The sequence below is a fragment of the uncultured Paraglaciecola sp. genome, from assembly GCF_937123705.1.
Classification (GTDB): Bacteria; Pseudomonadota; Gammaproteobacteria; order Enterobacterales; family Alteromonadaceae; genus Paraglaciecola.
On the sequence record NZ_CAKZKO010000139.1, the window covers coordinates 173014 to 230684 of the forward strand.

Annotated in this window: 55 protein-coding genes and 1 pseudogene (2 of these 56 only partly in view); 18 read left to right on the forward strand and 38 right to left on the reverse strand. The window is 40.9% G+C overall.

What is annotated here, in order from left to right:
- The 11 genes from relA to Q0688_RS19220 all read right to left on the reverse strand — a co-directional run.
- Positions 1-3 carry the beginning of a GTP diphosphokinase gene (gene relA, locus Q0688_RS19170; protein ID WP_299080980.1) on the reverse strand. It extends 2154 nt beyond the left edge of the window, so 3 of the gene's 2157 nt are visible here — the first part of the coding sequence; the start codon lies at positions 1-3; the stop codon falls past the left edge of the window.
- Between the two features lie 12 nt (positions 4-15).
- Positions 16-396, reverse strand: coding sequence for a holo-ACP synthase (gene acpS / locus Q0688_RS19175; RefSeq protein ID WP_299080986.1), 381 nt, complete (start codon positions 394-396; stop codon positions 16-18).
- Between the two features lie 5 nt (positions 397-401).
- Positions 402-1133, reverse strand: coding sequence for a pyridoxine 5'-phosphate synthase (gene pdxJ, locus Q0688_RS19180; RefSeq protein WP_299080989.1), 732 nt, complete (start codon positions 1131-1133; stop codon positions 402-404).
- The gene (gene recO / locus Q0688_RS19185; protein WP_299080993.1) at positions 1130-1867 is read right to left on the reverse strand and encodes a DNA repair protein RecO; all 738 of its coding nucleotides are present in this window, start codon (positions 1865-1867) and stop codon (positions 1130-1132) included. The genes pdxJ and recO overlap by 4 nt, the downstream gene beginning before the upstream one ends.
- A gap of 29 nt (positions 1868-1896) precedes the next feature.
- Positions 1897-2178, reverse strand: a complete 282-nt coding sequence (locus tag Q0688_RS19190) for a hypothetical protein (RefSeq protein WP_299080996.1) — start codon at positions 2176-2178, stop codon at positions 1897-1899.
- Positions 2179-2340: 162 nt separating this feature from the next.
- Positions 2341-4059 (reverse strand): single-stranded-DNA-specific exonuclease RecJ, encoded by a 1719-nt coding sequence (gene recJ, locus Q0688_RS19195; protein WP_299080999.1) that lies wholly within the window; start codon positions 4057-4059, stop codon positions 2341-2343.
- An 80-nt stretch (positions 4060-4139) separates the two neighbouring features.
- Positions 4140-4871, reverse strand: a complete 732-nt coding sequence (gene dsbC, locus Q0688_RS19200; RefSeq protein ID WP_299081002.1) for a bifunctional protein-disulfide isomerase/oxidoreductase DsbC — start codon at positions 4869-4871, stop codon at positions 4140-4142.
- A gap of 113 nt (positions 4872-4984) precedes the next feature.
- A complete protein-coding gene (gene xerD, locus Q0688_RS19205; protein ID WP_299081005.1) occupies positions 4985-5899 on the reverse strand; it encodes a site-specific tyrosine recombinase XerD in 915 nt (304 codons plus the stop codon).
- Between the two features lie 33 nt (positions 5900-5932).
- Positions 5933-6244, reverse strand: coding sequence for a DUF2007 domain-containing protein (locus tag Q0688_RS19210; protein ID WP_299081012.1), 312 nt, complete (start codon positions 6242-6244; stop codon positions 5933-5935).
- An 8-nt stretch (positions 6245-6252) separates the two neighbouring features.
- Positions 6253-7365, reverse strand: coding sequence for a PilT/PilU family type 4a pilus ATPase (locus tag Q0688_RS19215; protein WP_299081018.1), 1113 nt, complete (start codon positions 7363-7365; stop codon positions 6253-6255).
- A gap of 9 nt (positions 7366-7374) precedes the next feature.
- Entirely contained in the window at positions 7375-8418 is a 1044-nt protein-coding gene (locus Q0688_RS19220) for a type IV pilus twitching motility protein PilT (RefSeq protein ID WP_299081022.1), read from the reverse strand.
- 29 nt (positions 8419-8447) lie between these two features.
- On the opposite strand from Q0688_RS19220, the gene Q0688_RS19225 reads away from it, so the two are divergent.
- The 7 genes from Q0688_RS19225 (at position 8448) to Q0688_RS19255 (ending at position 13877) form a co-directional block, all read left to right on the forward strand.
- Positions 8448-9131 carry a YggS family pyridoxal phosphate-dependent enzyme gene (locus tag Q0688_RS19225; RefSeq protein ID WP_299081024.1) on the forward strand — a complete coding sequence of 228 codons (684 nt, stop codon included), beginning with the start codon at positions 8448-8450 and terminating at the stop codon, positions 9129-9131.
- Positions 9132-9151: 20 nt separating this feature from the next.
- A complete protein-coding gene (proC, locus tag Q0688_RS19230; protein WP_299081026.1) occupies positions 9152-9973 on the forward strand; it encodes a pyrroline-5-carboxylate reductase in 822 nt (273 codons plus the stop codon).
- Positions 9974-10012: 39 nt separating this feature from the next.
- On the forward strand, positions 10013-10555 hold the full coding sequence (locus Q0688_RS19235) for a YggT family protein (RefSeq protein ID WP_299081028.1): 543 nt from the start codon (positions 10013-10015) through the stop codon (positions 10553-10555).
- A 22-nt stretch (positions 10556-10577) separates the two neighbouring features.
- Entirely contained in the window at positions 10578-10994 is a 417-nt protein-coding gene (locus Q0688_RS19240; RefSeq protein ID WP_299081221.1) for a DUF4426 domain-containing protein, read from the forward strand.
- A gap of 30 nt (positions 10995-11024) precedes the next feature.
- On the forward strand, positions 11025-11453 hold the full coding sequence (locus Q0688_RS19245) for a hypothetical protein (RefSeq protein ID WP_299081030.1): 429 nt from the start codon (positions 11025-11027) through the stop codon (positions 11451-11453).
- 71 nt (positions 11454-11524) lie between these two features.
- Positions 11525-12583 carry a transporter gene (locus Q0688_RS19250; RefSeq protein WP_299081032.1) on the forward strand — a complete coding sequence of 353 codons (1059 nt, stop codon included), beginning with the start codon at positions 11525-11527 and terminating at the stop codon, positions 12581-12583.
- Between the two features lie 169 nt (positions 12584-12752).
- Positions 12753-13877, forward strand: a complete 1125-nt coding sequence (locus Q0688_RS19255) for a phosphoserine transaminase (protein WP_299081224.1) — start codon at positions 12753-12755, stop codon at positions 13875-13877.
- A 36-nt stretch (positions 13878-13913) separates the two neighbouring features.
- Here Q0688_RS19255 and Q0688_RS19260 read toward each other — a convergent pair whose 3' ends face one another.
- The 6 genes from Q0688_RS19260 to Q0688_RS19285 all read right to left on the reverse strand — a co-directional run bounded on the left by Q0688_RS19260 (position 13914) and on the right by Q0688_RS19285 (position 21376).
- Positions 13914-14132: a hypothetical protein gene (locus Q0688_RS19260; protein WP_299081033.1), complete on the reverse strand. Its 219-nt coding sequence runs from the start codon at positions 14130-14132 to the stop codon at positions 13914-13916.
- 97 nt (positions 14133-14229) lie between these two features.
- Positions 14230-15477: an acyl-CoA dehydrogenase family protein gene (locus tag Q0688_RS19265; protein ID WP_299081036.1), complete on the reverse strand. Its 1248-nt coding sequence runs from the start codon at positions 15475-15477 to the stop codon at positions 14230-14232.
- 118 nt (positions 15478-15595) lie between these two features.
- Positions 15596-15997 carry a DUF1801 domain-containing protein gene (locus tag Q0688_RS19270; RefSeq protein WP_299081046.1) on the reverse strand — a complete coding sequence of 134 codons (402 nt, stop codon included), beginning with the start codon at positions 15995-15997 and terminating at the stop codon, positions 15596-15598.
- A complete protein-coding gene (locus Q0688_RS19275) occupies positions 15997-17208 on the reverse strand; it encodes an FAD-dependent monooxygenase (RefSeq protein WP_299081049.1) in 1212 nt (403 codons plus the stop codon). The genes Q0688_RS19270 and Q0688_RS19275 overlap by 1 nt, the downstream gene beginning before the upstream one ends.
- Positions 17208-20312 (reverse strand): efflux RND transporter permease subunit, encoded by a 3105-nt coding sequence (locus tag Q0688_RS19280; protein ID WP_299081052.1) that lies wholly within the window; start codon positions 20310-20312, stop codon positions 17208-17210. Before Q0688_RS19280 ends, Q0688_RS19275 begins: the two co-directional genes overlap by 1 nt.
- Positions 20312-21376 (reverse strand): efflux RND transporter periplasmic adaptor subunit, encoded by a 1065-nt coding sequence (locus Q0688_RS19285; RefSeq protein ID WP_299081055.1) that lies wholly within the window; start codon positions 21374-21376, stop codon positions 20312-20314. The genes Q0688_RS19280 and Q0688_RS19285 overlap by 1 nt, the downstream gene beginning before the upstream one ends.
- 200 nt (positions 21377-21576) lie before the next feature.
- Here Q0688_RS19285 and Q0688_RS19290 point away from each other — a divergent pair, with 200 nt between their 5' ends.
- The 5 genes from Q0688_RS19290 (at position 21577) to Q0688_RS19310 (ending at position 26513) form a co-directional block, all read left to right on the forward strand.
- The gene (locus Q0688_RS19290) at positions 21577-22101 is read left to right on the forward strand and encodes a hypothetical protein (protein WP_299081058.1); all 525 of its coding nucleotides are present in this window, start codon (positions 21577-21579) and stop codon (positions 22099-22101) included.
- Positions 22102-22219: 118 nt separating this feature from the next.
- The gene (locus Q0688_RS19295; protein ID WP_299081061.1) at positions 22220-22906 is read left to right on the forward strand and encodes a methylamine utilization protein; all 687 of its coding nucleotides are present in this window, start codon (positions 22220-22222) and stop codon (positions 22904-22906) included.
- Positions 22907-22910: 4 nt separating this feature from the next.
- Positions 22911-25232 (forward strand): GGDEF domain-containing phosphodiesterase, encoded by a 2322-nt coding sequence (locus Q0688_RS19300; RefSeq protein WP_299081063.1) that lies wholly within the window; start codon positions 22911-22913, stop codon positions 25230-25232.
- A 14-nt stretch (positions 25233-25246) separates the two neighbouring features.
- Positions 25247-26092, forward strand: a complete 846-nt coding sequence (locus tag Q0688_RS19305; RefSeq protein WP_299081066.1) for a DUF3034 family protein — start codon at positions 25247-25249, stop codon at positions 26090-26092.
- Between the two features lie 4 nt (positions 26093-26096).
- A complete protein-coding gene (locus tag Q0688_RS19310) occupies positions 26097-26513 on the forward strand; it encodes a group 1 truncated hemoglobin (RefSeq protein WP_299081070.1) in 417 nt (138 codons plus the stop codon).
- Positions 26514-26530: 17 nt separating this feature from the next.
- On the opposite strand, the gene Q0688_RS19315 is transcribed toward Q0688_RS19310, so the two are convergent.
- From Q0688_RS19315 to Q0688_RS19340, 6 genes are all read right to left on the reverse strand, one after another.
- Entirely contained in the window at positions 26531-27523 is a 993-nt protein-coding gene (locus Q0688_RS19315; RefSeq protein WP_299081075.1) for a phospholipase A, read from the reverse strand.
- Between the two features lie 125 nt (positions 27524-27648).
- On the reverse strand, positions 27649-28575 hold the full coding sequence (locus Q0688_RS19320; RefSeq protein ID WP_299081084.1) for a class I SAM-dependent methyltransferase: 927 nt from the start codon (positions 28573-28575) through the stop codon (positions 27649-27651).
- 44 nt (positions 28576-28619) lie between these two features.
- Positions 28620-29645, reverse strand: a complete 1026-nt coding sequence (gene arsB, locus Q0688_RS19325) for an ACR3 family arsenite efflux transporter (protein ID WP_299081087.1) — start codon at positions 29643-29645, stop codon at positions 28620-28622.
- An 11-nt stretch (positions 29646-29656) separates the two neighbouring features.
- Positions 29657-30376: an arsenical resistance protein ArsH gene (arsH, locus tag Q0688_RS19330; protein WP_299081090.1), complete on the reverse strand. Its 720-nt coding sequence runs from the start codon at positions 30374-30376 to the stop codon at positions 29657-29659.
- Positions 30376-30846, reverse strand: coding sequence for an arsenate reductase ArsC (locus Q0688_RS19335; protein WP_299081094.1), 471 nt, complete (start codon positions 30844-30846; stop codon positions 30376-30378). Before Q0688_RS19335 ends, arsH begins: the two co-directional genes overlap by 1 nt.
- A 21-nt stretch (positions 30847-30867) precedes the next feature.
- Positions 30868-31215: a metalloregulator ArsR/SmtB family transcription factor gene (locus Q0688_RS19340; RefSeq protein WP_299081097.1), complete on the reverse strand. Its 348-nt coding sequence runs from the start codon at positions 31213-31215 to the stop codon at positions 30868-30870.
- A 424-nt stretch (positions 31216-31639) separates the two neighbouring features.
- Between Q0688_RS19340 and Q0688_RS19345 the strand changes: the two are divergent.
- Positions 31640-32038 (forward strand): annotated as a pseudogene (locus tag Q0688_RS19345) (YgjP-like metallopeptidase domain-containing protein); the annotation flags it as partial.
- 67 nt (positions 32039-32105) lie between these two features.
- On the opposite strand, the gene Q0688_RS19350 reads toward Q0688_RS19345, so the two are convergent.
- The 8 genes from Q0688_RS19350 to Q0688_RS19385 form a co-directional block, all read right to left on the reverse strand.
- Entirely contained in the window at positions 32106-32462 is a 357-nt protein-coding gene (locus tag Q0688_RS19350; protein ID WP_299081103.1) for a hypothetical protein, read from the reverse strand.
- A gap of 322 nt (positions 32463-32784) precedes the next feature.
- Entirely contained in the window at positions 32785-35403 is a 2619-nt protein-coding gene (locus Q0688_RS19355; RefSeq protein ID WP_299081106.1) for an AAA family ATPase, read from the reverse strand.
- A 120-nt stretch (positions 35404-35523) separates the two neighbouring features.
- On the reverse strand, positions 35524-36933 hold the full coding sequence (locus Q0688_RS19360) for a hypothetical protein (RefSeq protein WP_299081108.1): 1410 nt from the start codon (positions 36931-36933) through the stop codon (positions 35524-35526).
- Between the two features lie 13 nt (positions 36934-36946).
- The gene (gene hsdR / locus Q0688_RS19365) at positions 36947-39508 is read right to left on the reverse strand and encodes an EcoAI/FtnUII family type I restriction enzme subunit R (RefSeq protein WP_299081111.1); all 2562 of its coding nucleotides are present in this window, start codon (positions 39506-39508) and stop codon (positions 36947-36949) included.
- 179 nt (positions 39509-39687) lie between these two features.
- Positions 39688-41637, reverse strand: coding sequence for an RNA-binding domain-containing protein (locus Q0688_RS19370; RefSeq protein WP_299081119.1), 1950 nt, complete (start codon positions 41635-41637; stop codon positions 39688-39690).
- A gap of 12 nt (positions 41638-41649) precedes the next feature.
- A complete protein-coding gene (locus Q0688_RS19375; RefSeq protein ID WP_299081122.1) occupies positions 41650-42822 on the reverse strand; it encodes a restriction endonuclease subunit S in 1173 nt (390 codons plus the stop codon).
- On the reverse strand, positions 42822-44306 hold the full coding sequence (locus Q0688_RS19380) for an N-6 DNA methylase (RefSeq protein WP_299081125.1): 1485 nt from the start codon (positions 44304-44306) through the stop codon (positions 42822-42824). The genes Q0688_RS19375 and Q0688_RS19380 overlap by 1 nt, the downstream gene beginning before the upstream one ends.
- Before the next feature lie 95 nt (positions 44307-44401).
- Entirely contained in the window at positions 44402-44638 is a 237-nt protein-coding gene (locus Q0688_RS19385; RefSeq protein WP_299081128.1) for a helix-turn-helix transcriptional regulator, read from the reverse strand.
- A 142-nt stretch (positions 44639-44780) separates the two neighbouring features.
- Between Q0688_RS19385 and Q0688_RS19390 the strand changes: the two genes are divergently transcribed.
- The 4 genes from Q0688_RS19390 to Q0688_RS19405 all read left to right on the forward strand — a co-directional run bounded on the left by Q0688_RS19390 (position 44781) and on the right by Q0688_RS19405 (position 47477).
- Positions 44781-45305 (forward strand): hypothetical protein, encoded by a 525-nt coding sequence (locus Q0688_RS19390; protein ID WP_299081131.1) that lies wholly within the window; start codon positions 44781-44783, stop codon positions 45303-45305.
- Positions 45302-46735 (forward strand): DEAD/DEAH box helicase family protein, encoded by a 1434-nt coding sequence (locus Q0688_RS19395; protein ID WP_299081134.1) that lies wholly within the window; start codon positions 45302-45304, stop codon positions 46733-46735. The genes Q0688_RS19390 and Q0688_RS19395 overlap by 4 nt, the downstream gene beginning before the upstream one ends.
- A gap of 2 nt (positions 46736-46737) precedes the next feature.
- Positions 46738-47016 carry a hypothetical protein gene (locus tag Q0688_RS19400; RefSeq protein ID WP_299081137.1) on the forward strand — a complete coding sequence of 93 codons (279 nt, stop codon included), beginning with the start codon at positions 46738-46740 and terminating at the stop codon, positions 47014-47016.
- 155 nt (positions 47017-47171) lie between these two features.
- Positions 47172-47477, forward strand: coding sequence for a hypothetical protein (locus Q0688_RS19405; protein ID WP_299081140.1), 306 nt, complete (start codon positions 47172-47174; stop codon positions 47475-47477).
- Positions 47478-47986: 509 nt separating this feature from the next.
- Here Q0688_RS19405 and Q0688_RS19410 read toward each other — a convergent pair.
- Together Q0688_RS19410 and Q0688_RS19415 are read right to left on the reverse strand one after the other, a co-directional pair.
- Entirely contained in the window at positions 47987-49177 is a 1191-nt protein-coding gene (locus tag Q0688_RS19410; RefSeq protein WP_299081143.1) for an SUMF1/EgtB/PvdO family nonheme iron enzyme, read from the reverse strand.
- A gap of 25 nt (positions 49178-49202) precedes the next feature.
- Entirely contained in the window at positions 49203-49373 is a 171-nt protein-coding gene (locus Q0688_RS19415) for a hypothetical protein (RefSeq protein ID WP_299081146.1), read from the reverse strand.
- Between the two features lie 634 nt (positions 49374-50007).
- On the opposite strand from Q0688_RS19415, the gene Q0688_RS19420 reads away from it, so the two are divergent.
- Positions 50008-51345: a hypothetical protein gene (locus tag Q0688_RS19420; RefSeq protein WP_299081149.1), complete on the forward strand. Its 1338-nt coding sequence runs from the start codon at positions 50008-50010 to the stop codon at positions 51343-51345.
- 338 nt (positions 51346-51683) lie between these two features.
- Here the strand turns inward: Q0688_RS19420 and Q0688_RS19425 are convergent, their stop codons facing one another.
- The 5 genes from Q0688_RS19425 to Q0688_RS19445 all read right to left on the reverse strand — a co-directional run.
- Complete coding sequence (locus tag Q0688_RS19425) at positions 51684-52277, reverse strand: hypothetical protein (protein WP_299081160.1); 594 nt, start codon at positions 52275-52277, stop codon at positions 51684-51686.
- A 190-nt stretch (positions 52278-52467) separates the two neighbouring features.
- Positions 52468-53043 carry a hypothetical protein gene (locus tag Q0688_RS19430; RefSeq protein ID WP_299081163.1) on the reverse strand — a complete coding sequence of 192 codons (576 nt, stop codon included), beginning with the start codon at positions 53041-53043 and terminating at the stop codon, positions 52468-52470.
- A 394-nt stretch (positions 53044-53437) separates the two neighbouring features.
- Positions 53438-54811: a site-specific integrase gene (locus Q0688_RS19435; protein ID WP_299081165.1), complete on the reverse strand. Its 1374-nt coding sequence runs from the start codon at positions 54809-54811 to the stop codon at positions 53438-53440.
- Positions 54811-55347: a hypothetical protein gene (locus Q0688_RS19440; RefSeq protein WP_299081168.1), complete on the reverse strand. Its 537-nt coding sequence runs from the start codon at positions 55345-55347 to the stop codon at positions 54811-54813. The genes Q0688_RS19435 and Q0688_RS19440 overlap by 1 nt, the downstream gene beginning before the upstream one ends.
- Positions 55348-55358: 11 nt before the next feature.
- Positions 55359-57671 carry the 3' portion of a hypothetical protein gene (locus tag Q0688_RS19445; RefSeq protein WP_299081173.1) on the reverse strand. It continues 63 nt past the right edge of the window, so the window shows 2313 of its 2376 coding nt (coding positions 64-2376); its start codon lies beyond the right edge, outside the window; it ends in the stop codon at positions 55359-55361.

The window sequence follows — 57671 nt, forward strand, 5'->3', positions numbered from 1 at the left end:
CATTTACATTTGCCCTTACTGAGACTCTAAAACCACAGTCGCCATAGCGTAATGTTGTTCATCTGAAATCGAAACAAAACTATGATTAATATCACGGGCTTTGCACAATTCAGCAAATTTACTGGAAAATATTAATGTCGGTTGGCCCGAAGACAAATTCACCACCTCTACATCTTGAAAACTTATGCCATTGCCAATGCCTGTGCCTAAAGCTTTTACTGCGGCTTCCTTAGCGGCAAAGCGCTTAGCCAAAAATCGTTCTGGGAATTTGCTGGCGCTAAAGGTCAACATTTCTGATGGGGTAAGCACTCGCTGAGCCAAGCGCTGTGACTTTTCTAATTGATTGGCAATTCTTGCGATTTCCACAATGTCTGTGCCTAATCCTATGATAGCCATATGGCTTACGCTCTAGCTTCTAACATTAATTGGCGCATATCTTTTACAGCCTGATGTAAGCCATCAAAGGCGGCGCGGGCGATAATGGCATGGCCAATATTAAGCTCATACAATTCAGGGATTGCGGCGATAGGTTTAACATTGTGATAATGCAAACCATGACCGGCATTCACTTTCAAGCCTTTGCTATGAGCGTATTGAATGCCCTCAACCAAGATAGCTAATTCCCGCTCTTGTTCTGCTGCATTGTTAGCATCTGCATATTGCCCCGTATGAATTTCTATATAAGGTGCTTTTGCCTCTATAGCGGCATCAATTTGTGTTTTATCGGCATCAATAAACAGCGACACTAAAATGCCTGCAGCGCCTAAGCGCGCACAAGCAGCGGTGATGCGGCCTTGGTTGCCTGCCACATCTAAGCCACCTTCGGTGGTGAGCTCTTCGCGCTTTTCTGGCACCAAACAGCAAAACTCCGGACGTGTTTGCTCGGCAATCAGTAACATTTCTTCTGTGACTGCCATCTCAAGGTTCATGCGGGTTTGTATGGTTTGTTTGAGAATACTGACGTCGCGGTCGTTTATGTGCCTGCGATCTTCACGCAGATGTACAGTAATACCATCAGCGCCGGCGCGCTCTGCCACTTCGGCAGCGTGTACAGGATCGGGATAAGCTGTGCCTCTGGCATTACGCAAGGTCGCAATGTGATCAATATTCACACCGAGTAAAATTTGCTTCATTTCACATTCCTAATAGGGTCTGGTTTGCTTTTGGTCCACGTTTGTTGAAACAATTCGCGACTCTTTAATGGTTTATGGCCCAGCAATGGCGAAAATGCCATTCTGGTGATACGTTTGGCACATTGTAGACTGTCTTGTGTCCATACCTGTTGACTCATCTGCAACAAGGATTCACCACTAAATCGATTGCTGCCTGGCCCCTTGTTGTTGATACGTTTAAGACCATTTTCTAGCACTAAACAATATTCAATTCCGGCCTCAACCCTTTGACCATTTTCAAAGTCTTGAGTGAGATCGATTCCGTACCCTAATTCTTGCAATAACAATAATTCAAATTGACGCAAACAAGGTTCGATTTCCCCATTGTCGCTCAACCACTCAAGACTGTGTTGGTAAGAAAAAAATAATTCAGGGTGAGGAACTTCTTTAGGTAAAAGGCGATTCAGCAATTCGTTTAAATACATGGCCGAAAATAGCTGGTTGCCAACAAGCTGCAACATGGAGCCATTGAATTCCAATTGATGAAGATTGCGCAACTCATGTTTACCTGAAATCGAGAGCAACAAGGGCTGAAATGACTGAAGTAAACTTTTTTTATCGCCTTTTGTGCCCCGCACACCGCGAACAACAGCGCTTAATTTACCCCATTCAAGGGTAAAGAAATCGGTTAAATAACTAGTTTCTCGATATGAGCGCCTATGTAACAAAAATCCTGTTAGTTGCTCAGGTACCACCAGCAAAACCCTTAATAAAAAGCCTAAAACTAACTCACTTTAATACGCACAACTTTCATGGCTTCAAATTCCATACCGGCTATTTCTTCAACCATGGGATAATAAGTGAGATTCACTCTGGCACCAGTCAGGTTCTTATATGCTTTTCGTCGTCGGAATTTAAAAGGTACCTCTGTACCCTCAACCATTAGGGTATTTAAAAACCAATCATCTTCATTACGTTGCACATGAGACACTACAACCATTTCTTCCGAATGGGTCAGATTTTCGTGTTTATCAAGTAACTTCTCTACGTCAGATTTTTTTGCCATGGCCACTAATTAGTTCGCTAAAAAAAGTAGTTTAGCACTTTTCGTAATTTCTCTAAAGACTGTTAGCACTTATACCTTTTAATATTGAAAATTCATTGCGCAAACAGCATGATGCGCGTTAATCCCAGATATCATTAGACTCGAATACAAAGTGTTGCAAAGCTATATTGCCACTAGCCCTTCAACCATTAATTGCAGACTGATTTTTCCTCTAAATTCGTTAATATCTAACTTATAGGCAAGGTTGACATGACTGCATTGTGGATTGGGCCACAGCGATAAATCTACGTTAAAGGCTATGGCATCGATTAATGCGCCAGTTTCATGTTTGACTAACATTTTTAGGTGTTTACTGCCTACTAAGCGCTGGTCTACCAATTGAAACTCACCATCAAATAAAGGCTCGGGAAACCCCTGTCCCCAAGGGCCAGCGTCTTTCAAACATTGGGCAAACGCCAAAGTAAGTTGGTCTGACTGCAACTCACCATCTGAAACTAACTCACCCGATAAAGGTTTATCTTTAAGGTTTTCTTCGGCGATTTGATGAAATACTTGTTCAAATGCCGATAAGTTCTTTGCGGGTAAACTGAGCCCAGCTGCCATAGCGTGCCCACCAAATTTATCAATAATATCTGGATAACGATTGTTTATTTCTTCGAGCAAATCACGAATATGTAGTCCAGGAATAGAACGAGCCGAGCCTTTTAGGGTTTTGTCATCTTGGTGAGCAAAAGCGATAGTGGGGCGATAATATTTATCTTTAATGCGCCCTGCTAAAATGCCGATTACACCTTGATGATAATCACTTTGATACAAAACTAAGCCGTAAGGCAAAGTGCAGGCATCAAGGTTTAATTTATCTAAAGCTTGCACCGCTTCCTGTTGCATCGAGCCTTCGATTTCACGTCTTTCTCGATTGAGGCTATCGAGTTGCACCGCTATTTGCCGGGCTCTTGCGGGATCATCTGTTAATAAACATTCAATACCCAGCGACATATCATCCAAACGCCCCGCCGCATTTAGGCGAGGTCCGACTACAAAACCTAAATCAGAGGCCACTAAACGGCTTTTTTCTCTACCCGCCACGTCAATTATTGCCTGAATGCCCGGACGACATTTGTCACTGCGAATACGTTGTAATCCTTGATGAACCAATATGCGGTTATTATCGTCTAAAGGCACCACATCGGCGACAGTGCCTAGTGCCACCACATCAAGCAAATCGGCAAGATTAGGGACGGGTATACCTTGCTGCTCAAACCAAGTATTAGTTTTTAGCTCTGCTCTTAAGGCCAGCATCAAATAGAAAGCTACTCCTACACCCGCCAAATTTTTAGATAGAAACCCGCAACCTGGTTGGTTTGGATTAACTATAGCATCGGCCACCGGCAGTGATTCAGCGGCCAAGTGATGGTCGGTCACTATCACAGTCATACCTAAGGACTTGGCTTTTTCAACTCCAGCAAAACAAGCAATACCATTGTCTACAGTCATGATCACATCTGCATTTTGTTCAGCAGCGACCGCTACAATCTCTGGACTTAGGCCGTACCCAAAATCGAATCGATTTGGCACCAGATAATCATGATGAGTCGACCCCATCATGCGTAGACTCATCATAGAAAGTGCAGTACTCGTCGCACCATCCGCATCAAAATCACCCACTATGATGATTTTTTTGTTACTTGCGATTGCTTCGGCTAACAAACTTACCGCTTTATCTACACCTTGTAATTGATTGTAATGCAACAATGCTTTGGCACTGCGGTTAAGCTGTGCAGCTTTTGTTATGCCTCTATCGGCATATATTTGCTTTAACTTTGGATGTAAAGATTCGGGCAGGTGCTGACTGTCTTTTTGAGGTCTACGGCTGATTTGCACTGCAACATTCACTTATTAGAGAAGAAAAACAAAAAAGCCTGCATTCAAAATACAGGCTTAGGTATTTTACTTAACAGCAATTAAAGAATAGCTTTAAGAGCGGCTTCAAGTTGTTTAGGCGGTTGATAACCTGGGATCACCGAACCGTCTGGCATAATGATATTGGGAGTACCATTAACACCGATTTTTTTACCAAAAGCGTATTGCTCAGAGACTTTAGTTTCACAACTTTTACTTGGTACTGAACCACCTGCTTTGGCGTTATTCATGGCTTCTTGCGGGTTTTCGGCGCACCACACAGACACCATATCTGTGTAGGTTTGACTTCTAAGACCACCGCGAGGGAAAGCTAAGTAGCGCACCGTAATGCCTAAGTCATTGTATTGTTCCATTTCTTTATGCAATTTACGGCAATAGCCACAGGTGATATCTGTAAATATATTGACCACATACTTCTCTTTGTCTGCTTTATATTCAATTACCGCATCTTTAAATTGGTCTACGCCACCTAAGCGCATTTCACCTAAGGCATCTTCAGAGACATTGCGCATTCCCTGTTCAATATCGTAAATACGGGCTTGCAACAAATATTTGCCATCTGTGCTGGTATAAAAAAGCCCTTTCTCTGTCATCACTTGCAACAAGCCAGACACAGGTGCATCACCAACCGAATTGATTTTCATTTTTAATGCGGTTTGTAATTTGGCTTTCACTTGGTCGTAACTAGCATTTTCGTTTGCAGCAAGCAGGTTAAAACTAAGGGATAGTATTAATCCGCTTAACACAGTGCTGATTTTTGTCCTATTTTTCATAAGTCTTCCAGATAATGAGATTAGTGATATGACCCTGATTAAGGGAAATAATTTCAAATATATTAGTCATTGCCATTCTAACGCAGCCTAAGAAGTAAACCAATGGCATTTTTTTACCCCCTTGGATGATGCTCGGCTACAAGTTTTTGCAAACGCTCAGTTGCCACATGGGTGTAAATTTGAGTAGAAGACAGATCGCTATGGCCTAATAACATTTGCACTACTCGTAAATCCGCGCCGTGATTCAGTAAATGGGTTGCAAAAGCATGGCGCAATGTATGAGGTGACAAATCATGTTGAATACAGGCGACTTTGCTGTAGTACTTGATTCGATGCCAAAATGTCTGGCGAGTCATAGCTACGCCACGGTTACTAGGAAAAACAATGTCGCTTTCGGTTTTCAATAAAATTGCTCGCCCTTGCTTGATAAAAGTAGCCACCCAATCAACCGCATCTTCACCTAAAGGCACTAGCCTTTCTTTATTGCCCTTGCCGATCACCCGCACAACACCTTGTTGCAGACTCAGTTGATTGAGTCGTAAGTTAACCAATTCGGTGACACGCAAGCCAGTTGCATACAACACTTCTAACATGGCTTTGTCACGCAGTTGTATAGGCTCTTCAATATTGGGCGCGTCCAATAGGTCGAACACCTGTGATTCGCTCAGCGTTTTAGGGAGTGACTGTGGAAGCTTGGGGTTTTGCAACATACTGACAGGGTCGTCGTCACGGAGTTTTTGCCTAAGCATAAATCGACACATACTGCGTAAACTACTTAAAAACCGCGAAGTACTGCGCTCAGATAACCCGCTGTCATACCGTGTGGCTAAATATTGATGTAATACATCTTGGGTGAAATCTAGCAACTGCACTGGCCTAACTGTTTCGCTGTAGCGCGCAAGATAAATCGCAAACTTGCTTAAGTCAGACCGATAGGCGCTTAGAGTATTTTCACTCAACCCTTTTTCTAACCACATCGCCTCAACAAAACTTTCGATTTGTGTCGCATCGACAGCGTTTATTGACATGGCATTCATCGTGGTTCTTGGATCTGGTTAAATCTACTTGTCATTGTCTTGGCCACATTGCCAACACAGCTCAAAGTTAGCTTCATTCGTTTCATTGCATGTCGTACAAATCCAAGGGAACACATTAAGAGGTTGGGCTTGAAAGTCAGCAATAAACTGTTGCGCTTTAGGCAACCACTCCGGATCGCTTATCCACACTTCAGGCATCACATCCATGGGCGATAATTCGCCTATTGCGCCAATGGCAAACTCATTTTTTACAAAACAAGGGATACCCAATTCTTCAAGTAACTGCTTAACTTGAAATATTCTAAAGCGATCGTGATGGCTGTAAACCCTTTCCAAAAAAGTCCTTAGTCCATATCAATTGAAACATTTGAAAGGGAACCAAGTTGATTGCCTTCATCTGAGTCGAGTTTTATCATCAAACGTAAATCATTGGGTGAATCGGCATGATGAATGGCGTGATCTAAAGTAACCCTGCCCGATTTGTACAGATCATACAAAGCCATATCAAAGCTTTGCATCCCCATTTCTTTACCTTTTTTCATGGCTTCTTTTAAGCTGCCAATTTCGTTGCGCTGAATAAGGTCGGTGACTAAGGGTGAGTTAAGTAAAATTTCGATAGCGGCAACTCGGCCATTGCCATCAGGAGTAGGCACTAATTGCTGAGCAATAATTGCGCGCATATTTAGACTTAGATCAAAGCGTAACTTTTCATGTTGGTCAGGCGGTGCTAAATGCATAATACGCTCAATGGCTTGGTTGGCGTTATTGGCGTGCAACGTAGCCACGCATAAGTGCCCCGTATCGGCAAAAGACATAGCGTATTCCATGGTTTCCATGGAGCGGATCTCACCAATCATAATCACATCTGGCGCTTGGCGTAATGAGCTTTTTAATGCATCGTCAAAGGACTGCGTATCTATGCCCACTTCTCGTTGGGTCACCACACAATTGGCATGTTCGTGTACAAACTCTATAGGATCCTCTATGGTCAGAATATGCCCATTAGAATGCTGATTTCTATGCCCCATTAAGGCAGCCAAAGAGGTGGATTTACCTGTACCTGTGGCACCCACAAATAACAACAAACCTCGTTTGGACATGATCACGTCTTTTAGTACTTCAGGTAAACCTAAGTCTGCCACCTGAGGAATTTGCGTCACAATGCGACGCACCACCATGCCAGCCATATCTCGTTGCCAAAAAGCACTGCAACGAAAGCGACCAATTTCATCTCGGGCGATAGCAAAGTTACATTCTTTAGTGCGCTCAAACTCGTCTTGTTGTTTCTCGGTCATGGCATCATGCACTAGGGCTAAGGCGTCATCTTCGGTTAGACTACTGTCTCCAATAGGTGTCATTTGGCCGTTTACTTTAACGCTGACGGGAAATCCAACAGTCACAAATAAATCTGATGCCCCTAAACCTTGCATCTCTTCTAAATAAGGTGTGAGTTCCATAATTCGTTCCTAGAAACCAGAAGTCGGTTTTTTATCTATAGATTTAGCCGCGGCGTCTTGAGGTGAAATAAGGCCTTGTGACACGAGTTTTTGCAAACACTGATCCATTGTCTGCATTCCGTGGGACTGACCGGTTTGAATAACCGAGTACATTTGCGGCACTTTATCTTCACGAATAAGGTTACGAATTGCCGGAATACCTAACATGATCTCGTGAGCCGCGACCCTACCTCCGCCTACCTTTTTCAATAGTGTTTGCGAAATAACGGCCCGCAACGACTCTGACAACATAGAGCGTATCATGGATTTTTCTGCTGCAGGAAACACATCAATAATCCTATCAATGGTTTTGGGTGCCGAGTTGGTATGCAAAGTACCAAATACCAAGTGCCCGGTTTCAGCGGCTGAGATGGCTAGGCGGATAGTTTCTAAATCCCGTAGCTCACCCACCAAAATGATATCGGGATCTTCCCGTAATGCTGAGCGCAGTGCATTGTTAAAGCTATGGGTATCTCTGTGTACTTCACGCTGGTTGAGTACACACATTTTGTTTTCGTGCACAAATTCTATCGGGTCTTCTATGGTTAAAATATGTTCACGCTTGGTAGAGTTAAGGTGATCGACCATAGCCGCCAAGGTGGTACTTTTACCCGAACCAGTGGCCCCAGTTACCAAGACTATACCCGTAGGTTGATTGATGATTTCTTTAAAGATTTGCGGGGCACCTAAGTCATCTAAACTTAATATTTCGCTAGGAATGGTTCTGAGTACGGCCGCCGCACCGCGATTTTGCACAAAGGCATTGACCCTAAAGCGCGATAAGTCTTTTACTTCAAAAGAAAAATCGGTTTCGAGATTTTCTTCATATTCTTTACGTTGCTTATCGTTCATGATTTCAAAAATCAAAGCATGCACTTCTTTGTGCTCTAGGGCAGGTATATTGAGCTTTCGCATTTCACCGTCAACACGGATGATAGGCGGTAAACCAGCAGTAAGGTGTAAATCAGAGGCTTTATTTTTAACACTAAAGGCTAAAAGTTCGGTAATATCCAAGCAATATTCTCCGTATATCATGTTGCAATATGGAAACCATAGCAGAACGACTCAAAAGCGTACAACTAACTGTCGAGCAATCTACCTTAGATGCCCATCGTCCATCAAATTCAACTAAATTGCTAGCGGTGAGTAAAACCAAACCCGTATCTGATATTGTGCAAGCGTATGAAGCGGGACAACGTTTGTTTGCCGAAAATTATGTACAGGAAGGTGTTGAAAAAATACAGAAGTTACAAACACTTGATGATATTGAATGGCATTTTATTGGACCATTACAGTCCAATAAAACCCGCCAAGTGGCGGAAAATTTTCATTGGATACATACCCTAGACCGGCTCAAAATCGCCCAAAGGCTCAATGCGCAAACTGCCACGGGTAAAATGCTCAATGTATGTATTCAAATTAACATCGACCAAGACGACAACAAGGCAGGGATAGCGGCAGACGAGCTCAACAGCTTCGCAAAAGTTATCACAGAATTTCCTAAACTAAGACTCAGGGGAATCATGACTATACCTAAGGCCAAGCAATCACCAACACAACAAGCAGCGAGTTTTGCTAAAATGGCCCAGTTATATACACACTTAAAAGCCCAATACTCCGCAGTGGACACTTTATCTATGGGAATGTCGGGGGATATGGTAAATGCGATTCAAAATGGCAGCACTATGGTAAGAGTGGGCGCCGCCATTTTTGGATCACGCAATTAATGTAAAATACTAGGACACCCATGGAACACAGAAAAATAGCCTTTATTGGCGCAGGTAATATGACCAAAAGCATTGTCAGTGGCCTGGTGAACAATGCCTATCCGGCGCAATGTATCACAGCCAGTAACCCCTCGGTTGCAAAACTTAACGCTTTGCAGGACGATTTCGGTATCAATGTAACTCAAAATAATAATCAAGCATTAAATGCTGCGGATGTCATAGTGCTAGCGGTCAAACCGCAACTAATGCACTCAATGTGTGCCAAACTTGCTGCAGAAAACAACCTCACTAACAAGTTGTTTGTGTCGATAGCGGCAGGCATTTCTAGTGCTACGCTGCAACAGATGCTGGGAGGTAACTATGCTGTGGTGCGTACTATGCCCAATACACCTAGTGCCATTGGTAAAGGTATGACAGGGCTATTTGCTGATACAAGTGTTACTACACTAGACAAACAATATGCCGCTGACTTAATGCGTCAAGTGGGCGAAATTGTATGGGTTGCTCAAGAATCGATGATAGACGGTGTGATAGCCGCTGCCGGCAGTAGCCCAGCGTATTTTTTCTTATTTTTAGAGGCTATGCAAAAAGAAGCACAGCGACAAGGCTTTGATAAAACAACAGCGCGAACTATGGTACAACAAGCTATGTTAGGCGCCGCAGAAGTGGTTTGTCACAACCCTCAGCTTGAATTAAGCGAGTTACGCACCCAAGTTACTTCAAAAGGTGGTACCACCGCCAAGGCAATAGAATCATTTCAGCAACAAGGGTTAGAACAAATAGTCGCCACCGCCATGCAGGCTGCGGTTAAACGCGCCTCAGAAATGGCGCAACAATTTTAGATAGTTTATTGTGGAAAGTTACAGAGGAAAGTCCAGTATATGAATTCAGTACAATTTTTAATTGATTTTGTTTTTAACATTTATTTAATGGTGGTGTTATTACGCCTATGGCTGCAATTTGCACGAGCCGATTTTTATAATCCCTTTAGCCAATTTATAGTCAAGGCTACACAACCGATAGTGGCCCCGATGCGAAGGGTTATTCCTTCCCTAGGTCGTTTAGATACCGCCACTTTGATACTTGCGCTGCTGGTGGCTGGATTGAAAATAGTGGTGCTTAGTTTAGTGTTAGGTCATAACAATATAGACATACTCTCAATTGCAATACTCTCTTGTGTGATTGTTATTAAAGAGGCACTCACCTTAGTGATGTACGTGCTTATCCTTCGTGCCATTATGAGCTGGGTGAGCCAAGGAAGAAATCCAATGGAAATGGTTTTAGGGCAGCTTACCGAACCTATGCTGGCGCCTATTCGCAGAAGAATGCCTGATATGGGCGGATTAGATTTATCGGTTATGGTGGTCATTGTTCTGTTATTATTTTTACAAAAACTACTAGGTGATTTATTTGGATATTTCTAAGTTGACTCCCAAAAACCGCTACTTGCTAGGCCTTTGTTTGAGCTTAGGTTTGTTGTTTTCCTTTCATGTCAATGCGGAACAAAAACAAGTACTTGGCAGTTGGGATATACACTATATTGCCTTAAACAGCACGTTTTTGACGCCTGAAGTGGCGAAACAATACGCGATAGTACGCAGTAAGTTTAATGGCCTTATTAATATTTCAGTGCTTGATAGAAAAGACAAATCGGCGCAGTCGGTTGTCTTAACTGGCGAGGCCAAAAACCTATTAGGCGTCGTAAAAAAGTTAACCTTCAAACAAGTCAAAGAAGGCAAGGCCATCTACTACTTAGCCGCACTGCCTTTTAGCGACCAAGAGCAGTATCGTATTGCAATCGAAGTAAGCGATGGCAACGAGCAAAAAACGCTAAAGTTTCAGCATAAATTTTATGCTGAATAATGCATAGCGCCTGCCTTTAGGATCGTTGAATTGAATAAGTTAAAAGCCATAACACAAAGGTACATTGCAATAAGTGTATTGATTGCCTTGTTGTTTAATAGTGTGGGTTCATTAGTTGCAGCATCTTCTATGGTAAGCCATGCCCAAAGCTTTGCTGATGATGACCGTGTATTAATTTGTACAGGCAGTACTTACAAGTGGATTTCACTGTCGAGCTTTGAACTTACCGGCAAAGTAGAGTTTGTAGACGCGCCAGAAAATGCGCCAACTTATTTACAAGAAATCAAATGCACTTATGCTTTCTTAGCAGACCCCACCTTTGATGACTTGTGGGTAATAACACAACCCCACTCCACCTTAGGGATTAATACCAGTTCCACAATTGGCTATTTTAACGCCATCTATGCCACTGCGCCCCACCGACTCGCCTTATCACGAGCACCACCTACTTTTTCGTAAATATTCATAATAAATACTGTTCAAACTCTGTTTTGAGCACACTTTAAATCACTATTATTTGCGAGAAAACTATGTTCAAACAATCTACCTTAATGGTCGGCCTAACTGCGGCAGGCCTATTCAGTCTTGCTGCAAATGCAGAGCATTCCCACACCACAACCCAAGCTATCACTCATGCACCCATAGGCGTGATGGGCGACCATCTCCATAAAAAGGACGAGTTTATGATGTCCTATCGCTTTATGACTATGCACATGTCTGGCAACCTGCAAGGCAGTCATAATATTTCCAATGATGACATTGTTACCTCAATAGCCAATCCAAATGCGCCACCTGCCACAGTGCGCGTTGTACCCCAAGATATGTCCAGCAGCATGCATATGCTGGGGTTTATGTACGCACCTAGTGACGATGTAACCTTAATGGCCATGCTTAACTATATCGACCGCGATATGAGTCTTACCACCTATCAAGGCATGATGGGTACGACTGTATTAGGCGACTTTGAAAGCGCCAGTTCTGGATTGGCTGATAGCAAATTGGCGGTATTGTATCGACTATTTGATTCACCCAATCATAAAGTACACGCCAACCTTGGTTGGGTGATACCTACCGGCTCAATAGAAGAAACAGGCGAAGTACTCACGCCTATGAATATGCCAATGACCCTGCGCTTACCTTACGGCATGCAAACCGGCACTGGCAGCCACCAAGGAGAGTTTGGTCTTACCTATAACGGCTATGCAGGCAATTATAGCTGGGGAGTGCAAGGATTATTGAGTACGTCTTTAGGAGAAAATGACGAAGCTTACGAGCCAGGAAATAAAACTCAACTCACTGGCTGGACCGCTTATGCGTTTTCTGATGCAGTGAGCGCATCTGTGCGCGTAAAATACAGCTCCTCACAGGAAATAAGCGGTGTAGACGCAAAAATTGTGGCTCCCGTTACCACCGCTAATCCTAACAATTACGGTGCAGATGTTTTGGACTTAGGGCTTGGTATCAATACTGTCATCGCCAATAAACACCGGATTGCATTGGAATATTCGCAACCCATCAACTACAAAGTCAATGGTGTTCAAATGGATATGGATAACATGTTAACCCTAGGCTACCAAATCGCTTTTTAGTCTAAAGATGTATCACTTACTGCCATCTAACTCTCTTGGCAGTAAGTCACTATCCATGGGTGTGCCACAATAGATATAATTCATGACACTTGAATATTGGTGATAGGTTTTAATCACTTGTATTCTGGGTTTTTACAATACTGCCCCCACTTTTAACGTGAGAAAAATGATGCACCCTAGTCTTAAACCTGCTAATCCACACTTTTCTTCGGGTCCTTGTGCCAAACGTCCCGGTTACGATGTCAATGATCTCGACTTATCAGTATTAGGGCGCTCTCACCGAGCGACTGTTGGCAAAGATGCCCTTAAAAAAACCTGTTTAGACAGCGCGAGAATTTTAGGTTTGCCCCAAGGTTACCGCGTGGCCGTTGTACCCGCATCTGATACAGGTGCCATGGAAATGGCCCTGTGGTCAATGTTAGGTCAAAGACCTGTTGATGTATTGTACTGGGAATCTTTTGGTCAAGGTTGGGCCACTGATATTACCCAGCAGTTACAATTAGAAAACACCCGAGTGTTCAGTGCTGATTATGGTCAATTGCCTGATTTAACAGCGGTAAACTGCGACAATGACGTGGTATTTACTTGGAATGGCACCACATCGGGCGCAAAAGTACCCAATGGCGATTGGATTGATGCTAACCGCCAAGGCCTAACATTTTGTGATGCCACCTCGGCTGTGTTTGCACAAAATATCGACTGGGAAAAACTTGATGTGATCACCTACAGCTGGCAAAAAGTGCTAGGCGGTGAAGGTGGCCACGGTATGTTAATTTTAAGCCCACGAGCTGTGGAGCGCTTAGAAAGTTATGTTCCCCCTCGCTCCTTACCAAAAATATTTCGTATGACACAAGCAGGCAAATTAATTGAAGGACTGTTTACAGGCGCCACTATTAACACCCCCTCTATGTTATGTGTGGTGGATTACCTAGATGCACTACATTGGGTGGAGTCTATTGGCGGAGTGCCAGCAACCATCGCTATAGCAAATAAAAACCTAGCCACAATTGAGGCATTTGTAGCACAACACGATTGGATTGCGTTTTTAGTACAAGACTCAAAAATTCGCTCAAATAGCAGTGTTTGCTTAACCCTTGATTTAACCCCAGAGCAAGTCAATACACTTGCCCAATTGCTCGAAGCACATCAGGTAGCTTATGACATAGGATCATACCGAGATGCACCAGCAGGATTAAGAATTTGGTGCGGCGCGACTGTTGAAAACCACAACCTCGAAGCGTTAATGCCTTGGATTGAATGGGCTTACCATAGTATTAAAAAGCAGATCCGCTAGCACCCATCGGGTTACTTAGCCTTATCTATGGGGGTATTACCTAGCTCGCAAAAAGTCTTTATCCAGTGCGCCTGCTAGGTTTCGCAATTCGTAATCGAGCATCTCAGAAGTACGAGTTGCGCCTTGGGTTTTCGACATTTCGGCAATGGCGCTGATGATTAATGCTTCAAGTAGGTCGCCATGGTTAATATTTTCCTGATCCGCGTTTTCTAATGCATTGGCTATACATTGCTTAGCAATACTATATTTGCTCATACTGCTCTCCTTACTCTATCCACAAAATTGGATAACACAAATACTAATGAGGTTAGACATAAGGCCAGCTTATACCGGCCTTATTGAAAACTAGCAATTAGTCTTTATTGCGTTCAAACTCACGCACTTCATTACGGCCCACTACCATGTGGTGCACTTCATCTGGGCCATCGGCGAAACGTAAAGTACGTTGCCCTGCGTACATTGCAGACAGTGGTGACCACTGAGAAATACCCGTAGCGCCATGAAGCTGCATGGATTGATCGATGATTTCGCATACCCGCTCTGGCACCATAGCTTTGATCATATGGATCCACATACGGGCTTCTTGATTGCCCAATACATCCATGGCTTTAGCCGCTTTAAGTACCATCATACGCATGGCTTCAATATCGATACGCATCTTCGAAATCACTTCGATATTTTTACCTAGCTGATACAGTTTTTTGCCAAAAGCTTCACGTGAAGTAGAACGCTCAAGTGCTAATTGCAACGCTTCTTCGGCCTGACCAATAGAACGCATACAGTGGTGAATTCGACCTGGACCTAAACGTACTTGTGAAATCTCAAAACCACGACCTTCACCTAGCAGCATATTGGTTTTAGGTACGCGTACGTTTTCAAGTTTAATATGCATATGACCATGAGGTGCATGGTCGTGACCAAATACGTGCATAGGGCCAACAATAGTCACCCCTGGGGTGTCTAGTGGCACCAGTATTTGTGACTGTTGTTTATGAGTAGGCGCATCGGGGCTGGTTTTAACCATACAAATCATAATCTTACAGCGAGGATCGCCCGCACCAGAAATATAATATTTCTCGCCATTGATCACCCAATCGTCGCCGTCTTCAACGGCTAAAGTGGTGATATTTTTGGCGTCAGAAGAGGCAACGTTAGGCTCTGTCATACCAAAGCAAGAACGTATTTCACCACGAAGCAGTGGCTCTAACCATTTGGCCTTTTGTTCAGGCGTACCCACTCGCTCCAACACTTCCATATTGCCAGTATCGGGCGCAGAGCAGTTTAAGGTTTCCGAAGCTAACGGGGCTTTACCCAATTCTACAGCGATGTAAGCGTAATCTAAGTTTGACAATCCTTCACCGGTATCAGCATCTGGCAAGAAAAAATTCCAAAGACCCGCTTCTTTGGCTTTGTTTTTAGCCCCTTCAAGTAATTCCATTTGGCGGTCAGAATAGCTCCAACGATCAGCTAGGCTCTCACCAATGGAATAAAACTCTTCTTGGATGGGAAGAACATTCTCTTCAATGTGTTTTTTTACCGCAAGAAAAAGCGGACGTACTTGTTCTGACATGCGTAAATCATTTAAGTCTTCAGTGGACATATTTGCTTCCTTAAAATGTGGGGAAATCTTAGGTGTTTGAATTAAATCATTGGAAATATAATAGTTGAATGGCACATTAAAGTATTATTGTTTGTGGTTATGGTGTGTAATAAATTAACTATTTTCGGCAATGATAAGTGAGCGCCAAATAGATGAATTGTTTCACAACATCAGTCGCTATGGGTTGATCGCTATCAAATAACACCCCACGATTTTTATTATATTTTAAATGTGGATAGGCCACTTGAAACTCTGCCACTAAATTGGTTTGACAGTGTACATACAAACCGTATTCAGTTGCATTAGACTTAGGGCGAGATAACCTTAATGTAGTGCCTGATTTAGGTTGCTTTGTTACATAACTGGGTGAATCCCACTTTATACATTCTTCTAGCTCGCCTATTTGCTCATTCTGTTGTGCAATTTCAAAAACCCATTTTCGAATGGTTAACAGGCATTTTTTAATTGGAGAAGGATATTGCGCAAATACCTGCTGAACCTCGGCACTGTTAAATTCCATCACACATACCTCCTTTGTTCTAACTGCTTAACAATATTGTACCCATAAATATCGTCAAGCTGGTTAGCCGCCAGAAGGTCGCTTAATCCAACGTTTGCCAGCCCTGAAAGTACCGCCAGTTTAGCGCGCCCCAAAGATGAGTTCATATGATACAAAGCAGCGTTTTTTCTAGCCTTAAGTTGAATATAGCGAGTGCGCTTTAAACGCAAGTTTTGATAATCTTGTAGTGCAGCCTGAGTGCTTTTTGCAAATACCAAACAATGTGCCAGAGCATAACTATCTTCTATGGCCATCGCTGCTCCTTGGGCTAAAAATGGCAACATGGGATGGCACGCATCTCCCAGTAAAGCAACCTTGCCATCTACCCACTGTGCCAAGGGCTTTCTGTCATATAAGGCCCATAAAAAACAACTGTCTGTAGCGCTTAAAAGCTCTGTGACTTCGGGGTGCCATCCATTAAAAGCTTGTTGTAGTTCATTAATATTTCCTGGTTCATTCCACGATTCTTTGTGCCAATTTGCTCGTTCTTGCACAGCTACAAAGTTCACCAACTCGCCGCCACGTAAATAATAGCTAACAAAATGTTTATTAGGCCCCACCCACAAATTGGCATTGGGTTTGATTAAGCCTTTGGGGAGCTTGTTAGCCGCAATCACACCGCGCCAAGCCACTTGTCCGGTAAAATCTGCAGGCGATGGCCCTAGCATACTGCCTTGGATTGTCGATTTAATGCCATCCGCTGCAATCAGAAGTTCGGCTTCTAAACAGCGGTCATTTTTCATCTTAATCTTAAGCTTTTCACTAGACTGCTCATAACTTTGTACCTCTTGCCCTAAGTGAATACTTACTTTTAGCTGTTCACAGGCTTCAAGCAAAATCGTATGTAAATCAAAGCGATGAATATGCAGATAATCCGCTGAAAACTTATGTGTGGCAGCATCACCTAGAGGGACAGAAAAGTAGTGTTTGCCCGTTTTATAGTGGCGCATCACGGCTGCAGTAGGACGAAAGGCTTTGGTTTTGACTGTATCGGCTATACCAAGTGCTTGCAGCACATGCATGGCGTTAGAGCTAAGCTGTAAACCTGCCCCCACTTCGGTTAACTTTTGAGTTTGCTCATAAACAGTGACCTTAAAGCCACGTTTTGCCAGCGCCAAAGCGGCGCACAAACCACCTATTCCTGCACCTGCAATGACAATATTTTTACTCATTACAGTTGTTTCTGCGCCGCTTCAATCTCTAGATTTAGGCGTTTTTCTTCATCGGCTTTAGGGCGCGTAAAACGCGCTAAAGCGTAATACAACACTGGGGTTAAAAATAGCGTAAATACCACCGCCAAACCTAATCCACCAAATACCACCCAGCCAATAGCATTGCGTGCTTCTGCTCCCGCGCCTGTGGATAATATAAGGGGCAGGCCACCTAAGATAGTCGACACCAAGGTCATCATAATTGGACGTAACCGTACCCTACCCGCTTCAATAATGGCTTGTTTCACGTCCATACCAGCATCACGAAGTTGATTGGCAAACTCCACCAGCAAAATAGAGTTTTTGGCTAATAGCCCAATCAACATCACTAAACCTATTTGTGAATAAATATTGACGGATGTACCCGTAAAATACAGGGCATATATGGCCGCGGCAATGCCAAAAGGAACGGTTAACATCACCACAAATGCGCTGTTAAAACTTTCAAATTGCGCGGCCAGCACTAACATCACGATCAAAAATGCAAGTACATAGGTCAACATCACTTGTTGATTGGTTTCTTGGAAGGTTTGTGCTTCACCCAAAAATACTACACCTATACCCGTTGGCAAAGTGCTGTTAGCCAATGCGCGAATGCCAGTAACCGCTTGCTCTATGGTCACCTCGGCAGGTAAGTCCATTTCTAGTTCAATGGCGCGGCGCTGCGCGTGACGCTCTAGTTCTGCTGCCACACCTTCTTCGGTTACATAAGCCACGCTTGAAAGCGGCACTAGGTTACCTTTGCTCGAGCTGACGTATAAATTTAGAATGCTGTTGGGATCGAGTGAATTACGGTTACTGGCCTGTAAGATAATCGGCACCGCCTGATCATTCACATTTAAGTCAACAATATCATCACCGTTAATGGCCGCACGTAGGGTGCGTGATACATCATCAAAGGCCACACCTAATTCTTCTGCGCGACGCCGGTCGATACTTACTCTTAGCTGTGGTTGAGTAGGTTCGTATGAAATTTTGACCTTGCCTAGCTCGGGTAGTGTGTCTTCAATTTGTTTTGAAAAGTCGAGGGCGGCTTGGTAAATATCTAAATAATTATCACCCGTAAGTGCCATTTCAAAACCGCCACCAAAACCTCTTAAATTCAAACTATTACTGCCAAACGCACGGCCCGGTGCGCCTGCTACTTGGGATAACATAGGGCGAAGTTCATTGATGATCTGCTGCTGCGAACGCTCTCTGTCTTCCCATTTGGTTAATGGTACTGTGATAAACAAGATATTAGGATCCCATCTGCCTACTGCTGTGTACAGCGAGGCTATCTCGCCTTGGTTAATATTGGGTAGTAACAACTCTTCGGTTTTTAAGGCTTGTCTGTCCATAAAATTAATGCCTGTGCCATCGGGGCCACGGGCAAATATACGGATCACGCCTCTATCTTCTGGCGGCAACAGCTCGTTATCTAGCTGATTAAATAGGTAGTAAGCGCCCACTGCCACAAGCGAACAAGCTATGACCACAGCAACCGAATATCTTAAAACAAAGTGCAATGAACGTTCATAACCGCTAACACACGCCATGCCAAAACGGGCTAATAAACCAGCCTGCTTTTGTTTCGATACATCAATTGCGGGGATTTTAGCGGTCAGTGCAGGCACTAATGACAAAGCCACAAAAGAAGAAATAATCACACTGCCGGCCAATACGCCGCCAAACTCTCTGAACAATCGCCCAGCCGTTGAAGGCAAAAACGAAATGGGCACAAACACTGCTACTAAAACGGCTGTGGTGGCAATTACAGCAAAAAACACTTCACGGGTACCAATGACGGCTGCGGCTCTGGCGCCCATACCTGCGGCTCTGCGGCGCTGAATATTTTCAGATACCACTATGGCATCGTCTACAATCAATCCGGTTGCCAGCACCAAGGCCAACAAGGTTAAAATATTTACTGAAAAACCAAGTACCCAAAGAATGGCCAACGAGCCAATTAACGACACCGGAATAGCCAAAGCCGGTATTAAGGTGGCTCTAAACTTGCCAATAAATACCAGCAAGGTCAGGATAACTAAGCCAATGGTCAATACCAAAGATTGCAACACTTCGTCGACTGAATCGCGAATAAATTCGGCATCGTCTGAAGTGACTGTCATTTCCAAGTCGGGAAAGCGTTGCCGTAAACCATCCACCATAGCTAACACTTCATCGGAAATTTCAATGGTGTTAGAGCGGGCTTGTCTTATCACGCCCACGCCTATAACTGGCTTACCATCTAAACGTACTATGCTGCGTAAATCAGCGGGACCAAAATATACGCTGGCTACATCACCCACTTTAACGTCACCTGAAATAACAATGTCACGCACGTCTTGTTCGTTTACTGAGGTGGCATCCGCACGCACTATTAGCTGATGATCAGTAGAACGAATACTGCCAGCAGGCACATCAAAAGGGGCGGTGCGAAGGGCATTGGCTACATCAGAAATAGACAACTGAAAACTGGTCAGTCGCAAGTTATCTACGCTCACCCGCAACACCCGTTGCCGATCGCCATCGAGGCGCACATCAGCAACTCCCGGTACATTTAAAAATAATGGTGCTAAGTCAGTTTCGACTATATCGGTGAGGGTTTCTAAGTCGTATTTTTCACTTGAAACCGCAATATTTACCACGCTTTGTGCGTCGTTGTCGGCTTTAACTATGGATACTTGTTCTACTTCTTCCGGCAATCTTCGCTGAATGCGGGCTACAGATTCACGGGTTTCATTGGCCGCATCTTCGATATCGATACCGGGGCGAAATTCCACACGAATGCGACTATTGCCTTCTTCACTTTGGGCGCGAATGGCTTTAACGCCGCTGACTCTGGCGACAGCGCCTTCGAGTCGACTCGTGACTTCAGTGTCTACGGTTTCAGGGGCCGCACCTGGATAGTTAGCGCTTACGGTGATGATGGGCCTGTCGACATCTGGCAACTCGCGCACTTCTAAGGCATAAAAGGCGGCAATACCTGCAGTGACTATCAGTAGATTTAAGACTAAAATCAGTACCGGTCTGCGGATCGATAATGAGGGTAAGTCATCTTTGAATAAGTTATTTTTAAACACTAGTCTGACGCCTTTTGTTTTGAGCTGGCATTTTTATCTAACTTGTTCTGAATATTTAACGCTTGGGAGTCGCGCAGCCCTTGGATCCCTTCGGTAATTAAGGTTTGGCCATCACTTAAATTACCCGTCACTAAAATTCGACCTCTTAATCGTTGCGCTATTTGTACATCAACCCGTTTCGCTTTGTTATCTTGTGCCAACCACACAAAAGCTCCATTTGCGCCCCAAGATAACGCAGCCTCGGGGATAGCCACATACATTTCACCGCGCACATCTAGTGAGACTCTAAAGCTCATCCCAGGACGGTATTGATCGTTTTGATTATTAAGCAAGGCGCGGGCCCTAATAGTTCTATCTTGAGTACTCACGCGAGAGTCAATTTCAACCACTTGGGCAGGTAACAGGGTCATTCTGTCAGTCCAAGGTTGCAACTCCACCTGAGGCTTTTCAATCAAATAAGACACAGCCAATTCAGGGGCGACAAAATTGACAAAAAGTTCCTTTCTATCATCTAAAGTGGTGATTTGCGTTTGCGGCGTGATGCGGTCGCCCACTTCTACCTCTGTTAACCCCACTATACCGTCAAAAGGTGCCCTAACTAATCTGTCTGCTTTGTTTTTCTTTGCCTCGAGTAAGCTAACTTCGGCCAATCTATAGGCTGTGGTGGCGTCATCCACTTCTCGTTCGGTCACTGCCCCCTGCTTAAGACTGCGCTTTACACGTTGCAGATTGCGTTTGGCATCTTCGAGTTCAATTTCTGCTCGCTGCATATTAACGTCTTGCAGGCGGCTATCTAAGGTAACCAGTACTTCACCTTTCTTGACGGCCTGACCAGGCGCAAACTGTATGGCAGTAACCTCATCTGAAACACTTGCAAAAAGCGTGACAGAACGCTTTGCTTGGGCCGTACCTACCGCCTCGATTTGAGTGGTTTCATATTCAAAATTTAAACGATCAACCATCACTATTCGGGGGCGATCGGCTCCACGAGATTGAGCGGAAACTGGCTGAGAGAAATAAAACCAACCTAATAAAACCAAAAAAATGAATAAATGCGACGACATATTTGTGAGGGTCCCTGAGTAATGACAAACCTGAAAAGTGTTATGACAACAAATAACGTATATTGGTCGGTTTTTCTATAAATATATTTAGGGTCTGTTGCACTTTGCTGAATGATTGCGCAGCAGCCCCTAAAGTTTACTTTAGGAACAAAGCCAAAATGCTACTATGTCCTTGATGTAATTTTATAAGGAGTAAAGTTGTGTTTAAAAAAATAATTCTAATTGTTGTTAGTTTTGCTATGAGTATCTCAGCTGTATCTTCTCAAATGAATAGCACAGTTCAAGTTATAAAAATAAACACGCTCAACCAAACATTGGCAAAACAGTTTCCAATAGAAAAGTCTTTTCAAGGAATTGCTGCAACATTTTCTAATGCCAAAGTACTTTTAGATCCATTAGAACATTCAATAGAATTGCAACTGACTGCTACTTCAATGAATCAAGGTGAAGATTTTAGCGCCACCCTAATATTTACGGGTGATCTGCAATATCATTCTTTTTCAGAGTCTTATATTTTTGAAAATTTGCAATTAGACAGTTTTAAGATAGAAAACGACACCTTTGCCAACTCTGCTCCTTTAATAAAATCGATAAAACAAAGTTTAATCAATGATTTCGACGATTTAGTCTTAATTCGTATTGATGATTTGGATAGTTTTATCCCGAGACACCCCGCAGCTAACATTAAAATATATACAGGGCAATTGAAACTAATTTGGAAATGACAAAAACCAATGCAAACGTATCTAAAATTTAAAGGTTTTGTTAGATTGTTATAACTAATTGTATTTATATGTGATTTATATGTTTTTGAGTTTTTCCGGAGCAAAAAGAACGAGTACGATGAATGCATCAATATTTGCTTCGAAGTTGAGCTTTGGGGTTAAATTAACGTTCAAAAACTGTCTTTGGATTGTTTTTATGATGGGCTGCAGTAAGGTATTCGCCGAATCAATTCGGGTTGTAGATCAATTTGGCAACCCCGTTGAAAATGCTGTTATTAGTTTTAATGAAGACGCTCAAAACACGCCAGATATCTCCGACATAGCCGTAATGGATCAAGTCAACGTACAATTTTCTCCAGAAGTATTAGTCATTCAAAAAAATCAGCAAGTCTCTTTTCCAAATAGCGACAATACCCGTCACCATATCTATAGCTTTTCTAAACCCAAACCCTTTGAAATAAAAATGTATCACGGTGGGGAATCAAAACAGTTAGCTTTTGAGCAATCCGGCATAGTTGTTCTAGGATGCAACATTCATGACCAAATGATTGGTTATATCTATGTTGCTGAAAATGAAAACACCGCCATTACCAACAAACTAGGTATTGCACAAATCCCTAAAGCCGACATGCAAATTAAGCTTTGGCACCCAAGGTTATCTACAAATAAAATAACAAGGCAAGAAATTCAATTGCCAACAGTAATCACCGAGTCCCCTTTTTCTATTCAACTCACATTAGTTGAAGAAGTATTGCCTAAGAAACAAAACACCTTTAAGTCCAAAAAATCTTGGAAGAGGAAATAAATAGTTGACTAGTTCTCCTCTAAATCAAAGTATCTTTAGGCTAGTTGTTGGCCTTGTTTTGTTAACTGCAGTAACCATTTTTATCAATGTGTGGATGGCAAATGACGAGCAAACGCGAGATAAGTTTGCTCGAGATTTATCCATCGCTGAGAGCGTACTGCAACGTGTTTTAAAGAGCAGAGAAGATTTACTTTACAATTCAGCTGCTGTGCTTACCGATGATTGGGGGTTTAAAGAAGCGGTAGCGTCTGGGGACAAAGGTACCATCGACAGTGTTTTGCATAATCATGGTCAAAGAATTGAAGCAGATTTAATGGCACTCATTTCTTTACAGGGAGATTCTATTACAAGTGTGCCCTCAACCTTAGCCGAAGGTCAGGCATTTCCATATCTTGACGTTATAGAAACAGTTGTTGAACAAGGCGGCTACTCTTCATTGATGATGATCGATAATCAGCTATACCAAGTTATTTTATTGACTGTAGACGCACCTACACCTATAGCAATTACGCTTGTTGGATTTAAATTAGGTGATGCCATTCTCAATCAATTAAAAGACATCACCCAACTTGAAACAACATTACAAGTTTATATTCAACAAAACGAAATATTCAAAATAAGTACCTTAGATGCGCCACTTGCGGAACAGGCGATCTCTCAAGTCAACTTACAACCTTCATGGTTATCCTTAACTATTACTAACGAAGTTCCTTTTGTTTCGCAACAATTTACTCTAGACGAAAGCTCAAACCATAGCGCTATTATTACTTTATCTGAAGATGCTCAAAGGCTATTTGCCGATTTTAAATCGCTACAAATAAATATTTCGGTATTAGGTATTCTGGTTATTATACTGGCTTCGTTATTAGCCGCGTTATTCTCACAAAAAATTTCTAAACCCTTGGTTGTTTTGGCAGACATAGCTAAACGAATTAGTATTGGTGACTATAGTAAAAATCCTACTGTGCGTACCAAAACGACTGAAGTTAGTTTGTTATCTGAAGCCTTTAGTACTATGCAAAAAAATGTACAGACCCGTGAAGAAGAAATAAATTACCGCTCCACTCACGATGCATTAACGTCATTATTCAATAGGCAACATATTAAAGCTGAAATTGAAAAAAGGTTCTCTGGCAATACTCCTTTTTTGGCCATTGGGATAAATATATTTGGGTTTCGCGGCATCAACGATATTTTTGGTTATCATAATGGTGATCTTTGTTTAACTGAGTTAGCTAATCGTTTATCACATTTCAAAGGAGTAGCAGCAAGGTTAACTGGGGGGGAATTACTATGGTTACCCCATGAGGATCCCTCGCAACAAGAAATAGAAAGGTTAAAGTCAGCTCTTGAAGAGCCATTTGACACAGGTAATGTAACTATAAATATTAAAGTTGCTATGGGCATAATAGCTTGCCCTAAAGATGCAAATAACGCTGAACAAGTATTTAAAAGGCTAAATATTGTACTTGATGAAGCACAAATCACTCGAAATTTTATATTGCCTTATTGCAGCAAATTAGAAGCGCGCTACTCAAGACGTTTAGAAATTATTACTGAGCTAAGAAATACCTTAGAACATAAAATTGGAGAGTTGAGCCTCAATTATCAACCAAAACTTGATTTAAAAACAAACAAAGTTACTCACGTTGAAGCCTTAATAAGATGGACAAACGCTCGTTTAGGGTTTGTTTCTCCTGAGGATTTTATTGCCATAGCTGAACAAGCTGGTTTTATCGACAAAATCACCCATTGGGTTATTGGGACAGCCATTAGCGATGCAGTAAAATTCCGAGAAGCTAAGGTAGATGTGTCGATCGCCATAAACCTTTCAACAAAAGACATTATGGATCCCGCTTTACTTCCAAATGTAATGGCATTGCTCAACCAACAAAATTTGCAAGCAGGGAGCTTGTCTTTTGAAATCACCGAAGGTGATCTGGTTAAAGATCACGAAAAGGCAATTTTGCACCTTCAAGGATTCAGAGATAAAGGCTTCGAAATCGCGATTGACGATTTTGGCACTGGATACTCTTCTATGGCTTATTTGCAAAACTTACCGGTGGATACACTTAAGGTAGATAAAAGTTTTGTACTCAATCTAAATGAACAAGAAGGCGATCAAAAAATAGTTAAAACCGTTATTAGTTTGGCTCATAGTTTTAACATGAATGTAGTTGCCGAAGGAATTGAAAACGTTGAAGCACTGGCACTATTAGCTGAATGGGGCTGCGAATTGGCACAAGGTTATCACATTTGCAAACCGACTCCGGCTGATAATCTTATCGCTTGGTATAACGATAATCTAGAAACAAAATGGTTATAAAAAAGGAAAACAATATGGGTATTTCTTGGTCTAGAGCCATCGGATTATTTCTTTGCCTTTTTATCATTACGGCACAGGCCAGTGATGGGAAATTAATTGGCACTGCAGGGTTAAATCAAATTGAGGGCAGTGGTGGTGGTGGTATCGTGCCTTGGGCAACTTTAGCTGGTTACGATAGCCGAGATGAAATTTCGGTTAATGCTTTTACTACCCAAGTAGATATTGACGATTTTCGCCTCAACGTCTTAGGTGTTAGTGCATCATTTTACGATCGCGTTGAATTAAGTGTCGCCCAACATAGATTTGATTTAAAAACACTTGGCGGCGACATAAAGCAAAATGTTTATGGGTTTAAATACCGTATATCCGGAGATGTGGTTTATTCAAAATGGCCACAGCTAAGCGTAGGAATTCAGCATAAAAAATTGGATGACGGCAGTATTGCAGCTGCAGTTGGGGCTGTTGATAACAGCAGTGGCACCGATATTTATTTAGCCGCAACCAAAGTTCACTTAGGCGCCATTGCTGGTTTTAACGCGGTGTGGAACGTGACAGCCAGAGCCACAAAAGCCAACCAACTTGGGCTTTTAGGATATGGAGGAGTTAGCAACGATAGCTATGAAATAATGGCCGAAGCTTCTGCAGGTGTTCTGTTCAATCGTCACTTTGCTATTGGGGTTGAGTATCGACAAAAACCCGATAATTTAGGTCTTGGTGAAGAAGACTGGTTCGACATTTTTGCTACCTATATCCCCTCCAAGAATTTAAGCTTTACTCTGGCCTGGGCTGAACTTGGCAGCATCGCAGGTGCAAAAGATCAAAAAGGCTTATATCTTTCACTTAACGGACAACTTTGGTAACCATATGAAAAATTTAATTTTAGTATTATTAACCAGCCTGATGTTAAGTGCATGTGCCAGTAACAATTCGAGTATTTATCAGCAACTAGGTGGCCAACCAAAAGTTGAAGAAATAGTCGATAATTTTATCACTGAAATTGAATATGACGCTGTCATGTTTGAATTCTTTAAAGACTCAGATATTGACCGATTTAGAGAAAAGCTTATCGAACATCTGTGCTTACTCACCAATGGTCCGTGTAAGTACACAGGTGATACCATGGAACAGGTGCATGCAGGAATGAACATCACTGAAGCCGACTTTAACCATGGCGTCGACTTATTTATCAATGCCATGACAAAAGCAGATGTGCCGCACCCAATACAAAATAAAGTATTAGCCGAGATGATCCATACCCGAGACCAAATGATTTACCGCTGAATCTCTTGGTCTAATTTCTATAACCAATTAGTTAATTTAAAACCAATGCCTAACCTTTGAGAATGATGGTTGTAGTAAATCAGACTTTCACCATAGCCATTAAAGTACTCGACATACCCCTGAATTCGGCCATTTATGGGGAATGACCATCCTAGTTGAATTGAGCCTCTGTTATCTTCTGTACGTAGGTTATTGCGAAACATAAATTCTAAAGAGTGCTTGTCGGCAATACTCCATAACCCGCCTAATTCACCATAACCTAGATATTTTTCAATATCGGGATTATCGTCTCCAGCTGGATCAAGAGGGTCAACTTTTTCGTCTTCAGGTATGCGGTACCAAGTTCTTAACCCCCAAACCACATTTTCGGTTGGCGCAAAGGCAAAGCCTAAAATAATTCTGTTCCAGCTACGGGATAGTTGCCCAGTTTGTCCATTGGATTGATGATTAAAAGATAAGGACGTTTGTTCAATGGGCAAACCTAATAATGTCCAAGAATGGTGATAATTAAAAATGACTTCAGGCTCGTAATTGGTCTCTCGAAAAGGGGCAGAAATACCGCTGTTGTAAGCTTGCCACCAGCTTGTTGTGGTAAAGCCAATTTCTAAATCGAGATCATCGAATAATAAATCTTCTACAGCCAAATACTTTAAAGACACTTGAAATTTTATCTCCAAATCATCAAGTTCAGAATCAATTGCCAAGCCAGCATAGGGGACTTCATCAATGTTAGTGACACTTAGAGGTAGCACAAAATTCGGCTTATGGGGCACGATGGCAAAAGGGTTCTTCGATGCTTGTTTTTCTAACCCAATTCGATGTTTGATTAAAGTAGGTTTTTCATGTCTACAGCTTGCGCGTAATTCGGCCACAGTCTGTTCAGGTGTTGCTTGTTTAAGCGCAATTAGTAAACACTCATCTACGGCATTATGTACAACTGACTCGGTCGCAATGGCAAAATTTACATTGCTGGCCCAAACCCCTAATAATAACAAAACGGCACCTTTCATACGCCAGTACTTCTCCAACTACAACAAGATCCTAAAAGGCGGCTATTTTGACAGCCAAATTGGTGAATGCAAATACTCAAAAAAAATTTTTACTTAAATGTAATGATTTATCCGCAGTTGGAGCCTCAGGGCTCAATATTGTTAGTGTGTTTTGAGCTCGCTACGACAAAGTGTTCGAGTTTAAAAATGTGTTCCTCAGGCAAGGCTCTCCCTACTGGGGCAAAGTACACAGAGTTAAGATCAGCCAGCGTTTTATTTTCTATTAACGAAAATCCATTTTGAGCAAGTAGTGCCTTCATCTCTTCGGCCGAATAAAACGATATCCAAGGCTCCCCCACTTTAGCTGACACGATTTTAATAGTTTCTGCTCGCTGGACCGCTTTTGGGTAGCCTTTACCAAAGCAAGTGACAGGATCTTCATCTAGCAACTCGTCAACGTAAGATATAAAAAAGGTGGCGGGGGTTTGCTTAGTCAGCTTGGCAATCTCTTTAATAGTGGCAGTAACGGCCTCTTTTGAGATGTACTGGGAAACGCCTTCAAGGGTAAAAACGCTAGACTTTGTGCGATCGAATCCCGCAGCCAGAAGCTGTTCTGTTAAAGACTGCTGATTAAAGTCAACAGTTACGTAAGTCACATTTTCTGAATTAGCTATACCTTTTGGGAGTTTAGCGCGTTTTCTTGCCTGAACTTCAGCCTGATCCACTTCAAAAATTTTTAGTGAGGATGGCAAGGCCAGACGATGAGCCCGTAGGTCATACCCCGCTCCCAGAATAACGTATTGCTCTGTACCACTTTTGCCACATTGCTTAATCAGATCATCAATAAAACGGGTTCGCGCAATTAAATGTTGGTGAAAACCAGGGACAAACTTTTGCGTTAACCACACACTAAATTTGTGGCCCATTAGCTTGATAACACTCGCGCCTAGTACAAAGCGATCGGCGTAGAGATCATCAATGATGCGTTTGTCAGGTTTCGCCAAGGACTCAATTAAACGTTGTTTGGCCACCCCTTGAGCTGTGCCATCTTTTCTAAAAATTGAATGACTCATATGCTTCCTTTTATTGAACCCATGCCATTAACTCGGTTGTTGCTCTAAAACCAATGCCGTGTTTTATTCACAAAATACACCAAAGACAACATCACAGGCACTTCCACTAATACCCCAACCACAGTCGCTAAAGCTGCGCCTGAATGTAGACCAAACAGTGAAATTGCCACCGCCACCGCCAGTTCAAAGAAATTAGAAGTACCAATCATACTGGCTGGTGCGGCGACATTGTGAGGCAGTTTTAGACGTTTTGCTAAGAAGTAGGCAATAGCAAAAATGCCATAGGTTTGAATGATTAAGGGGATGACAATCAACACTATAGTTTGCGGCTGGGCCAACACAGTTTGTGCTTGAAAACCAAATAACAGCACCACAGTGGCAAGCAAACCTATGATTGACCAAGGTTTAAGTTTGCCAACAAACTTGTCTACTTCGGGATGGCTATCTGCTCCATGGCTTTTTTTATCTAATAGAGAACGAGTTAATGCGCCAGCCACTAATGGCAACAACACATATAACAGCACTGAAATAAGCAAAGTATTCCAAGGCACTTCAATATCGCTCACACCAAGTAAAATGGCGGTTAAAGGAGCAAAGGCGAAGATCATTATTATGTCGTTGATAGAGACTTGCACTAAAGTGTAATTAGCATCACCTTTGGTCATTTGACTCCATACAAACACCATAGCCGTACAAGGCGCTACGCCTAGCAATATCATACCTGCTATGTATTCGTTAGCCGATTGCGGGTCGACCCAATCAGCAAAAAAACCTTTAAAAAACAACCAACCTAAGGCCGCCATAGTAAAAGGTTTAATCAACCAGTTGATGGCTAGGGTTAACACTAATCCTTTAGGTTTTTTGCCCACATCTTTAATAGATGAAAAATCGATTTGGATCATCATGGGGTACACCATCAACCAAATCAGTACGGCTACCACTATATTCACGTGGGCGTATTCTAAACTTGCCAAAAGCGCAAAAAAGTCTGGGACAACACTGCCCAAAGCCACGCCTGCTAAAATACTTAGCCCTACCCAAACCGATAAATACCGCTCAAATAATCCCATGATATTTCCTTTTAAATTGACCGCTGATTAACACGTTGGCTAACTTGTTCTGCTGTTTCGACTCGCTCTGAATAACGGTCAACCAAATACTCGCTGTTGTCACGGGTTAGCAGCGTAAATTTCATCAGTTCTTCCAACACATCTACAATTCGGTTGTAATAAGATGAGGGTTTCATACGATTGTTATCATCAAACTCCATAAAGGCTTTTGCTACCGAAGACTGGTTAGGAATAGTTAACATCCGCATCCAGCGCCCTAAAATACGCATTTGATTCACGGCGTTAAATGATTGAGAGCCGCCCGATACTTGCATTACGGCTAGGGTTTTGCCTTGAGTAGGTCGCACGCCGCCTAAACTAAGTGGCACCCAATCAATTTGGCTTTTTAAGATGCCGGTCATTGATCCATGACGTTCGGGCGAGCACCATACTTGCCCTTCAGACCACATCATTAGTTCACGCAACTCCACTACTTTTGCGTGGGTAGCATCGTCACTATCGGGCAAAGGTAATCCAGTTGGGTCAAAAATACGGGTTTCTGCGCCCATTGCTTGTAACAAACGAGCGGATTCTTCGACTACCAAGCGACTGAATGATCGCTCACGCAACGAACCGTATAACAATAATATTTTAGGCTTGTGCGCGGCATGTTGGGTAGAAAAATTTTCGATACTAGGCACTTGAAATTGATCAAGGTCAAGGTTTGGCATTGGATTTTTAATTTGAGTCATTATTCGGCTCCTAATCTTGCCAAAGCAGCTTTAAATGCACCTTGGTCGTTTATATCTACATGTAAACTTACTAATTGTTGAACTCGCTGTTTGATTTGCTCAATTGTGTTTTGAAACGCCTCTGCAATTTGTTGCTCACTGCCACGCAACTTTGATGGGTCGGCTAAGCCCCAGTGCACTTTTAAGCTGTTACCAAACCACAAAGGGCAAGACTCACTAGCTGCTGAGTCACAAACCGTTACCACAACATCCGGCTTAAAGTCTTCAAATTCATCCCAAGATTGGCTCGATAAATCGTCTGTGGCAATGCCCGCTTCTTGTAGGTATTTGATTGATAAAGGGTGCACTTCGCCTACAGGTTGACTACCGGCACTTTTGGCGACTATTTTACCGTTAGCGTAGTGATTGGTAATAGCCTCAGACAAAATACTGCGGCAACGGTTATGGGTACAAATATATAAAATTTTCATTCACTGGTATTCCAATAAAAACTAACAGCAATTAGCAGTTAGCGTGGCACTGTCTAGAGAGGTATTATCTAAATTAACTAAACATTCATTTAAGAAAGCTTGATTGGCTTTTGTGGTCAGGGTTAACACTTCTTGCGCCCATTCTGGCAAGCTTTGGGCAATCTGATAAAACACCCATTTTCCCCTTCTGTTATCCGCCAAAATGCCACATTTACGCAGCTCCGCTAAATGCCGCGACACTTTGGGTTGGCTAAGTTGCAATGCGCTAATTAAATCACAGACACATAATTCACCTTTGAGGGTGATCAGCAATAAACACTTCAAACGGGTGTCTTCAGATAAACACTTATAAAAAGCTATGGGATTCATGTGTATTACTTCCAACTCAAAACATATGGAATATCATATATATGAATTTTCATATGTCAATAAAAATGAGAACCTATAGAGAAATTAACATGGCTTCTGGATAAAAGTGTTGTATGAATTAAATTTTTAGATACATTTCAAATGGTTATATGTGTTTTTTAATATATTTATTAAAATTACGTGTTCAATATTTCATCATAAATTTAATTTTGTTACTGTACGGCAATATTGGGTGGTCAAGACACGGAAGAATGGCTTTGATTAAACATGTCCTATGTTCGCTCAGTCACTCATGAGGTAGTTTGGGCGTTAATATCCTTCCTCGCACTTATAAACCGAATTATCTAAAATCCTCACGGCTACTCACAAAGAGATCATGCAGTAAAACTGCTAGAATAAGGTTCTCATTTTCAAGGTTAATTACATGCCCCAAGATTTGTCCTACCTAGCTCATTATCCCGTTCATTTACAAAATGATATCCGTCAATTAATCGATAACAATAAACTCGGAGATTGGTTACGCGGGCGCTATCCAGATGTGCATAACGTAGCTAACGATAATGATCTACGTGATTACACTATGACGTTAAAAAATCAATATTTGAAAAAAACAGCGCCGCTCAGCAAAGTGATATACGACAGCAAAATTCATATCGTCAATCACGCTTTGGGATTGCATAGCTATGTGTCGAGGGTACAGGGCGGCAAATTAAAAAGTAAAAACGAGCTTAGAGTCAGTACCTTGTTTAAACATACGCCCGAGGCGTTTTTAAATATGATAGTAGTACACGAATTAGCCCACCTAAAAGAGAAACAACACAACTATTCCTAACAACCGATTATTGGTTAAATGTTGTCAACTTTTGTTTAGCGATAGTAGATCAACATCGTTAATTAAGTAGCTTGTCAAAAAAGTATAATTTCTTTGAATTTCGATTTAAGGTCCTATTACTATCAGAATGAATATTGGTAAAAATTGTAATTGTAAAAGAGACCTTGTCAGCCTCCACCCCTTTAATTAGTATTTTACTTAAAGTTTGTGGGTCGAAAGCTGAATAACCTATTCCAAGTGCATAAATAATGACATTATTCATTCCGAAAAACACAAAAATAACTAAGAGGTCAATTGCATATAATTTTGATGGGTAAGGAACAATTGCTTCTGTAGCATCCCGAACAGCTATCCATCCAATTATAATATTGGCAACCATCATAAAACTTCCAAGAGAGATAGAAAGAACAAACATTACCTCCTCTACCCCAACCATTTCGGCTTTAATATCCTCACTTATAAATGAAAGTGGAATACCATAAATTAGTGCAGCAAATAAAAGTCCAATTTGTCCTAATAATAGTAATATCCAAAACGCATTGATATAAAATCACTCTGGCTATTAATTATCCATTAATAGCTAAAAGTATACAGAATTTTTTAAATACTGAAGGTCTGACGTGGTGAATAGATACGACATCGAGATCCTAAACATACAGTTCACTGCACGCGAGTCGCAGGTTCATCCTTTGAGGGGATTTGGAGTTCATAGCTAACAAAGTTAAGGCATTTACACTTCAAGATAAAGCCTCATCTAAGTTAACTAGAGCGGCAACAATTGCTGTAACTGTGCCACGATCAAATTCAGCCCGATCATTTTCTTCATGAGTTCCTTTATTCAGATATCGCCATTCCCTGCAATCCCCATTAATACCCAGTAACGAATTTATAGGGTCATAAATCGCGTTTTTGTTTGGGTCTGCGAAGTCAGGTTTATGAATTTTACTTCTTAATTGATCAGTTAAATTCCGTAACTCAATTGGGGCCGATGAGGAACGTAACTTAATGCTTAAATTACCGTTTCCGAATCGGTTAACATAATTCCAAACCTTACCTTTTGTTAGAGCTTCTAACGCCTGACGGGATTTAGATAAGGCTTCTCTCACTTCGTTACGTTCGATATGGTTTGTTGCCGCCAGAATGTAGTTCCTCGGCGCACAGTTAAAATCCACACGTATATGTTGCTCTCCTAACCTAGGGAGGAAGCTCATTAAGTTAGAGCTGCGCACATCCTCAACCGAAAGAAGATTTTGTATGTCTTTGAAAAACTCCTCGCCATGACATGTCAGAATAATTTGCTTTTCCATGAAGTACTGATCCTCAAACAGGGTAAGTCTTATAGACTCGCGGTGATCGTCATCAATCGCGTTTACAGGATCATCGAAGATTAAAACAGGTGCTTGTTCTTTCAGGTTTTTGGCAAGTAGTATTGCTAATCCAAGGCAGCGTACATGTCCTTCGCTCAGGATATGTAATGCGTCGAAAAATTTCGCTGGTTGGTTTTGGAAAGATATACTCAAGCGTTGATTTTGTGCCAAAGGTAGTTTTGCTACTGCCAATAGCTCTGTTTGTGCATCATTACGATTGAATGCGTTATACAACTCAACTACTAGTTCGCCTAAATCTGCTACTAGCTGCGCTGGTAAACCGTTGTTGTATCTCGTTAGTTTATGAACAAATGTAGCGTACGCGGTGACGATTTCTTGATTCTTGGAAATGACTGCTTTTTCAGCTTGCACGTTAGAAATTAGTTGGGCGTTTTCTGTTTGGAAATTATTAATGAGTTGCTGACCTATAGCGATATTACTAAGAGCTGTCTTTTTTTGGGTGTTTAATATTGTAATTTGACGTTCAAAATCTCGTAATCGGGTTAATTCAGCCTGTTTATTATTTTTAAAACCCAGTGCTTCATCAGTTTTCTTATCATCGGCTTCAAGCTGCTGAACCTGACCAATCAGGTGCTGCCAACCTGTATAGTTATCAGGCAACGGAGCCAATAAAGAGTCCCACCAGGGTATACTAGGTTGCACATCGGTAAGCCGCAACGACTGCAAAAGGTTATTCTCCGGGTAAAACTGCAAACAAATATTTAAAATTTGCGAAATGCTCAATATATTTTGAAGAGCTTGCCGCTCAAGCTGTGTGACATTTTCTTGTAGTGCAGCTAATTGCTGTAACTTCGCTAATTCCTGCCCTGCATGTATATATGGGTTGACTGCTACCTGTTGCAAAGGCGTCTTGCAGGCAGGGCAAGCTGCTTGGCTGCTTGGTTGAACTTGAGTCACGGCTTCATACAGCCGCTTAAATGAGACTTGCTGGCTTGCATCTGCTAACTGTTGTTGTTTTTGCCTTAATTCGTTAACTGCTGTCGCCGCGTCATTTCCGATGACCTCTAAAGTGGCTTTGCTTACATTAGCCTTTGGAGGAAGTGGCTGTTGCAACTCAGTGTCTAATTGTTGTATGCGGCCTGATTTTTGAGCATCACCACTGAGCTCAAACGCCATTTGCTCAAAGGTAGCCCCATCTCTGTAAGTATTAACTAAATTCAGTTCTTCATTAGCAATACGCTGTAGTTCGGCGTTACTCGTTTTAATCTGCTGTTGGGCTCCTTGCAACCCTTGCTGCTTCAGCATTAGCTGAAGTGTTTGCTTGCCTTGCAAGTCAATGTATTGCCCACCAATTTCTGACGTAAAATTACGAACAAACTCAGTAAAGGACTCTAGGCCAAAAAGCGTTGCGATAAGCTCTGTTTGTTTAGCTGGTGCCTGAGCAGCTATTCGTGAAAAGCTATCAATACGGTTTTTTTCAACAAAGCAGAAACGGTATGTCGACTCGTTTGGTATTATAAAAACATCACTTCCTTGACCATCAAGCGCAACAATCTCAGGAGGTATAAAGGCATTCACGAACGCGTTTCTTAAATATTCGTTTTGATCGCGAAAACGCTTACTTTCCGCTTCTGCAACGTTGCCCAATAAAGAATATTCCAGCGCCTCACAGAAACTTGATTTACCTGTTCCATTGGGGCCATAAATCAGTACCAGTCTACTATCAAGATCAAATATCTCCTGTCGTGAAAATCCTCTGAATGGACCAACAGTCAAGGTTTTTAAACGCGATAATTGTATCGCAGGCGCCACTTCTTGTTCAGGAATTGGAGGTATATTAGTTGGTAACATGTCCCAATTGGCTTGGGATAATTCAACTAATTTGCGAATACGCTGTCCCTGATGAGTACCTAAAGGGATCAGAACCTCTAAATTGGCTAATACTATGTTCGCTATTTTGCACACAGAATCAGTCGCATTTTGTCCTATTAACGTTTGCATGAAACGTTGATATTCAGCATGAATCATATAGCGTCCTTGTGCTCACTATCATAAAGAGATCTTGTCACTAACCTCAACGACATCCACCATGCATAAACACAAGCTGCTGCTCCAGAGCTATGATCACTCAACAAACCATGAGCAACTTCATATCGGTGAGTGGCAACATATGTCCCTGAGGTACTCTTTGGTAACCCTAAATTCTGACAGTATTTGGTTGAGGGCTGGAATAATCTGACCTTTTACCGTTAACTCTAAATCTATTTGAAAGCTTTGAATGATTTTAATATTTATCGCTAGATCGCTTTCTCCACCTTCACTAAGAAAATTCAGTGCTGGTGTTTTAGCAATAACTCGTCCGTCATCAGCAATATGAGATCCACCAAACATGTTACTAAGTGGAAACTGTTGGATCTGCTCGATAGTTCTGGTGCGTAATTCTTGATATTTAGGCGTGGCAAAGCCTGTAAAACATAATAGAGAAAGCTCTAAGCTCTCTTTTCCTCCTACATGTTTTCGCGCCCCATCAATTATTTCAGAAATATCAATCCCTGGAGTTTGCACTAACCCCATTTCTCTTAATGTACCAGAGCCCGCTTCAGTAATTTTGTCTCTTATCGAAACTAACTTTGCTGTTACACCAAGTTCGTCCCTCTTAGCTATTGGAATTTTCCTATATGCCTGTAAGGCATTTTCATAAAAAGTATTGGCAACCATCTGACTTGGTGCATTATCGTTGCATTTAGAGTCGCCTTCCAGTTCAAAGCAATCTGCTGCAAGTAGTAAACTTTTTAACCAACTATCTACTTTACCTTGCACTTTGAACATACGCTCCGCTAACGATAAGTATTCACGAGCCTCTCTGTGAGCGCCTGAAGAGTGAAAACCTGTTGCGTATCCAAACAATGCTTCTGCCATATGTTCAAGCTGATTTTTGCATAAACCGTTACTCTCAATAAGCTCAGCAATCCAAAGATGCATAAACGGACTACCTGAATAATTTTTCTCGAAAGCTTCTTGCAACGATGTTTCTATAGTGGAGATGGAATCTGAATCACGAATTTGCCTTGCTAATCGAATACACCTTTTCCAGCAATCACCAACATCAGAGTGCCAAGTTTCTGGGTCAATCGGGAGCATGAGATAATTTTGAATAGCTGCTCGAACATAATCGACTTTTTTAGGATTGACGCATAACCAAAGCAAATCAGCAAAACGAGCCTTTACTATAGGCTCAAGCATATCTTCATAAATATTTGCAACGAACTCCAATTGCTCATGAGTAAAGTCGTCTGCAATTACTGAGCGTTTTCCTTCCAACTGCACATAAGGCTGAAAAGGATCATTAGCACTGTTTGGTCTCAGCATCATTGAGCATATTGCAGAGGCAAGATCTAATGCATTGGCCAACGCTTCATTTTTTGCCTGGCGCTCTTTTTCCCCATGCTCTTTATAAATGGAGCAAATTGAATAATATCCATGCTCAAACGGAGGTTTAATAACCTTATTGCTTTTAGTTATAAACTCTTCGGCCGAAGATAAAGCGGGAACATCCATTTAAAACATCCTTTTACTCATACAAATACTTCTGAAACCCAACAAACGTCTCTCGAATTGCTAGCGGTGATCCAAACTCGGCGGCGGCGTCGTTTATGGTGTTGTATTTAAGTTCGACTAAGCTGCGCATTTTTTTGGCTGCAAGTTCTTGCACGCCGTCTTCTATGTATTTATCTAGTATGAACTCGATAAACTCGATTTGTTTACTTGTGAATTCACTTGATATACCCGGCTTTGCCGTGGCTACACGTTCTTTACGAGTGTGGGTTTCTCTGGCGTAGGCTACGAAGGCTAGTAGGTCGTATACGTCGCTGTCTTTGGCGTCGATGATGTCTTTCATGCTGTCTAGCTTTTCGTCGTCGTAACCGGCTTCATGTAAGTCTGCTAGTAGCTTTTCACGGGTGCTTGGGTTGCTCCATATTTGGCGTAGTTCTTCTTCGTTACCAAAAAAGCGTGGTAGCTCACCAAATAACTGCTCTACAAACTGGTGAGCAGTGAGCATGTCTCCATTGGGCCCCATAAACAGTACGCTTTTCATGTGCTTAATTTGGCGTACTTTACCGTCGGTTAGGGTAATAAATATCTTGTCTGGTTTCTCTCCACCACCTCCACCTGTATCGCAGCTACAAGGTTCATTGCCGCACTTATTGCATTGCTCGACAAGACACTGGCAGGGAGATTGTTTACATTCACTACATGGCTCGTCAGGCGTGTCGTTTTTGCAATTGCATGGATTAAAACCACAGGTATCACATACACAACTGCATGGTGAGGTTTCACAACCCTCGCAAGGGACTTCGTCTACAGGCTCTTTAGGAGGCAATGGTTCACCATCCCACGCTGGGTCAGCAAAGTTATGGTGGGCTTTGACAAAGTCGTACACGGTGAAGAATGATTTGCCGTCGTACATGCGAGTGCCACGTCCAATAATCTGTTTAAACTCAATCATGTTTTTGCATTCACGCATTAACACAATGTTTCGCACATTGCGGGCGTCTACGCCTGTCGATAACTTGCGTGAGGTGGTTAATATAGTTGGGATGGTTTTTTCATTATCACAAAAGGTGCGTAGGTCGTTTTCACCGGCTGCGCCATCGTTTGCGGTAATGCGTACGCAATAGCTTGGATTGGTTGTGTAACCGTTTTTAACGGCATATTGATTGATGTAGTCTCGCACTTTGCCTGCGTGTTCTTGGGTGGCGCAGAATACGATGGTTTTCTCAGATGGGTTGATATGATCCATCCAATACTGCACACGTTTTTGTTCACGCTGGGGCATGGTGATTATGCGGTTAAAGTCACTTTCTTTATATACTTTGCCTGGCTCTGGCTCACCTTTAAAAGTAACCGCATCGCCTGGGGTATAGACGTATTCGTCCATGGTGCCAACAATGGGATACACCTTGAACGGGGTTAAAAATCCGTCGTTAATACCTTGTTTTAAGGTGTAGCTGTAAACAGGATCGCCAAAGTATTTATAACTGTCAGCATTGTCGGTACGCTTTGGTGTAGCGGTTAAACCTAGTTGAACCGCTGGCGAAAAATGCTTAAGAATATCTCGCCAAGCACTTTCGTCATTTGCGCCACCACGGTGACATTCGTCGATAATAATAAAATCGAAGAAGTCTTCTGGATAATCTCTAAATCGGCAATTGCTAGTATCTTTTATTTGCTCAGGATCAAACTCTTCACTTTCTAATTCTTCAGCATCTTCATTACCGCCAGAGTCCGTCATTAATGTTTGAAAAATCGCCATAAAGATACTGGCATTTTTAGGTACACCATTGGCTTTTTTAATTTCGCTTGGGGTAATACGCACTACGGCATCTTCTCCAAAGGCGCCAAAGTCGTTAAAGGCTTGTTTGGTTAGTACATTACGGTCGGCTAAAAATAAAATACGTGGGCGTTTTTTGGCGTTACTTGGGTTCTTTGCCGCTTGTAAACTCCAGCGACTGTAAAATAACTTCCATGACATTTGAAAGGCAATACAGGTTTTACCTGTGCCTGTGGCAAGGGTAAGTAGTATACGGTCTTTGCCTTGTGCTATTGCCTCTAATGCTTGGTTAATGGCGTTTTCTTGATAATAACGTGGTTGCCAGTCGCCTTTACATTCAAAAGGGATTTTGGCAAAACGGGTGCGCCATGTGCAGGTATATTCAGGCTCGGTTTTACCTGTGGCGGGTTCAAAGCATAAGCGCCACATATCTTCAGGACTAAGGTAGCAATCAACTAATTGCTCATCACCGGTAAGCATATCTATTTGGTAAATGTCGTGACCATTAGTGGCATAAGCAAAACGGCACTGTAAACGCTCGGCGTAGTCTTTGGCTTGGCGTACACCTTCGGTATAACTTAGGCCTTCACGCTTAGCTTCAACGGCGGCTAATTTTCTACCTTGAAACTCCAAGACATAATCGCAGCTCAGTTTTGATGCACGTTTACCACCACCCAAAATTCGGCCAGCGGTAATACTCACTTCACGGCGAACAATGCTATGATCAACTTTACCCCAGCCATCTAACGCCAATTTAGGCGAGATTAACTCAGCGCGTGTTTCAGATTCGTTTCTACTCATGACACTTACCTGTGTATTAATTAGTTTGCTACTCTGAGGCAATATTTGTTGTTGAATCAAGAACCTGCCAAGAAACAAAAGTTAACGTAACATATCGTAATATAAGATATTAATGAAATATCTGTACAATAAAAACACTGCATTTATCGGCAAAATCAAGAAGCAGTCAAGAGACTTTATTACTCAACAGTGGTATATCCCTGCAGAGGAGAATTAGGTGTATGCGGAAATGCCATCTGCAACACGCCATCTGTAATCATTGGCTTAAGGTAATTCTGACGAAGACTTTGAGACTTTCTACCAAGTAACACTTCAAGTACTGAAACCGGAATATAGTGCCCTTTACAAAGTTCACTGATAAGTTTCTTCATCGTATCAACATCTAAACGACTCTGCTCTCTAGATTGAGCGCCTAATGCGTTAAGTCGATGGCTAAACTCTTTAGCTAAAGCATCCAGATCATCAACATAGGGTTTATTAAGTTGAACACTGATAAAACGGCCTTCTGCATCTCTTCCATCATCTAAAACAGTCTCATTATTTGAAGCGCTATGCGTTAAGCTTTCTTTACTATGCGTTAAGTTATCCAAAGAGGTTAACGTATTGGTAAATACATCTTCTGGAGAAGGAAGCTCCATACCAGGTAAGCTATAAGATTTATCTTTTTTTATACCATTAGCAATCAAAAAGCCTTTATCCACAAGCTTAGGTAAAGCTAAAGTGACATCTCTTGAGTGCTTACTAGTTAACTGACATGCGCGTTCGTGATTAACCCAACCTTCAATAGCTGCAGTGGTAACTATCATTTGCTCTAACTCATTCAATTCATAAAAGCGATCACCGAATAAAGCACTTAATAGATCGGTTACTTCCTTAGGAATTAGACTAACGGTAGAAAGCTCTAATAACGTTTGTTCAGAAGGGACGTGTTTTTCATATAGTTTAGGCTTTCGCCACTTAGCCCACTCCCAACCACTGTAAATTTTAGGAATACCGGATCCGGCTCGTTCACCTGCACCAATCATCAAAAACATTTGATGCATTTTTCGGTTACGACAATCACTTTCGCCACCTTTAACGGCAATTTCAGGAGGAACTCGCATCAAACCAGGATTACGAAAACCAAATAAATCTGGGCGTTTAATAATTAATATTGAACTTCTGCCAGAGTAATCAGCATGAACTAATGTATTCACCAAGGCTTCACGAATAGCTTCATGGGCCTTAGATTCATCTAGACGAATCCCTTGCTGAAGTTCAAATGGTACTTTCAGGTCGGTAGTTAATTTTCGGTAGGTTCGTCGGTAAAAGTCGAATACATTTCCAGACCAAGAGCCATCAGGATAAACGCGATCAATCCAGCGATGGGTATTAGCTTCATCACGCTCTCTATAATCAACAAAGTAATTAGGGGCAGCTTCTTGAATAGCGTCCCATGTACCAAACATCATCACACCAGCAAACGTTATGCCCTCTTCACTAGTTTGACGATCTCTTCGCCAGCCGCCTAATTGCTTAAACATTTCAAAAAGTTCAAGCTCTAACCAAGGGTGCTGGGGTTTAGCCACTGCTAATAAATTTTTATAAGTACTTAGGCTATCTCTATCAATATCATCAAAATTAAAACCTTTAAGAATTTTATCGTCGCGGCTGTTTTCCACTTGTTCGGCAAACATGCGCTTTACTTGCTCTTCACTACAACGGTGATCACCTTCGTGCAGACGAACAAAGGTTTCTTTCATAGGTTGGTTTTTTAAATAAACAGGCTTTTGTTCTCTTCGAGCGGCAGGGATATTAATAACTAATAATTGCCTTTCCTCAACAACAGTTACTTCCACGTTATCATTGCTAAGTAAGTTAATATTTACCTTGCCAGTATTGTCGGCAAGATCAAACAGTTGTTTTTGAACCGTTTCAATATCTTCAATGCCAACAACTGTTAAATTTCCACTTTTTTCACGCACCCCTAACACTACATAGCCACCACGACTATTTGCCATAGCACTATAAGTCGGCCAAAAATCATCAGGAAGCTTGCCCTTGCCGTCTTTGCCTTGAGCCAATTTGAACTCTAATTCGGCTGACTCAGATAGTGTCTGTAAATCTATTTGGTCGTTAATATGAAACATATTGGTTCCTGACTACTCAGTTTCAGCGGTTAATTCACCACTAAAGGCTTTTTGTAATATAGATTTTTTAAGTTCGTCTATCGAGCTTAATTTTTTTTGATAAATGACTTCTAATTGCTGTACTGAAACCATTAATTCATTTAGTGATCTAACAATTTCATTTTGTTTTTTTATGCTTGGAAATGGGAAGTTTAATTTTTCAAAGGTACCCATATTAATATTGTCTTGCGCTGAGCCTTTACCTTTTGCTTGTAAAATAGCTTTAAATGATTGTAATAAAAACTCAACGTAGGGAATAGTTGTGAACTCTGGATTAACCACCACACCGATTACGCTATCAGGAAAGCAGCTATCAAAATCTAAAATGCCAGTTTCAGCAATATTTGCAGCGATCGTTATGCAAATTGTACCTTTAGGCCATAATTTACTTTGTGCTAATCCTACTTCATTGTAAGTTTTAGAATACTGAGTAATTAAGTGTTCGCAATTTCTTACGTCACCTGTCTGTACAAAAGGGTATTTCCCACCATATAGTGATTCATCATTTCTAGGCCTATGTTTTGACTTACCTCGACCAAAATCTATAGACGCTTCTTTTAACGTTTTCTCAACCCAACCTTCACCTTTTTGGCTGAAGACTTGTTGTAGGTAGCTGTCGAATAACTCGCGGGCATTTTTAAGGTTTTGTTCGGTTTTAGCGCGAGTTTGTTCTAAGTCGGCAAACACGGTGTCAAGCAATGCTATAATGCGTTTTTGTTCTGGGAGAGGAGGAAAAGGCAAAACTCGATTTTCCATTGCGCCTTTGGTCACATGAACCATTGTGGTTCCTGTACCTTGTTCTTCTTTTATTTGCTCTACATCCCACTCTAACAAGTGATATAAATATCCTTTATCAACGAGACTTTCGTTAAGTTCTATTTTCCATATGTGATAATGATAAATGACTTTACCTTCATCCCAAATACGAGGTCCAAATGATGCTGACCATGCATATAAAAGGTCGCCTTTATCACAGTATTTATCTTCATTTAGCTCTAAATCAGAGTAAAACCAGCTTCTGTTTGTAAAGAAATTCCCAACTCTAAGTAGAGGATATTTACCTTCAGAAAGCATTTCATGCTTTTTATAAGCTCTACCATTGATCAAGCGGCAAACATCACCTAACTTTTTAGATTCAACGGTCATTACAACAAGTCCTGAATCTTAGCTAAGATAGCCTCAGATTCTTTATCGAGCGCAATAATGTCATCAATAATGGTTTTAGGTTCGCGCAGTGGTGCGGCTTCTTCAACGTTGGGGTTTTTAATGGATAAGTCATAAGTAGCTTGGTCAATATCACTAATAGTTAATGACCATGACTTATCCGTTTCACCTTTGTCACGGCTACTGATAGCAACTTTTTGCAATTCAACAAACTCGGCTAAATCTTTATCATTCAATGGGTTAGTTTTACCCATGTTGCGGCCGACATTCAGTTCGTAAAACCATGTATTTAAGGTTGGTTCGCCTTTGGTGAAAAACAACACCACTGTTTTAACCCCTGCGCCTAAAAATGTTCCACCTGGGCAATCAAGCACGGTATGTAAATTACAGTTCTCTAGTAACTCTTTACGCAAAGCAATGGCAGCGTTGTCGGTGTTACTTAAAAAGGTGTTTTTAATCACAATGGCGGCACGGCCACCGGGTTTAAGCATTTTAATAAAGTGCTGTAAAAACAAAAAGGCGGTTTCACCGGTTTGTATGGGGAAGTTCTCTTGCACCTCTTTACGCTCTTTGCCGCCGAACGGTGGGTTAGCCAGTATGATGCTGTGTTGGTTACTTGGCTGAATGTCTTGTAGGTTTTCACTTAAGGTATTGGTGTGCAATACGTTAGGCGCTTCGATACCGTGCAAAATCATGTTCATGATGGCGATAACGTATGCGAGTGACTTTTTCTCTTTGGCGTAAAAGGTGTCGTTTTGCAGGGTTGCTAAATCATTGGTGCTTAATTTTACTTTATCGCGCCCGCCTTGGCGTAGGTAGTCAAAGGCTTCACATAAAAAACCTGCCGAGCCTGCTGCGCCGTCGTATATGGTTTCGCCAATTTTTGGTTGTATAACGTCGATCATCGCACGGATAAGTGGGCGAGGTGTGTAGTATTCGCCACCGTTGCGCCCTGCGTTACCCATGTTTTTAATTTTGGCTTCGTATAAGTGGCTAAGTTCGTGTTTTTCATCTTGCGAGCGAAAACGTAATTGGTCTACTTTTTCTAGGGCGTCACGCAGTGAATAACCGCTTTGAATTTTGTTTTTTATTTCGCTAAAAATCTCACCAATTTTGTATTCAATGGTGTTGGCGTTGTCGGCTCGTTGCTTAAAACCTTTTAGGTACGGGAATAATTGGCCATCGACAAATTCCATTAAGTCGTCGCCGGTTAAGGCGTGGTTGTGGTCAAACTTGCCGTCTGCGTCTTTGGGCGCTGCCCATGCGCTCCATCGGTATTGCTCGTCGATAATGTATTGGTAGGTTTCCATCATCATTTCGGCTTCTTGGGACTTGGTAAACTCTAAATCGTCAAGGTATTTTAAAAATAACATCCACGATGATTGCTCGGTGTAATCTAACTCTGAAGAACAACCTGCGTCTTTGTGAAAAATATCGTCGATGTTTTTGAATACTTGTTCAAACATGGGGGTAAAGTCCTTGTTAGCTATTGAGTGTGGGAGATATGATATTTTTGTTTAAATATCTAAAAAAACGACCCATTAGCTTGTTGTTTTTATCATTAATTAAATTGTGTTTTTACTTCTGATGGTTGCGGGAAAACCTCTTCAATATTGCAATGGAGGAAATGAATAATTTCATAAATCCTTTCACATGAAATTGGCACTGTACCTTTTTCGATTCGGCTTAAATAACTTGCCTCTATGCCTATCTTATTCGCTACTTCAGCTTGGGTTATGGAACGCTTTGTACGAGCAATTTTGATATTCATGCCAATTAATTGTTGAGCGGACTTCATTCAAAACTTCCACAAATAAAAGAATAAAAAATCCTCCCATATTGCAGAGCGCCAACCCATGACATATAATTAAATTAATTTACATATATATCAATATAATTACTTTCATATCAAGTAATTAATCTTAGTAGCAATAATCAATATGAAATTAGATCCTTTGGTAGCTCAAATTATTGCTGCGGCGAATTTTGATCACTTTACTACGAGTGATGTTCGGTCGGCATATTTAGCTTTAAAAAATGACCCATCACTTGAACCCGCGACAGTTAGAAGAAGTATTTATTCTGAGCTTTTAAAGCTAGTTAAAAAAGGCTGGCTGAAGAAGTTGGTATCTAATAAAAAAGGGTTTACAAAATTCCATAAAACCGAACTTTTTAATAGTGAGAAGATAAATTTATTGGCTGCTAGCAAGGTCAAAAATGCGGTTACGGGAGGAGATGAGAAGAAAAGTAAACTACTCGCTAAATTGAATCTCTACAAAGCTGATTTGTTGTTAAATATTGGTGAGTCTGAAGCCTATAAGGAATTGTATTCTGAATGCCCCGAATTGGTAGATGAGATACAACCGCAATTTAATATCGCGAGAGATAACAATACGAAGATTTTAGGAAAGATTAGGGCAATTGAGGGCTTACTAGCACAAGATAAAGCTGTAGAAGCACTATGAAATTAAGACTATGGCAAACAGAGAGCATCAATTTAGCGTTAACACGTTACCGGAACGGATATAGCCACTTTTTAACCCTAGCTACACCAGGTGCAGGTAAAACGATGATGGCGTCTGCGTTGGCAGACCACTTATTAAAGAGTGACTTAGCTGATCTAGTGGTTTGTTTTTCACCTTCTTCTATTGTTGCTAAAGACTTTAGTGAAAGCCTGCATTTAACTACGCAAGAGCGTTTTGATGGCTTAATGGGTGCGAAAGGCAGATCACTGACTTATCAAAACTTGCAGTATCTTGATGCAAGTTTTTGGCAGTTGTTTGATCGCTATAGGGTGTTTGTGATATTTGATGAGATCCATCATTGTGCAGGGTCGAATATTTATAATGCCAATGCATGGGGGGAGCAGATTATACTTAACATTAAGGATAAGGCTGAATTTACCCTAGCGTTAACTGGCACTCCGTGGCGCTCTGACGCTGCTCCTATCGTGCTTTCTAATTATATGCACCCTAGTAACAAAATATCATGCGATTACGTTTATGGGCTTTCTGAGGCCATTTCTGACGATGTTTGCCGTGTTCCGCAGATAATTGCGATTGATAATAATAATATTTCGGTAACGGATGACAAAGAAACTAACACATTTACCAGCTTTAAGCGTTTATTAGCTCATTCCTCTATCCCTTACCAAGACATCATAGAGAATGAAAAAGTGATGGAATATATTATTCATTCAGCACAGAAAAAATTGGACAAGATAAGATCCGTTAACGCTGAGGCGGCAGGGCTTATTGTTGCTTCGTCTGTGGAGCATGCACATCAAATCTCGATGTTAATGAAAAAATGTTTTAACGAGCAAGCTGTTGTTGTGACATATCGAGAAAATGATCCTACCAGTATTATTCAGCGATTTAGACATGCAACAACTAAGTGGATTGTTTCTGTAGGCATGATCAGCGAGGGAACGAATATTCCTCGGTTACAGATTTGTTGTCACCTGACCAATATCAAGACAGAAATGCATTTTAGACAGATTTTAGGTCGAATACTTAGAATGACGGATTCAAAGAATCAAGAGGCGGTCATGTATATGCCTGCAGAGCCTAAGCTGCTGGAATATGCATATCGAGTTAAGCAAGATGTGCCGGTTGAAGCTGGTGTGGTTCGGTTTGAAAAGATGGAAAGCCTTATTGAGGACAATATTGATAATAACTTTTCCAACACTATAACTTTTGATAAAGCAATGAAAGTTCGCTCTCACGCAAAGTTGAACCTTAGTGAATTTGATACTGTTATTGATAATCAAAACTTTGATAAAACTACTGCAAAAACTGAAGAACACTTTTTGACAAACTCTTATGAAAAAATAGTAAACATTTTTGGTCGGTTTCAACAAGAATCGATTGCATTGGGGCTAAGTGAATTAGGATAGTTATGCTTACAGTTAAAAAATTTAAGGAAAAGTTAGGCCGTTCTAAACATCCGGACTACCTGCAAGTCGCTTTCGATGCAGATAATACTAATCAATTTTATATCGTTGGCAATGGTGGGATGGGAACAACTGTGAGTGCACCCGTTGAAAGTTTTCTACCTGAAATCAAAGAGTATGTTATTGCTACGATAAATTCAGGTGGGCTAGTCAAAAATGAAGAGGCAAGCCTTTTGCTTGATAGGAATTTGCTGGTTCATTATTTATCTTTGGCTGATGCTTAGGAGGGGAGAAATCAATAAAGTTTGATACAAAACACGCATTTAAAGCGGCAGTTAATTTTTAACTTTGATCAACCAAACCCTAGCGAAATAGATGCCTGTTGAATAGAACATGATTGTGTTTTACTCTTTTTATTTTCAGACAAGGCGATGGAATTATGAAAGCCAGAATTCTAAGCTATCAAGAGGTTGAGGAGCAGTTTCAGAAGGTTTTAATAGAGCTTAACCTTCTTCCGTTGGACGAAGAATCTCTAAAGAATAATGCCAGCTGTTTGATATTTATTCTTACGTTGTGCATCAGTCAGATGAAGGCACCGAGCGACAACTCCTACCCTGAAAAAAGTAAGCATCTTGCAACCCTAGAGAAAGCATCCTCTGCTATTACTTATAAAATGTACACTTGTTCAGTTGAAGAGATAAAAATGCAAGTAAGTGAAGCTTACAAAGCGTTTCACGTTCACTAGATACAAAAACTCGTTTTACCTCGACATAGAATACTTTACTACGGCTTCTTGTGTAGCTGAAATTTTAATGCTCACAAAGGATCTTTTATAGACTATTAACTCCAAAAAACCAGTGTGGTGAAGTTGTTTGAAATTCTACAAATCCCTAACTTTTTGTATTTAGCATATTCACAATATAATGACTAGTTTTCCGACAAAGCGGTCGTAAGCATTTGTCTGGTGTTTATCGTTTTTGTGCCAAAAGCGGCTCGCTATTTCTGTGTAGTTCTGGGTCTGCTTCCGGCCTAAAGCTGTCATGGGATTAACTACTGCGAATGCTAACTATGTAACAGTAAGCAGACATTGGATTTGGCAGCATTAATGGCAACTGTTCCGACAAAAAAGACATAGACCATAATATATTTCCTAGAGTCAAAGTGTTAACTTATGGAGAAAAATCGGCTCGAACAACTTCTAATTTATTTAAAGTGACTCTGTTATTTCTGTCATTCAGAAGGAAAAGTACCTTCTTAGCTTTTTTCTCTCAAGAGTCGAAACCCCATGCTGTCATTAACGTAATCTGGTTCGCTATTCTTCCTTCCCGCAGATGTGGTGAATTTCATCATATTAAAAGCAAGCTCAGGTGTATCCTTATTTAGAATGTAATCGCACTCCCAGCTTCCACCGCGTAAAATTCTGCTTTTTTTACTATCATTAGAAGCTATTCGCTGTTCTTGCCCAAGATATTCTTTCTCCCACTCGCTTGCACACCATTCGGAAACGTTTCCATGCATATCATATAATCCCCAATTGTTCGGCGGGAACTGTTCGACGGGCTTTGTTTTACCGTATTCTTTATTGACATGCATCAATGAGGTATCAGCAGTCTCACCATAATAGTAAAGCGTTGTGGTTCCAGCCCTACATGCATATTCCCACTCTGCCTCAGTTGGTAATCGTATTTCACTTGAAGTGACAGTAGATAACCATGTGCAATATTCCAATGCCTCCCAGTAAGTAACGTTTATAACTGGTCGCTTTCCTCTTCCCCAGCCTTCGTCATCTGGCTTTTCTATCATGTTAACATCGCAATAAATATCGTACATATCGAACGTAACGGTTGTTTTGAGTAACTGGAAAGCATCAACCTCAACAAAAATTGGTTCGGGAAGTTCATCGTCAGGATCCTGTAGAGCCATTTCGAAATCACCAGATGGAATATTAACCCAATCTTCATTATCTATTCCGACCGCTTCTAGATTTTTTGGTTGATAATTTAAACGACCTTTAGGAAGTGTCGATGAGTCTGTTATATCTACGATAAGTAGAAAATTATTATCTTCCCATTTAAGGTGCAACCCCCTTTTACTATCGTTATCAGTAAAACAGTATTCATCTATATTAGTTTCGTTACTATACTTTTGAATTAAGCCAATGCTTGTTTTATTACAAAACACCTCCAAGGCTAACGGATCGTTTTCATTATATTTATCTTGTAATACTTCAAGTTTAATTTCAGCAATATTTAGTTCATTATTTATCAGTTTTGCTCTTAAATACTTTCCTTCTGAACTTAGATATTTACTAGGCGTCAGATCAACAACTATTATCGCTACTTTTTTCCTCTGCTCAACTTCTGACTCTTTCTCAAAGTCATCAACAAGGATATTTCCATGAAGATCTTCAAAGCCCATACTTACGGCATCATCCCAATCACTCATACCAGAAACCTCACTGTCTATTTATTTAGTTAAGATTTTTAAATAATTTAAATGCTTGTTCACGAATTGATTTATGTATACGTAACTCACAATCTTCTCCGTAAATGTTTAATAAATTCATGGCCTCATCTAAATCTTTGATTGATTCCTTTTCTGTAATAACTTTGTCAGTTACTCCTTTTTCATCATCTTTCATTTTAATTTCCGTCGATTTTTTATATTTATATAGAATGCAGAATATATGACATCTCAGCCCTATTCAATAGGTCTGTTTCTGCCCTTTCAAACTAGACACTAATGACCGCTTTTGCGCTGGACTTGCCCTATATCCGAACTTAAATTCAGGAGAGCACAGATACCGGACGTTCGATTATGTCGATACTTTTAGTCTGCAATGAGCGACAAGCTGGCCTTTTCTTCCTTAATTCTTAAGACGGCAGATCCAACAATTTAGGACCCTAACGTTAGGAATTTATAGGTACATTTTGCTAGTAACAACCATCGGTATCAGCTCCCAATATCAGGTGATGTTGTGGTTTGAAATCAAACCGCCATTTAATTTTTGATAAATCAACGTCTCTGGCCCCATTGATTTGGATTTGTACGTATGAACAAAAGTATTTGTAGGTAAGCCAGATGTCTATGGTTGAGAGGGTAGATCAAATAAGTAATAATAAAGTAACTAAAGTCAGAGTTGGATGAGTTTCTGGAAAATGTCCATTATGTGATTTTAATACAAAAGAATAATGAGTCTATTTTGACGATATTTTGTTTGATTTGCTTGATACAAATATCAGCAGGATAAGTATGTAACACGGAAGAGATATTCTATGAGCGAAAAATTTGTATCTAACACCCAACTGAGGACGCTATTATCTGAAGCGACTGAGGACGAAAAGTTAGCTATTACAAAGTTATTGGACACTAGTGCCACTACCGCTTTGGGCGCGATACCATTACAGAAGAAGATATGCTTCGAAGGCGGCCATGGCTTAGTTAATTTTTTCAGAAATCAAGGAACTGGGTATATAGATATTTTGGATGACGTAGCTGATACGTTAGATCTCAAAGGTTTGCCAAGTTATCACTCAAAATTAAAATATTTTGATAATTATGAACAGATAGATGGCGAAAACCCTAGATACACAGAGGTTGAAGCAATACGTCTCGGTTTAGATTATTGTGAACAGGCTGAAGTAAAAATTATTCAAGAATTGATAAAACGCTCTTATGAACACTTATTAAAACAAAGGGATAAAGCCGAGGGACAGTGCTCAGATACTAAAAGAAAAATAAATTCGTTAGTAATAAAAGAGCGAAGATTAGTAGATGAGTCAGTTTGTTTGTTAAGAGAAATATTTAGTTATTCAAAAGAGCAGCTCGATAAGTCATTGGAGCTTATTCTTCCATTGTTAGCTAAGCATCAACATGACTGGATATGGCCTAATTATGAATTGATGTTCGAAAATCCAGCAGTAACATGTGACTGGAAAAAAGAAATGGTGGACAAATTGAAAGCAATGGAAGAAGTGACTAGAAAATTTTTGTTGACTATTAAAGCTTGCGAGGATTTTCCTTTAATTTCAGAAGATTCTATATCCATTGAACAAATTTCTGAACATTTGATTCAACATATATTAGAAACTGAAGATGAAGATGGGCAAAAACAGATATATATAAATAAGCAAATAGAAAAGTTTGAACAGTACTCAATTCAGTATAAAAAGCTTATTAAGGAAAAAAATGATTGCTCAAATAATATTTTGTCAGCAATGAACCTGAGAGATTCCTTGATAAACGATATAGCAGCCCTAAACAATCAAATAAAAGACTTTGACAACAAAATTAACGAAGTCGTTACTAAGCTTGGGGATGCCAGTCATGCAGGATTAGCTGGGACAACTGGTTTAGTGGTAATAGCGAATCTTGGAGGCTTTGCTACATATACACTCTTAACTTCTTTTATGAGCGTTGTTTCCTTTGGCACTCTTGGCTTCGGCGCGTATACGGCTGCTACGTCTTTATTGAGTATCGCGATTGGGCCTGTAGGTTGGGTAGCGTTAGGCGGTTACGCAATGTTTTCTTTTGGTAAGCCGTCTATGTCGAAGTTAGTTCCAATTGTTGCGACAATTGGCGCTATAAGGCAACGTATTAAATATGAAACATGATAAACCTGTAAAGACGATTGTAAAAAAGGGTCATAAACGCTAGCGAGAATTGAAGCATGAACGACCAGTTTAGGCCGATTTTTGTCAATCTGCTAACGACAAAAATTGGTACACACCAGCATTATAATTTTCACAAGAATCTTAGTCGCGAATGTCGGCTTTGGCGCTTGTTCGGTCATTGAGCTCGGTCTGTAAGGAGGGTTTGTAAAGTTTGCAGACATTCAATACACAGCAAAAACTAAAGGTTTACCCCATAAAATTAGCTAGCCATATGCTAATTTTTTTAAGCCAGTGGTTTGGCAATGGGAATGATGCACCTGATGGCAGATACAGGTTGTTTATCTTCCTTTTAGATTTACGTATCTTTTAGCACCTAAATATTGTTCAAACGTATCAATTAAGCTTTTTATTTCATCTCTTACTTGCTTTGTATTTGTCATATCAGCTAATTGCTTATACATATAATCCAACACTGTTTCTGGATTACCGTCTTTATTCATACTCACGGCATTAACATCAATATACAAGGAGTCATTATCAGACAACAATTCATCAAAAAATAAAACATTAAAAAGTTGGTCGTAAGCCCTTCCATGGTCAAAGGCTTTTTTCATGTAATGTTCATTATCTAGCCCACAGGTCATAAAGTTCTTATTGTGATTCAAAAATTTAATAATTTGGTCGACTGAAGGACTAGGCAAGCCCTCATATATTCGCATATGGTCCAAAATATTTATTTTCACATTTTTGGCTACTTTATTTCCATCACCCGTAAATTGAAGGCATATTTTATCGGCTAAGTTACCTATATTCTCAGAAGGTGCCAGCCCGTTTGACGAGGCTCCCTTATGCGAACCAGTAGTGACTGTAGCAAAGGCTCCCGCAGACGAAATCAGAGAGAAAAGTAAACCCAATACAATGAGTGTCTTCATGACATTTTCCAACAGTTATAATGCACCATGTTACCAATACGATACGAAGACTTAAACGTTAACGATAAAAACAGGTGATGAAACATATTTAGGTGGATGAATGGGTGATTCAAATTAGTAATACAGTGAAAACCACATCACCAAACCTAAGCTTACTGAACGGTCATACAAGCTATGAGAGTTCATAACGTTAATGCGTTGTATGCGGTGATTGTTTGTCTTTTTGTAATTGAGCGTAAGTTTTTGCTTCAAAATTATGGATGAAAATAAAAACCACTTGGTCGATTCTAGCCTTTCTTAAATCTCCATCTGGCAGCAATGCCGACTCCCTAAGCATATAATCCAGTACTGTCTCAGGCGTTTTTTTAGGCCCTGTCAGGCTTACTGCATTTACATCTATATTGATACTTTCGTCTTCCATATTCATCCAAATTTTATCCATTAGATAAACTTTAAAGAGTTCAAAGAATGCAGTACTTTTTCTAAAGAAAGAATAATGCATATAACTAACCTCTTCGCCCTCATAATTACATGTCATTCCATCTAGATGCTTATTTAAAAATAGAACAACTTCATCTGGAGTAGGATTTGGGTTTTCCATAAAGTTTTTTAATGTGTCTTCAATATTAGTTATCATTTCGTCACCTGCGGTATAAGTGATACATAATGACCTAGCCAAGCTGGTAGGCGAAACTTCATCCGCAGCCTTAACCCTCGCAGACGAAATGAGAGAGAAAAGTAAACCCAACACAATAAGTGTCTTCATGTCATTTTCCAACAGTTATAATGCACCATGTTACCAATACGATACTAAGACTTAAACGTTAACGATAAAAACAGGTGATGAAGCATATCTAGGAGGACAAATGGGTAATTCAAATTAGCAATACAGTGAAAGCCATATCACCAAGCCTAAGCTTACTGAATGTCGGCTTTGGCGTGTGAGTTGTCATACAGACTCCAGAGCCTCAATGACTGCAATTCGCTCAAACCGGAATATCGGCTATGTGCTGTGAGTCCAACTGGTCAGTGCAACAAACACGTTATGATGGAACTCTGCCATAATCAGACTAGATTCGATAAATATAGTTAATAAAAATATCAAACTTTATTATATTTATTCCGGCTCGAACGATTTAGTTTTTGTCCGCAGGTGTACATCAAATTTCAGCTTGTTTAATATCTAATCCAAAAGCCATTATTGTGCTTTTCAGTGATGCTAGGGCTTCTGTAAAGTTCAGTTCTTTATCCTGAATTTGCTTTTCAATGCGACTTAACTGGTCTTCCACAATTCCTACCGACGCAGATAGTGCAACTGCACTATAAGCTTTAGCGTAGCCTCGTATTTTAGCGAAAGCCAAGTGAATATACGTCTCAAGGGAGTGCAATTGCGTATGCCCTGTCCACTCTCTTAACTGTAATTTGAAAGCCTCAGCATTAAGTAGGTGTTTTCTAAAATCATCAGCATTAGACACATCTTCATGTTGCTGAATAATTTCTATAAGCTTGTTAGTAATAAATGCATGACGATAGAGGTGCGGGTGAAGTTCACCTTTGACATCTAATTCCTTTTTCCATTTGTTTAGATAAGTCGTCCATGAATCCGCTTTAAAAGGCTCACCTGTTTTTGTTGCTATAAACAAGAAGCCATGGTCTTTGTCTCCAGTGAGCCCTTTCTTCTTCATTATTTTGCGACGATATTTCATGTATTGAGCAATATCAGTAACAAGAGTATGGGGAATGGGCACATGTCTTGTGGTTCTATCGTCCTTACGCTTTAGCGTGTGCATTTTAAGGGACGGCTCGTTCATTTCTCTAACTTCTTTGAAATCATCCACGGTTACGAGATGAAGCTCTGCTACCCTACCACCTGTTTGCTCCATTAATTGATACAAAGCTATATCACGATAACGGACAGCTTTATTGGCATTGCTTTGTATAAAGCCCCATACCTTAAGCGCGTCTTCTTCACCCACTGGTAACCGTCTTTTGACAGCATCTTTGCTTGGTAGGCAAATATGCGAAGTGGCGGTAACTTCTTTCTTGTGCCTACTTCCCTCAATTGATATTTTGTGAGTTGTCTCAACTACCGTAATGGCATTGGCTTTGTCTGTGCCAATAAATAGGTTCAAGTCATGATATTCCTGGACAAATTCAAGAAATTTTAGGCATCGAATGCCGACTTCCAAAACCCTATTATTACTTTTAACCTTTTCACCATTAGGATGTTTCTCGCTTTGCAATCCCTGTATAAATAAGCGAAAAGTAGCATCTGTTAAGTCCCTGAAACGGTTAAGATGGGTTGCACTTTCGATGTGATAGACCAAAGCAATAATACAGTTGGCAAATGTCCTGATTGTCTGGTATTTCAATCCATCTTCTAGCAATTTATGAATATACATATTGGCTTCATAGCAAGGCACACCATTTTTATAGGTGACAAACGGTATATCCCTTGGTTTATAAAATGTCAATTTTCCATCAAAACCTAGATGTGACCAACGAGAAAAATCATTTAGTTTAACTACAGGCATCAGACCTCACCGTAGTTTACATAATTAAGCTGCGCCTCAACCTTCTTATTAATATCTTTGTAGCGTTTTAAACGGTCTTCATCTGTTCCATCTTTTAATGCCATTGCTTTTAAGTGAGCGCGCATTTCTTTAACGACTGTATTCAATAGGAAATTACTTTGCTGAGTGATAGCAAGCGTCTCTTCTATTGATGCTAGCTTTTGTCTTGCACTCTCTTCATTGCTCTTTTTTATTTTTCCTTTTAAAGCTTTCTCTATGGCGTCACGAGCATTAATTCTGAGTACATCAAAGCCACCACCACGGCCATCATCAAAACCGTCATCAAACAACAAGTCTGAATGGGTTTTAACGGTATTGATTGAAACAACACCGATATGTCGTTCGTCATCCTCATACTTGGCTAAGCCACCTTGCGATTTTAGCGCTTTTACAAGACCATCATTGTTTTTAAATTCATCTGGCGATTTGATAATCTCCTGTAACAGAGCTTCGGTTGCCAGTATTGTTTTTTGATTGGTTTCTTTATTCTTTTTCATTGTAATTTTTCCTACACTACTTTTACTTGGAATGCTAAGTTAAAAGTTTCTCGAACCTGACCGTCTTCGTCGGTAACTTTGAAGAAATTCGGCTCCAAGCTGATTTCACCCGTTTTCAGCAACTCTTCTAGATTCGATTCCAGATTTGCTTCTGCTTTTAATTGGTCAATATGCGGAACCGTTATGTCGTCATCATCTGCTAGGTCGATGGCACTTTCCAGGTCATCAATAACCACCGCACCAGCATTGTATTTTTTAGCTAACGCTGCTTTTAACTCACCAATACTTTTGAGTTTTTCTAGTTCACCATCCTTATTTAGCACACCTTGCACAATAACAGTGGCCTTAACCCCATTGAGGATATCGCCCACTTCATTGCTTGATATGTAATGATATAAGTGTGACATATCTGTATGTCCAAGCATCCAACGCAAGGCTTCAAGCCCTTGAAAACGTTTCTGCCAGAAGAACAGTAAGGCAAAGAATCGACGTAACTGATGTTGTCTCACATACGGTCGTCTTAGTTCACCATTACTCATCTTGACAAGGGGTATTTCAAAGTAGTCACATATCGAATCGAGGTGAGCATTAAAGCTTTTAACCGTAGTTTTATTGAGTTGACACATTCTTGTGTCTAAGTTGTTAAAAAGACCCAAGGTTTTACCCTTAAGTAACCCTTGCGATCTAGCAGTTTCGTTAAATGCTTCGAGTCGCCAGATGATTCTAGCAAGAGAGGTAGTAACAGGTCTTTCAATGATTTTGTTGGTCGATATCTTACCGCCATTCCCAGACTTTTTGAGTTTAAAAATGAGATTGTATTCAATATTTTCACCCCCCTCCTCAAATGGGTTTTTATTTGGTGACAGATTACCACTGCTTGCTAATGATATTAATTCATCCTGTCGTCTTGCTGTAATAATGCCCGTAAGGTATTGACAACTCCCTATGAGAACACTGTAAAGCTCACATAAACTCTCATTATTCCGTATGGCGTTGTGCTTGTCAGGCGCTAGAATTTCATAAGGTAAAACCTGTCGTATACCCATCCCCTTAACCACTTTTTCATTCAACGCACTCATTGCTTTGGTTTGCATAAAGTGACTACGTTCAGTCATTGACATGTTTTGATGAATATCAGGTATAAACTTACCCCTTCGTTTGTCCGGACGCTCTTGGTTACTACCTGTTTTCGGGCTTTTGTTAGCACCTAGTGAAAGCACTGACAAGCAAGCATCCAAAATATCTTGCTGGAACTTATGAGTAAATTCAAAAGATTGTCGAGTGATTCTAAAGAACATGTCAGGGTGCAAGGTTTGAGTACGACCTGCGAGTTTTAACGTCACTAAATCATTAATTTTTCTTACACTAAGTGCTTTTGTTGCATCAGTTAGTGGTGAACTTGCGTTGTCCTTAAACATGTTGGTGTTAATCAACTTAACCGCTGAGATAAAGTGTTTAATTGTGTTCTTTGCGGCTGACGTTTTTATGCTTTCAGTGCTAAGGGGGGGGAATTCAGTGGAGCGGGCTTTTTCTGTAAGCCATAGCTCAGGTAAGGAGCGAATATTTAACGCTGGGGATGCTATTTTCCTCTCGAAGAGCAGCGTTGAAAGTACAGCGCCATTCCCTTGTCCAGTAAAGCCAATATTAGATTTATAATAACCTTGCGAGTGAAGCCAGCAACATGCCATAACGCGATCTTTTTTTGTTAGATGAAGCGTTAAATCGTCTTCTGCTATATATCTGATCACAAAGGGATACTTGCTTACAAAGGCTTCTACCTGCTCTTGCGTGATATTGTTTGCGTGCGCCCTAACTAACTCTTTTATGCGACCTGTAAAATCATATATTCCGTTGCTTGGTCCGTCCTCAGACATCGCTTTAAAAATAGACAACCAGAAGTCAGCAGTGATGTGGCTAAGATGATACCGACTTAACTCTAATGCGGCTGAGCGCAATAAAATGGCGTCAATTAATGACAAGACTTTCATTACCCCTGTTTGTACGGTGCGGGTTTTAATGATCGCCCCCCCATTTTCAAGTGGGTCAGACACCGCAAGTAACCAGTTTTTAAAACCATTCAGGAGAGGTCTATGCTTAAAAGCAGTGAGAGGCAAACCATCGTCAAGCGTCACAGATGACCAGTCGATAACCTTAACCCTTTGACCGAAATTCATAATAGTGACATCATCGCTGTACTCACTTTTAAACCAATAAGGCATTTCTTCGGTCTGGTCGTAGATGTGGGTAAAATGTTTGCCAATTTCACGTTGTAAAACGAAATCTTGGTTGGCAACAGCGTAGTGAAGTGTTTCAGTTAACTCTTC

What these genes read in the sequence shown, in the direction of transcription:
- Q0688_RS19190 (WP_299080996.1), bottom strand. Translation starts at nt 2,178, where the DNA reads ATGGCAAAAAAATCTGACGTAGAGAAGTTACTTGATAAACACGAAAAT.
- hsdR (WP_299081111.1), bottom strand. Translation starts at nt 39,508, where the DNA reads ATGAGTAGAAACGAATCTGAAACACGCGCTGAGTTAATCTCGCCTAAA.
- Q0688_RS19415 (WP_299081146.1), bottom strand. Translation starts at nt 49,373, where the DNA reads ATGAAAGATGATGAAAAAGGAGTAACTGACAAAGTTATTACAGAAAAG.
- xerD (WP_299081005.1), bottom strand. Translation starts at nt 5,899, where the DNA reads ATGTCAATAAACGCTGTCGATGCGACACAAATCGAAAGTTTTGTTGAG.
- Q0688_RS19400 (WP_299081137.1), top strand. Translation starts at nt 46,738, where the DNA reads ATGCTTACAGTTAAAAAATTTAAGGAAAAGTTAGGCCGTTCTAAACAT.
- Q0688_RS19235 (WP_299081028.1), top strand. Translation starts at nt 10,013, where the DNA reads ATGAATTCAGTACAATTTTTAATTGATTTTGTTTTTAACATTTATTTA.
- Q0688_RS19370 (WP_299081119.1), bottom strand. Translation starts at nt 41,637, where the DNA reads ATGTTTCATATTAACGACCAAATAGATTTACAGACACTATCTGAGTCA.
- pdxJ (WP_299080989.1), bottom strand. Translation starts at nt 1,133, where the DNA reads ATGAAGCAAATTTTACTCGGTGTGAATATTGATCACATTGCGACCTTG.
- Q0688_RS19250 (WP_299081032.1), top strand. Translation starts at nt 11,525, where the DNA reads ATGTTCAAACAATCTACCTTAATGGTCGGCCTAACTGCGGCAGGCCTA.
- Q0688_RS19390 (WP_299081131.1), top strand. Translation starts at nt 44,781, where the DNA reads ATGAAATTAGATCCTTTGGTAGCTCAAATTATTGCTGCGGCGAATTTT.
- Q0688_RS19275 (WP_299081049.1), bottom strand. Translation starts at nt 17,208, where the DNA reads ATGAGTAAAAATATTGTCATTGCAGGTGCAGGAATAGGTGGTTTGTGC.
- Q0688_RS19335 (WP_299081094.1), bottom strand. Translation starts at nt 30,846, where the DNA reads ATGAAAATTTTATATATTTGTACCCATAACCGTTGCCGCAGTATTTTG.
- Q0688_RS19215 (WP_299081018.1), bottom strand. Translation starts at nt 7,365, where the DNA reads ATGGAACTCACACCTTATTTAGAAGAGATGCAAGGTTTAGGGGCATCA.
- Q0688_RS19360 (WP_299081108.1), bottom strand. Translation starts at nt 36,933, where the DNA reads ATGGATGTTCCCGCTTTATCTTCGGCCGAAGAGTTTATAACTAAAAGC.
- Q0688_RS19320 (WP_299081084.1), bottom strand. Translation starts at nt 28,575, where the DNA reads ATGAGTCATTCAATTTTTAGAAAAGATGGCACAGCTCAAGGGGTGGCC.
- acpS (WP_299080986.1), bottom strand. Translation starts at nt 396, where the DNA reads ATGGCTATCATAGGATTAGGCACAGACATTGTGGAAATCGCAAGAATT.
- Q0688_RS19260 (WP_299081033.1), bottom strand. Translation starts at nt 14,132, where the DNA reads ATGAGCAAATATAGTATTGCTAAGCAATGTATAGCCAATGCATTAGAA.
- Q0688_RS19310 (WP_299081070.1), top strand. Translation starts at nt 26,097, where the DNA reads ATGAAAAATTTAATTTTAGTATTATTAACCAGCCTGATGTTAAGTGCA.
- Q0688_RS19440 (WP_299081168.1), bottom strand. Translation starts at nt 55,347, where the DNA reads ATGAAAAAGAATAAAGAAACCAATCAAAAAACAATACTGGCAACCGAA.
- Q0688_RS19420 (WP_299081149.1), top strand. Translation starts at nt 50,008, where the DNA reads ATGAGCGAAAAATTTGTATCTAACACCCAACTGAGGACGCTATTATCT.
- Q0688_RS19405 (WP_299081140.1), top strand. Translation starts at nt 47,172, where the DNA reads ATGAAAGCCAGAATTCTAAGCTATCAAGAGGTTGAGGAGCAGTTTCAG.
- Q0688_RS19385 (WP_299081128.1), bottom strand. Translation starts at nt 44,638, where the DNA reads ATGAAGTCCGCTCAACAATTAATTGGCATGAATATCAAAATTGCTCGT.
- Q0688_RS19340 (WP_299081097.1), bottom strand. Translation starts at nt 31,215, where the DNA reads ATGAATCCCATAGCTTTTTATAAGTGTTTATCTGAAGACACCCGTTTG.
- Q0688_RS19255 (WP_299081224.1), top strand. Translation starts at nt 12,753, where the DNA reads ATGCACCCTAGTCTTAAACCTGCTAATCCACACTTTTCTTCGGGTCCT.
- arsB (WP_299081087.1), bottom strand. Translation starts at nt 29,645, where the DNA reads ATGGGATTATTTGAGCGGTATTTATCGGTTTGGGTAGGGCTAAGTATT.
- Q0688_RS19285 (WP_299081055.1), bottom strand. Translation starts at nt 21,376, where the DNA reads ATGTCGTCGCATTTATTCATTTTTTTGGTTTTATTAGGTTGGTTTTAT.
- Q0688_RS19350 (WP_299081103.1), bottom strand. Translation starts at nt 32,462, where the DNA reads ATGTTTGTTCTTTCTATCTCTCTTGGAAGTTTTATGATGGTTGCCAAT.
- dsbC (WP_299081002.1), bottom strand. Translation starts at nt 4,871, where the DNA reads ATGAAAAATAGGACAAAAATCAGCACTGTGTTAAGCGGATTAATACTA.
- Q0688_RS19395 (WP_299081134.1), top strand. Translation starts at nt 45,302, where the DNA reads ATGAAATTAAGACTATGGCAAACAGAGAGCATCAATTTAGCGTTAACA.
- Q0688_RS19380 (WP_299081125.1), bottom strand. Translation starts at nt 44,306, where the DNA reads ATGTTTGAACAAGTATTCAAAAACATCGACGATATTTTTCACAAAGAC.
- Q0688_RS19270 (WP_299081046.1), bottom strand. Translation starts at nt 15,997, where the DNA reads ATGGAATTTAACAGTGCCGAGGTTCAGCAGGTATTTGCGCAATATCCT.
- Q0688_RS19355 (WP_299081106.1), bottom strand. Translation starts at nt 35,403, where the DNA reads ATGATTCATGCTGAATATCAACGTTTCATGCAAACGTTAATAGGACAA.
- Q0688_RS19305 (WP_299081066.1), top strand. Translation starts at nt 25,247, where the DNA reads ATGGGTATTTCTTGGTCTAGAGCCATCGGATTATTTCTTTGCCTTTTT.
- proC (WP_299081026.1), top strand. Translation starts at nt 9,152, where the DNA reads ATGGAACACAGAAAAATAGCCTTTATTGGCGCAGGTAATATGACCAAA.
- Q0688_RS19265 (WP_299081036.1), bottom strand. Translation starts at nt 15,477, where the DNA reads ATGTCCACTGAAGACTTAAATGATTTACGCATGTCAGAACAAGTACGT.
- Q0688_RS19435 (WP_299081165.1), bottom strand. Translation starts at nt 54,811, where the DNA reads ATGCCTGTAGTTAAACTAAATGATTTTTCTCGTTGGTCACATCTAGGT.
- Q0688_RS19315 (WP_299081075.1), bottom strand. Translation starts at nt 27,523, where the DNA reads ATGAAAGGTGCCGTTTTGTTATTATTAGGGGTTTGGGCCAGCAATGTA.
- Q0688_RS19295 (WP_299081061.1), top strand. Translation starts at nt 22,220, where the DNA reads ATGAATGCATCAATATTTGCTTCGAAGTTGAGCTTTGGGGTTAAATTA.
- Q0688_RS19225 (WP_299081024.1), top strand. Translation starts at nt 8,448, where the DNA reads ATGGAAACCATAGCAGAACGACTCAAAAGCGTACAACTAACTGTCGAG.
- arsH (WP_299081090.1), bottom strand. Translation starts at nt 30,376, where the DNA reads ATGACTCAAATTAAAAATCCAATGCCAAACCTTGACCTTGATCAATTT.
- Q0688_RS19425 (WP_299081160.1), bottom strand. Translation starts at nt 52,277, where the DNA reads ATGAAGACACTCATTGTATTGGGTTTACTTTTCTCTCTGATTTCGTCT.
- Q0688_RS19430 (WP_299081163.1), bottom strand. Translation starts at nt 53,043, where the DNA reads ATGAAGACACTTATTGTGTTGGGTTTACTTTTCTCTCTCATTTCGTCT.
- Q0688_RS19410 (WP_299081143.1), bottom strand. Translation starts at nt 49,177, where the DNA reads ATGAGTGATTGGGATGATGCCGTAAGTATGGGCTTTGAAGATCTTCAT.
- Q0688_RS19375 (WP_299081122.1), bottom strand. Translation starts at nt 42,822, where the DNA reads ATGACCGTTGAATCTAAAAAGTTAGGTGATGTTTGCCGCTTGATCAAT.